The following is a 55892-nucleotide window of genomic DNA, read 5'->3' on the forward strand; positions in this document are numbered from 1 at the left end:
CCGTCGCCTTCGGCCGCGCCGTCACCCACGAGGAGCGTGCCGCCGTACGCGCCGCCTTCGACCGCGCCGGTGTCGACGTCGCCTACGTCGACGGACTCGCCCCGATCGTCCCGCTGCTCGTCGCCCAGATCGAACACGCCCTGGACCGCAGCCCAGCCGACCGGCGCCGGCTGACCCGGCTGGTCGCCGCCGACGGCGAAGCGGGCATCGAGGTCACCTCGCCCTGCCGGGTCCAGCTCACCGCGTACCGCCTCGACCGTCTCTACCGCACCCACGCCCACGAGGTCTTCGACGGAATCCTGGAACCCGGCCGGCATCGCATCGCCCTGGACGCCAAGGCGGTGAAGGGGGAGTCCTTCGTGGTGGCGCGGACGTCGGGAAGCGTGCTGGTGGAGGCGATGGCGCACGGATAATCCGGGCGCGACCGACTCCGTGGGGCCACTAGGATCTACGGTCTGATGACTGCCACCCTCGTCGCCAAGAACCTCGCCGCCGGCCACGGCGACCGCGCGCTGTTCACCGGGCTCGACCTCGTCGTCGCGCCCGGCGATGTGATCGGCCTGGTCGGGGCCAACGGCGCCGGCAAGTCCACGCTGCTGCGGATCCTCGCCGGACTCACTGCGCCGGAGGAGGGCGAGCTGCGCCTCTCGCCGCCCGCGGCGACGATCGGCCACCTCCCGCAGGAACCGGAGCGCCGCCCGGGCGAGACCGTACGGGAGTTCCTGGCCCGCCGCACCGGCGTGGCCGAGGCCCAGCGCACGATGGACGAGGCCACCCAGGCGCTCGTCGACGGCGCACCGGGCGCCGACGACGCGTACGCGACGAGCCTGGAGCGCTGGCTCGACCTCGGCGGCGCCGACCTGGACGAACGGGCCGAGGAGGTCACCGACTCACTGGGCCTGGCAGTCGACCTCGACCAGGCGATGACCTCCCTCTCCGGCGGCCAGGCGGCCCGCGCGGGCCTTGCCTCCCTCCTGCTCTCCCGCTACGACGTCTTCCTGCTCGACGAGCCGACCAACGACCTCGACCTGGACGGCCTGGAACGCCTCGAACGCTTTGTGAGCGGCCTGCGCGCCGGCACGGTCGTCGTCAGCCACGACCGCGAGTTCCTCGCCCGCACCGTCACCAAGGTCCTCGAACTCGACCTCGTACAGGGACAGATCAACCTCTACGGCGGCGGCTACGAGGCCTACCTGGAGGAACGCGAGACGGCCCGGCGGCACGCCCGTGAGGACTACGAGGAGTACGCCGACAAGAAGACGGCCCTCCAGGACCGGGCGCAGATGCAGCGCACCTGGATGGACAAGGGCGTGAAGAACGCGCGGCGCAAGGCCAGCGACAACGACAAGATCGGCCGCAAGTTCCGCAGCGAGGCCAGCGAGAAGCAGGCCGCGAAGGCCCGCCAGACGCAGCGCATGATCGAACGCCTCGATGTCGTCGAGGAGCCGCGCAAGGAGTGGGAACTGCGGATGGAGATCGCGGCGGCCCCGCGCTCCGGCGCCGTCGTCGCCACCCTGCGGGACGCCGAGGTGCGGCGCGGTGACTTCGTCCTCGGCCCGGTCTCCCTGCAGATCGACTGGGCGGACCGAGTGGCCGTCACGGGCGCGAACGGCGCGGGCAAGTCGACCCTCCTCGGCGCCCTGCTCGGCCGGGTCCCCGTGGACGCGGGCCAGGCCTCCCTCGGCTCCGGCGTCCTCGTCGGCGAGGTCGACCAGGCCCGCAAGGTGTTCCACGGCCCGGAGTCCCTGCTGGACGCCTTCAGCGCGGCCGTCCCCGACACGGAACCGGCCGAAGTGCGGACGCTGCTCGCGAAGTTCGGCCTGAAGTCGGATCACGTACTGCGGGCGGCGGCGACGCTGTCACCGGGTGAACGCACCCGCGCGGCCCTGGCCCTGCTTCAGGGCCGAGGCGTCAACCTCCTGGTCCTGGACGAGCCGACCAACCACCTCGACCTCCCGGCCATCGAGCAACTGGAGTCGGCTTTGGATTCGTATGAGGGCACGTTGCTCCTGGTCACCCATGACCGGCGCATGCTGGACGCGGTGCATGTGACGCGCCGCGTGGAGGTAGTGGACGGCAAGGTCACGGAGCGCTAAACGCTCCGCTGGTAGGGCCGTCGGTCCGCTGCGGCGCCGTCGTGGCTTGTCGCGCAGTTCCCCGCGCCCCTTAGGGCGTTGCCGAACCGGCCAGTCGAGTGGCCAGCCCCGGATAGTCGACGACGAAGCCGTCCGCGTCGAACACGAGGTCGCTGCGGAAGCCGCCCGAGGTGAAGTGGACGCGTCCGCGGTCGAGGTGGGTGTACCGCTGCGGCGACGGCTGGACGGTCAGGTCCGGGACCGAGACCCAGGCCATGAGGAAGTCCTCCTCACCCGGCGTGCGATGGAGTCCGTGCCGCAGCACCGGCATGCTGTTGGTGAGCGGGCACAGGCCGAGGTCGCAGTCGAGGGCGCCGTCGATGCCGGGCAATCGCTCGCCGTCCGCGGTCCACCGGCCCTCGCCGTCATGCCGCAGATCGAGGTCCTGTGTGCCGGAGTGGGTCTCGGCCGTGACCCGCAGCCGCCGGGTCACGAAGCCGTCGGCGGTGTCGAGTTCGTACGCGATCCAGTACGGCTCCGGAACCGTCCCCACCACACGGCCACGGGCCCGCAGGGCATCGCCGGTCAGCTCGATCCAGGCGGTCTCGATACCCTTGCTCTCCGAGACTGCCCAGGTGATGACGCGCGACGTCGGCATACGGTCACTGTAGATCCACAGGGCTCTGGACGCGCCCCGTAGGGGCGCGGGGAACTGCGCGACCAGCCCCAACGGACCCGCAGCTCCCCACGACCTTCAGACGGTCAACTCAACGCCGCCCATCCTTGCGATCGACCAGCCCGGCCCGGCGAAGAGCATCGGCCATCGCACTGTTGGCCGGCGGCGGCGCCTGGCGCGAGCCGCCTCCACCACCGCCGCCTCCGCGGCCTTGGCGCTGCTGGGGCGGGCGTCCGCCTCGCTGTCGCCGCTCGCCGCCCTCGCCCTGTCGGCCGCCCTGCGGAGCCGCCGCCGCCTCGTCGTCCAGCCGCAGCGTCAGCGAGATCCGCTTGCGCGGAATGTCGATGTCCAGGACCTTCACCTTGACGATGTCGCCGGGCTTGACCACATCCCGCGGATCCTTGACGAACGTCTTCGACATCGCGGACACATGCACCAGCCCGTCCTGATGCACACCGACGTCGACGAACGCCCCGAAGGCCGCCACGTTCGTCACGACCCCTTCGAGGACCATCCCGGAGGACAGGTCGGAGATCTTCTCGACGCCGTCCTTGAACGTGGCGGTCTTGAACGCGGGGCGCGGGTCGCGGCCCGGCTTCTCCAGCTCCTTGAGGATGTCGGTGACGGTCGGCAGACCGAAGGTCTCGTCGACGAACTCCTGCGGCTTCAGCGACCGCAGCACAGCCGTGTTGCCGACGAGCGAGGCCACCTCCTGACCGGACGTCTGCACCATCCGCCGCACGACGGGATAGGCCTCGGGGTGAACGCTCGACGAGTCCAGCGGGTCGTCACCGCCCCGGATCCGCAGGAAGCCCGCGCACTGCTCGTACGCCTTCGGGCCGAGCCGTGCCACGCCCTTCAGCTCGGACCTCGACTTGAACGGGCCGTTGGCGTCACGGTGCGACACGATGTTCTCGGCGAGCCCGGAGGAGATGCCGGACACGCGCGCGAGGAGGGGCGCGGAGGCCGTGTTGACGTCGACCCCGACGCCGTTCACACAGTCCTCGACCACCGCGTCCAGCGAGCGTGACAGCTTCACCTCGGACAGGTCGTGCTGGTACTGGCCGACACCGATCGACTTCGGGTCGATCTTCACCAGCTCGGCCAGCGGGTCCTGGAGCCGGCGCGCGATCGACACCGCGCCGCGCAGCGACACGTCCATGTCCGGCAGCTCCTGCGAGGCGAAGGCGGAGGCCGAGTACACGGAGGCGCCCGCCTCGGAGACCATCACCTTGGTGAGCTTCAACTCCGGGTGCTTGGTGATGAGTTCACCGGCGAGCTTGTCGGTCTCCCGGGACGCCGTGCCGTTGCCGATCGCGATCAGCTCGACCGCGTGCTCCTTCGCCAGCCGCGCCAGCTTGGCGATCGCCTCGTCCCACCGGTTCGCCGGGACGTGCGGGTGGATCACGTCGGTCGCCACGACCTTGCCCGTCGCGTCGACGACGGCGACCTTCACGCCCGTACGGAAGCCCGGGTCCAGCCCCAGCGTCGTGCGCGTGCCGGCCGGGGCGGCGAGCAGCAGGTCGCGCAGGTTGGCGGCGAACACATTGACCGCCTCGTCCTCGGCGGCCGTACGCAGCCGAAGGCGCAGGTCCAGGCCGAGGTGGACGAGGATGCGGGTGCGCCAGGCCCAGCGGACCGTGTCCGTGAGCCACTTGTCGCCGGGACGGCCGCGATCGGTGACGCCGAATTTCGCGGCGATCATCCCCTCGTACGACGACGGCCCGTCCGTGGGCTCCTCCGGCTCCAGGACGAGGTCGAGGACCTCCTCCTTCTCGCCGCGCAGCATGGCGAGGATCCGGTGCGAGGGCAGGTCGGTGAACGGCTCGGCGAAGTCGAAGTAGTCGGAGAACTTGGCGCCCGCCTCCTCCTTGCCCTCGCGCACCTTGGCGGCCAGCCGTCCGCGCACCCACATGCGCTCGCGCAGCTCGCCGATCAGATCGGCGTCCTCCGAGAACCGCTCGGTGAGGATCGCCCGCGCGCCGTCCAGGGCGGCCTGCGGATCGGCGACTCCCTTGTCCGCGTCGACGAACGCCGCCGCGGCGGCCAGCGGCTCGATCGTCGGATCGCCGAGCAGGCCCTCCGCGAGCGGCTCCAGACCGGCCTCACGCGCGATCTGCGCCTTGGTCCGCCGCTTCGGCTTGTACGGCAGGTAGATGTCCTCGAGCCGCGCCTTGGTCTCGGCGCCGCGGATCTGGGCCTCCAGCTCGTCGGTGAGCTTGCCCTGCTCGCGCACCGAGTCGAGGATCGCCGCCCGCCGCTCCTCCAGCTCCCGCAGATAGCGCAGCCGCTCCTCGAGCGTGCGCAGCTGCGCATCGTCGAGCATCTCGGTCGCTTCCTTGCGGTAGCGGGCGATGAAGGGCACCGTCGAACCGCCGTCGAGCAACTCCACGGCAGCCTTGACCTGCCGCTCCCGTACGCCGAGCTCCTCGGCGATCCTGCCTTCGATGGACCCTACTTCGATGGACCCGGGTGTCGTCACGATCCCGTACCGCCTTCTCACTGAGGTTGCGCGGCAATTGTGGCAGGTGACACCGACAATCGGGGATCGGGTCGGCACCCCGGCCCTGTCGAGGCGGGCGCGAGGTAGGAAGCGGGCGAAATCAGGCCCTGCGTCGCCGCGCGCCGCCCGAGGCGCCGCCCAGCAGCCGGGCCAGCGCCCGGAAGGGCAACGTCACCACGGTGGCGATCGCCCCACCGATCTGTCGCAACACGTCCGCAATCGCACGGAGCATGGGCATCCCCTTTCTCTTCCGGCCCCGGTGGCCGGGAAAGACCGAGTACCTCGCCCAGGTCACGCCATGCGCCGCGGCCGGCTCAGCCCTGGCCGAACAGATCCTCGGGGAACGCCCCGGCGGCGACCACGGCGCGGGCGAACCCGGTTGCCAGCTCGGTCAGCCGCTGCACGCCCTCGGCTCCCAGGTGCTCGTAGGGCGCACGGTCCAGCCGGTCGGTCTCCTGCTCGATCTCCGCCCGGAGCGCGACGCCCTGCTCGGTCAGCTCGCCCGCCGCGTCCAGCAGCCCGCGCTCCCGCAGCCGTACCTTCGCCGTGTCCCACTCCTCCTGGCGCCAGCCGCGCGTGCCGAACACCCATTTCGGCGAGAAACCCTTGCCGGTCGCCGTGTGGGTCACCAGCGCCTCCAGACCGTCGAGCCCGGCCGACACCAGCACGGTGAGATGCCCGTCGCCCCGGTGCTCACGCAGCAGCGTCGCCGCGTGCCAGTACGCCAGATGCGGTTCCTGGGGCACCGGCAGGTCGGCGTGGGCGGCGTACAGCGGCCGGGCGCCGCGCGTACAGGCCTCGGCCGCCCGCAGCGCGAGACGCGCGGCCTCCGCCATCTCCGGCGAGATCACCACCTGCTCACCCAGGAGGCGGCGCAGCGCGGAATCGACCCCACGCGCGCGTGCCGCCAGGACGGCGTCGGGTGAGGCGATCGCCCACACCGCGGGCACATGCCGGGACACCAGCTCGTACTTGTAGTTGTAGAACGTCGCCGCCACCGTCCCGGGCCCCACCGGGCCCAACGCGGCCGCCCGCACGGCGAAGTTGACGGCCCTGGGGTCCGTGACCCCGAGGGCGCCCAGCTCCTTGCCGACCTCGGGTGCGAAGTAGTGCGTGGAGTGCAGGGCGTTGAGCGCGTTGTGGCAGCGCCGGCCGGCCCGCGGATCGATGGCGGCAGTAGTCATGCCGCGAACATTACTGACCGGTCGGTTCGTGCTCCACAGTCCCCCGGCCCAGGGCAGGAAAGGTGGGGAACTCGTCATTGCGGCCATCCTCCGGCTCACCAAGAATCGGTGGCATGGCGCAGCGAACCGTTCTCGTCCTCCTCTTCGACGGCGTGCAGAGCCTCGATGTCAGCGGCCCGGTGGAGGTCTTCGCGGGGGCCGAGAAACACACGCCGGGGACGTACCGCATCCGTACGGCCTCCCTGGACGGCGCCCCCGTGCGCACGTCCAGCGGCCTGACCCTCGTACCGGACGGGGCCCTGGACGCCGTACCCGACCCGCACACCCTCCTCGTCCCCGGCGGCCAGGGCACCCGCCGCCCGGACGCGCGTCTCACCGACTGGCTGCGCGAGCGCGGCCCGCGTGCCGAACGCCTGGTCTCCGTCTGCACCGGGGCGATCCTGCTCGCCGAGGCGGGCCTCCTGGACGGCCGCCGCGCCACGACCCACTGGGCATACGCCGACAAGCTGGCCTGCGACCACCCGGCCGTGCGGGTCGACGCCGACCCCATCTACATCCGCGAGGGACAGGTCTCCACGTCGGCGGGTGTCACCTCCGGCATCGACCTCGCGCTCGCCCTCGTCGAGGAGGACCTGGGACGTGAGGTAGCCCTGACGATCGCCCGTCACCTGGTGGTCTTCCTGCGCCGCCCGGGAAACCAGGCCCAGTTCAGCGCCCAGCTCGCCGCCCAGACCGCACAGCGCGAACCGCTCCGCGAAGTCCAGCAGTGGATCACCGAGCATCCGGACGCCGATCTGACCGTCGAGTCACTGGCCGCCCGCGCCCGCCTCTCGCCCCGCCACTTCGCCCGCGCCTTCCAGACCGAGACCGGCATGACACCCGGCCGGTACGTCGACCGCGTCCGCCTCGAACACGCCCGCCGTCTGCTGGAGGACACGAGTGACGGCATCGAGGAGATCTCCCGCACCAGCGGCTACGGCACCCCCGAGGCCATGCGGCGCGCCTTCGTGAAGTCCCTGGGGATGGCCCCGGCCGAGTACCGCCGCCGCTTCCGCCCCGCACCCGCCCACTGAAAGCCCGCCGAAAGGAATCCGATGCAGATCGCCCTGGTCGTGTTCGATCGGTTCACCGCCCTCGACGCCGTCGGCCCCTACGAGATCCTGTCCCGCACCCCCGACGCGGAGACCGGGTTCGTCGCCAAGGAGTCCGGACCCGTCCGCTCGGACAACGGAGCCCTCGCGCTCATCGCCGACAAGGCCCTGGAGGAGGTGTCCAGTCCCGACATCGTGGTGGTGGCCGGCGGTCCCGGCCAGAGCGCGCTGATGGAGGACGAGCGACTGCTGGACTGGCTGCGCGCGGTCGACGCCACCAGCACCTGGACCACCTCCGTGTGCACGGGCTCCCTGCTGCTCGCCGCCGCCGGACTCCTCCGGGGCCGCCGGGCGACCTCGCACTGGCTGGCGCTGGAGCAGCTGAAGCGGTTCGGCGCCGAACCGACGGGGGAGCGGGTCGTCCTGGACGGCAAGTACGTCACCGCGGCCGGCGTCTCGTCCGGCATCGACATGGCGCTCACCCTGCTCGGGCGCATCGCGGGCGACGACCACGCCCAGGCCGTACAACTGGCCACGGAGTACGACCCTCAGCCGCCGTACGACGCCGGGTCGCCGCAGAAGGCGCCCGCGCACATCGTCGACGCCTTCCGCTCGCGCAGCCGGTTCATCCTGACGTAGTCCAGGTGAAGCGCGGTGGCCTGCGCTCCAGGAACGCGGCGACGCCCTCGGCGGTGTCGCCGCTGCCGCGCGCCTGCTCGGCCCAGTGGGTGTCCCGGTCGGTGCGCCCGTTCGCGAACTCCTTCGCCGCGGCCTGCGTCAGCTGGGACCGGGAGACCAGGATCCGGGCGAACTCCGCGACCCGCTTGTCGAGTTCGCCCTCGGGCAGCACCTCGTCGACCAGACCGGTGCGCAGCGCCCGCTCCGCGTCGATCAACTCGCCCGAGAACAGCAAGTACTTGGCCGTCGCCGGACCCACCAGCGACACCAACCGCCGCGTGGAGGACGCCGGATAGACGATCCCCAGCTTCGCCGGCGTCACCCCGAACAGCGCGCCCTCCTCGGCGAAGCGCAGATCACAGGCCGCCGCGAGCTGCGAGCCACCGCCCACACAGTGCCCGCGAACCGCCGCCAGCGTCGGCTTCGGAAACGCGGCAAGCGCCTCCTCCGCACTCACCGCGAGCCCTTGCGCCTCGTCCGGCGACCCTTGGAGCGTGGAGATGTCGGCGCCGGCGCAGAACGTCCCGCCCTCGCCGGTCAGCACCAGGGCCCGTACGTCCGGGTCGGCGGCCAGCCGGTCGAGCAGCGGCGGCAGCGATCGCCACATGTCGGCGGTCATGGCGTTGCGCTTGGCCGGATGACGGATGACGACGGTGGCCACCGAGTCGGTGACACCGTGCAGCAGCTGCGGCTCCATGCGCCGGATGCTATCCGCCCCTGCCGAACCCACGATCGGCGAGGAGGGGCGTCAAACCCGTACAAGCCGAATAGTTCGTGAAGTCGGCACAAGGGGGACAGAAGCAGTCCCACAACTGACCGTGTCATACGCCAACGATCAGAACCGCTCGATACCAGCTGACTTCTGTTCAGGCCTCGGGGTCGCGGCGACCGGTTGCCAACACTCAAGGTGTGGTGACAATCGAGCGCAAGGGTGGCGACCGGACCATGGACAACCACGGGCGTGGGCCCGGCCCACGCCCAGACGGCGGCACGGAGGGGCCCCTGCCGTACGAGGGGGTCTGGCGGTTCACCGCACCGGCTGTCGACGTGTCGGTCCCGCAGGCCCGGCACGCCGTGCGGGACCTGCTGTTCCGTCAGGGGGTGCCGGTCTCGGACGACCTGGTCCAGGGCCTGCTGCTGATCGTCTCGGAGCTGGTCACGAACGCCGTCCGGCATGCGGCACTGCTGTCGCCGATGCTCGCCGTGGAGGTCGCCGTGGGCGCCGAGTGGGTGCGGGTGTCGGTGGAGGACAGCCACCCCTACCGCCCCACCGCCCTGGAGGCCGACCACGGCCAGACCGGCGGCCGGGGGCTGCTGCTGGTGCGCGAGATCGCCCGGGAGGCGGGCGGGGTGTGCGACGTCGAGCACACCGCGAGCGGCGGCAAGGTGATCTGGGCCGCCCTGCCGCTCACCCCCGCGCGCGTGCTGTAACTGCGCTCACCAGCCGGCCGACGGACCCGTCAGCTCCCTGACCGCGGGACGGGCCGCGTCCAGCACCGTCATGAACCAGGAGGAGAACACGTCCTTCGCGTGCCGCTCCGCCAGCTCGGCGGGGGTCACGAAGGCCGTCGCGCCGACCTCCTCCGGGTCGGGTCGCAGCGGCGCCTGCACCATGCCGACGAAGAGGTGGTTGTACTCCTGCTCCACCAGGCCCGAGGCCGGGTCCGGGTGGTTGTAGCGGACCGTGCCCGCCTCGGCGAGCAGCGAGGGCGAGGCGCCCAGCTCCTCGTACGTCCGCCGGGCCGCCGCCGCGAAGGGGGCCTCGCCCGGGTAGGGGTGGCCGCAGCAGGTGTTGGACCACACACCGGGGGAGTGGTACTTGCCCAGCGCCCGCTGCTGGAGCAGCAGTCGGCCGTGGTCGTCGAAGAGGAACACGGAGAAGGCGCGGTGCAGCTGCCCCGGCGGCTGATGGGCGGCGAGCTTCTCCGCGGTGCCGATCGTCACGCCCTTCTCGTCGACCAGTTCCAGCAAGATCGCGTCCGCGGTGCCGTTCGACGAGCTGTGCGTCGCGGTGGCAGGTGTGATCGGCATACCCATCCTTCGCATCGGTCTTCGCGCCCCAAGTGTGCCGTACGAATCCGGCACTCCCGGCACTTCGCAGTACGCCCGCATGTCCGCGCCGGGGGCGGGGCCCGGATGTTGATCGTGCCCGGTGTCCCGGGCGGAGAACCGCCCCGGGTGGGGCTGTGAGAGGGAGGACGCAACCGTGCGCCGGACCGATGCGCTCCACGTGCGCCGGTTACAAATACGCTGCACGCGCGCCGGTCTCAGTGGCAGAGCCGTGCCTCGTGCTCCGCATGCCCGTGGGGCTCCAGCTGGAACGTGCAGTGCTCGACGTCGAAGTGGTCGCCGAGGCAGCCCTGGAGCTCGTGCAGCATCTTCTCGTGGCCGATCGCGTTCAGCACGTCGGAGCGCACGACGACGTGCACGGACAGGACCGGCATGCCGGAGGTGATCGTCCAGGCGTGCAGGTCGTGGACGTCCTCGACGCCGTCGAGGGCCAGTATGTGCGCCCGTACCTCCGCCATGTCGACGTCCTTCGGGGCCGACTCCAGCAGGACGTCGAGGGTCTCGCGCAGCAGCTTCATGGTCCGGGGCACGATCATCAAACCGATGACCAGCGAGGCGATCGGGTCGGCGGCCTGCCAGCCCGTGGTGAGGATCACGGCCGCGGAGATCAGCACCGCGACCGAGCCCAGCGCATCCGCCGCCACCTCCAGGAACGCGCCACGCACGTTCAGGCTCTCCTTCTGGCCGCGCATGAGCAGCGTCAGCGACACCAGGTTCGCGACCAGACCGATCAGGCCGAACACGATCATCGGGCCGCCCTCGGTGCCGGCCGGCGTGAAGAACCGCTGGATCGCCTCGAAGAGCACATAGCCGCCGACCCCGAGCAGCAGCAGACAGTTGGCGAGGGCGGCGAGGATCTCGGCGCGGGCGTACCCGAAGGTGTGCTTGCCGGTGGCCGGGCGGCCCGAGAAGTGGATCGCGAGGAGGGCCATGCCGAGGCCCAGCGCGTCCGTCGCCATGTGCGCCGCGTCGGCGACGAGGGCGAGCGAATCGGCGACGATGCCGCCGATGATCTCGACCACCATGACGCCGAGCGTGATCGACAGCGCGACGCGCAGCCGGCCGCGGTACGCAGCGGTCGCCGTGCCGCCGGCGGGTGCGCCGTGCGCATGCCCGTGATCGTGCCCAGCCCCCATGGCAGCAGCCCTCCTGTGTTCCGTCCGGGATCACAGTGAACTACGGGCGGGGGGTACCGGGCAACGCGGCACTGAACACCGTTGTCATATGCCCTGACCTGCGTAAACGAAGTGCAGGTCAGTCGGTGGGCGATCGGTTTGAGCCCTGCGTGGCCGTGCGTCGTTCCCTGTCGCGAATATCCGTTCTGCGACCGCGATTTTGTGTCCCGGGCATGCGATCCCCGATGATGATCACGGCAAAGGCGAAGGCAGATCGTGTCGACCGGACCATGAACGGTCGGTGAACACGAACTTCCCATCATCCGATAGCCTCTGCCGACATGCCGCCCGCCTGGTGCAGCCAAGGGGCGCCCCACCATGTACATGACCGTCGCGGAGCGTCGGCATTCCCAGGGAGTGAGTTCGGTTGTCGACCGCCATCCTCACCGGTCAGCCGGTCCCCGGATCGTCGATCGAGGGTGATCTGCGGTCGCTCGGCTTCGAGGTGCGGACCGCCTCCGACGCCGCCGACGCGGAGACGCTTCTCGCCGAGGTCCCCGGTGGCCAGCGGGTCGCCGTCGTCGACACCCGCTTCGTCGGCCACCTGCACGCCCTGCGCCTCGGCCTCACCGACCCGCGCTTCCCGCTCGCCACGATCCCGGGCGCCGTGACCGCCCAGCCCGGCGCCCGTCAGGCGCTGACCCGGGCGATGGCCCGCGAGAACGCCGCCGGCGGCGCACTGCTGGTGGACAGCCTCGCCGACCGCCTCGCCGCCGCCCTCGGCGCCGACGTGCACCGCCCGGACCTCGGCAGCCTCGTCGCCGCCGTCCCCGCCGACCCGCAGGCCCGCAACGAGGCACGGCAGGCCGTCGCCTCCGTCGACGACGAGGCCGTACGCCTGAAGTCGGCGGTGAAGGCCCGCGACGGCTTCTTCACGACCTTCTGCATCAGCCCGTACTCGCGCTATCTGGCCCGCTGGTGCGCCCGCCGCGGCCTCACCCCGAACCAGGTCACCACCGCCTCCCTGCTCACCGCGCTGATCGCGGCCGGCAGCGCGGCCACCGGCACCCGGGGCGGATACATAGCCGCCGGCCTGCTGCTCCTCTTCTCCTTCGTCCTGGACTGCACCGACGGACAGCTGGCCCGCTACTCCCTGCAGTACTCGACGCTCGGCGCCTGGCTGGACGCCACCTTCGACCGGGCCAAGGAATACGCCTACTACGCGGGCCTCGCCCTCGGTGCGGCCCGCGGTGGCGACGACGTATGGGCCCTGGCGCTGGGCGCGATGGTCCTCCAGACCTGCCGGCACGTCGTCGACTTCTCCTTCAACGAGGCGAACCACGACGCCACCGCCAACACCAGCCCCACCGCGGCCCTTTCGGGCAAGCTCGACAGTGTCGGCTGGACGGTCTGGGTGCGCCGGATGATCGTCCTGCCGATCGGCGAGCGCTGGGCGATGATCGCGGTCCTGACGGCGGTCACCACACCCCGCATCACCTTCTACGCGCTCCTCATCGGCTGCGCGTTCGCGGCGACGTACACCACGGCGGGCCGCGTGTTGCGCTCGCTGACGCGCAAGGCCCAGCGCACGGACCGGGCGGCGCAGGCGCTCGCGGACCTCGCGGACTCCGGTCCGCTCACCGAACTGGTCCTTCGCGCGCGGCGTGGCACTTATCCCCCTGCTGGTTATTACGCCGCTTTTGCCGGCGGTCTCCTGGTGGTGATCTCCGCCGCACTTTGGGGCGCCGGATGGCAGACCGTGCTGTGTGCCGTCGCCTACGTCGTGATGTCCGCCGTCGCCGTCCAGAACCCGCTCAAAGGCGCTCTGGACTGGCTGGTTCCGCCTTTCTTCCGCGCCGCTGAATACGGGACGGTCCTCATTCTGGCAGCTGAATCAGAGGTGAACGGGGCGCTTCCCTCGGCTTTCGGCCTGGTGGCCGCTGTCGCCTACCATCACTACGACACGGTCTATCGCATCCGCGGCAACGCGGGCGCCCCGCCGAAGTGGCTGGTGCGGGCGGTCGGGGGGCACGAGGGCCGGACGCTGGTGGTCGTCGTACTGGCCGCGCTGCTCACCGGCGCGCAGTTCGAGGTCGCGCTCACGGTCCTCGCCGGGGCCGTCGCCCTGGTGGTGCTCGTCGAGAGCATCCGCTTCTGGGTGTCCGCCGGGGCACCCGCCGTACACGACGAAGGAGAACCCGCATGATCGGCCTCGTGCTGGCGGCAGGCGCCGGACGGCGTCTGCGCCCCTACACCGACACCTTGCCGAAGGCACTGGTGCCGGTGGGGCCCGCGGGCATCGAGGGCGAACCGACCGTGCTGGACCTCACCCTCGCCAACTTCGCCGAGATCGGCCTCACCGAGGCCGCGGTCATAGTCGGCTACCGCAAGGAAGCCGTGTACGAGCGCAAGGCGGCCCTCGAAGCGAAGTACGGCCTCACGCTCACGCTCATCGACAACGACAAGGCCGAGGAGTGGAACAACGCCTACTCCCTGTGGTGCGGGCGTGATGCCCTCAAGGACGGCGTGATCCTCGCCAACGGCGACACCGTCCACCCGGTCTCCGTCGAGAAGACGCTGCTCGCCGCCCGCGGCGACGGCAAGAAGATCATTCTCGCCCTCGACAGCGTGAAGTCCCTTGCGGACGAGGAGATGAAGGTCGTCGTGGACCCCGAGAAGGGCGTCCAGAAGATCACCAAGCTGATGGACCCCGCCGAGGCCACGGGCGAGTACATCGGCGTCACGCTCATCGAGGGGGACGCGGCTCCCGAACTGGCCGACGCGCTGAAGACCGTGTGGGAGACCGACCCGCAGCAGTTCTACGAGCACGGCTACCAGGAGCTGGTGAACCGCGGCTTCCGTATCGACGTGGCGCCGATCGGCGAGGTCGACTGGGTCGAGATCGACAACCACGACGATCTCGCCCGGGGACGGGAGATCGCGTGCCGGTACTGACCAGGCTCATCCCCTCCCCGGTCGTCGTCGACATCCGCCCGGGTGCCCTCGACGACCTGGGCGACGTGCTCGCCGACGAGCGCATCTCGCACTCCGGCAAGCTCGCCGTCGCGGTCAGCGGCGGCTCCGGCGCCAAGCTGCGCGAGCGCATCGCCCCCTCGCTGCCGGGCGCCACCTGGTACGAGGTGGACGGCGGCACCCTCGACGACGCGATCCGGCTGGCCGCCGAGATGAAGGCCGGCCGCTACGACGCGGTCGTCGGGCTCGGCGGCGGCAAGATCATCGACTGTGCCAAGTTCGCCGCGGCGCGGGTCGGCCTGCCGCTGGTCGCCGTACCGACCAACCTCGCGCACGACGGCCTCTGTTCGCCGGTCGCGACCCTCGACAACGACGCGGGCCGCGGCTCGTACGGCGTGCCCAACCCGATCGCCGTCGTCATCGACCTGGACGTGATCCGCGAGGCACCGGCCCGGTTCGTGCGCGCCGGCATCGGCGACGCGATCTCCAACATCTCGGCGATCGCGGACTGGGAACTCGCGGTCCGCGTCAAGGGCGAGAAGATCGACGGCCTCGCCGCGGCCATGGCCCGCCAGGCCGGCGAGGCCGTGCTCAGGCACCCCGGCGGCATCGGCGACAACGACTTCCTCCAGGTGCTCGCCGAGGCGCTGGTACTCAGCGGCATCGCCATGTCCGTGTCGGGCGACTCCCGCCCGTCGTCCGGGGCCTGCCACGAGATCAACCACGCCTTCGACCTGCTCCACCCGCGCCGCGCCGCCGCCCACGGCGAGCAGTGCGGGCTTGGCGCCGCCTTCGCGATGTGGCTGCGCGGAGCCCACGAGGAGTCGGTCCACATGGCCGAGGTGCTGCGCCGGCACGGACTGCCGGTGCTGCCGGAGGAGATCGGCTTCACGACCGAGGAGTTCATCGAGGTCGTGGAGTTCGCCCCGCAGACCCGGCCCGGCCGCTACACGATCCTCGAACACCTCGACCTCACCACCGACCAGATCAAGGACACCTACGCCGACTATGTCAAGGCCATCGGTAGCTGAACTCCGCCCGGTCGTGCACCCCGCCGGGGTCAAGGACCGGCGCAGCGGTGAGCACTGGGCGGGACGCCTCTACATGCGCGAGGTGTCCCTGCGGATCACGCGTTCCCTGGTGACCACCAAGGTCACGCCCAACCAGCTCACGTACCTGATGACCCTCTGCGGCGTGCTCGCGGCCCCCGCCCTGCTGGTGCCGGGGATCGCGGGCGCCGTGCTCGGCGTGCTGATGGTCCAGCTCTATCTGCTGCTCGACTGCGTCGACGGCGAAGTCGCGCGCTGGAAGCAGCAGTTCTCGCTCGGCGGGGTCTACCTGGACCGGGTCGGTGCCTATCTGTGCGATGCCGCCGTGCTCGTCGGCTTCGGCCTGCGCGCCGCCGACCTGTGGGGCTCCGGGCGCGTCGACTGGCTGTGGGCGTTCCTCGGCACCCTGGCCGCCCTCGGCGCGATCCTGATCAAGGCCGAGACCGACCTCGTCGGCGTCGCCCGCCACCAGGGCGGACTGCCGCCCGTCAAGGAGGCCGCGTCCGAGCCGCGTTCCTCCGGCATGGCGCTGGCCCGCAGAGCCGCCGCGGCCCTGAAGTTCCACCGGCTGGTGCTCGGCATCGAGGCGTCCCTGCTGATCCTGGTCCTGGCCGTCCTGGACACGATGCGCGGCGACCTGTTCTTCTCCCGGCTCGGCGTCGCGGTGCTGGCCGGCATCGCGCTGGTGCAGACCCTGCTGCACCTCGTGTCCATCCTCGCGTCGAGCAGGCTCCGGTGAGCCCCGGGATGAAGGTCGGGGCGGTCATCATCACCATGGGCAACCGCCCCGAGGAGCTCAGGGCCCTGCTCGACTCGATCGCCAAGCAGGACGGCGACCCGGTCGAGGCGGTCGTCGTCGGCAACGGCTCACCCGTCCCCGACGTCCCCGACGGCGTCCGCACGATCGAGCTGCCCGAGAACCTCGGCATCCCCGGCGGCCGCAACATCGGCATCGAGGCCTTCGGGCCCAGCGGCCGGGATGTCGACATATTGCTCTTTCTCGACGACGACGGCCTGCTCGCCCACCACGACACCGCCGAGCTGTGCCGCCAGGCCTTCGAGGCCGACCCCAGGCTCGGCATCGTCAGCTTCCGCATCGCCGACCCGGACACCGGCGAGACCCAGCGCCGCCATGTGCCCAGGCTGCGCGCCTCCGACCCGCTGCGCTCCTCCCGGGTCACCACGTTCCTCGGCGGCGCCAACGCCGTACGCACCCAGGTTCTCGCCGAAGTCGGCGGGCTTCCGGACGAATTCTTCTACGCACACGAGGAAACCGACCTCGCATGGCGGGCCCTCGACGCGGGCTGGATGATCGACTACCGGTCCGACATGGTGCTGTACCACCCGACGACCGCGCCCTCGCGGCACGCGGTCTACCACCGCATGGTCGCCCGCAACCGCGTATGGCTCGCCCGCCGCAACCTTCCCGCGCCCCTGGTCCCCGTCTACCTCGGCGTCTGGATGCTGCTCACCCTGCTGCGCCGCCCCACGCGACCCGCGCTCCGGGCGTGGTTCGGCGGATTCCGGGAAGGCTGGACGACCGAGTGCGGGCCCCGCAGGCCCATGAAGTGGCGTACGGTGTGGCGGCTGACTCGACTGGGCCGACCCCCCGTCATCTGACAAGCTCGGTCCTGAGAGCACCCGGCCGTCACCCACGGCCGCCGGCTCATGCCCTGCCCGCACAGGCTGCGCATCTCGAAGACGAAAGTTTCTTTTGGTGAGTGAGACAACGCACGACGGTGGAGTCGCGGTGAGCGCGGCTCCGTCGCCCGACGAGCGACTGACCGCGGCCCAGCTCGCCGCGAAGTACGGACTGTCCGTGAGCGGCGCCCGCCCCTCACTCGTGGAATACGTCCGCCAGCTCTGGGACCGGCGTCACTTCATTCTCGCCTTCTCCCGGGCGAAGCTGACCGCTCAGTACAGCCAGGCGAAGCTCGGCCAGCTCTGGCAGGTGGTCACCCCGCTGCTGAACGCGGCCGTGTACTTCTTCATCTTCGGCGTCATCCTCGAGGCCGACCGGGGCATGTCCCGCGAGGTGTACATCCCGTTCCTGGTCACCGGCGTCTTCGTGTTCAGCTTTACCCAGAGCTCGGTGCTGGCGGGCGTCCGCGCGATCTCCGGCAACCTCGGCCTGGTCCGCGCCCTGCACTTCCCGCGCGCCTCGCTGCCGGTGTCCTTCGCGCTCCAGCAGCTTCAGCAGCTGCTCTACTCGATGATCGTGCTGTTCGCCATCACCATGGTCTTCGGCAGCTTCCCGGACCTGTCCTGGGCCCTGATCGTCCCGGCGCTCGCCCTGCAGTTCCTTTTCAACACCGGCCTCGCGCTGATCATGGCCCGGGCCGGCTCCAAGACCCCGGACCTCGCGCAGCTGATGCCGTTCGTGATGCGTACCTGGATGTACGCGTCCGGCGTGATGTACTCCATCCCGATCATGCTGGCCGACAAGCCCCAGTGGATCGCCAACGTCCTGCAGTGGAACCCGGCCGCCATCTACATGGACCTGATGCGCTTCGCGCTCATCGACGGCTACGGCTCCGAGAACCTCCCGGAGCATGTGTGGGCGGCCGCGCTCGGCTGGTCCGTGCTGCTCGCCGTCGGCGGCTTCGTCTACTTCTGGAAGGCGGAGGAGAGGTACGGCCGTGGCTGAGCACCCGAGGGACGAACGGATCCCCACCGTCATCGCCGACGACCTGCACATCGTCTACCGCGTCAACGGCGCCAAGGCCGGCAAGGGCAGCGCCACGGCAGCGCTCAGCCGCATGCTCAAGCGCGGCGAGGAACGAGGAGTGCGCAAGGTGCACGCCGTGCGAGGCGTGTCCTTCGTCGCCTACCGCGGCGAGGCCATCGGCCTGATCGGCTCCAACGGCTCCGGCAAGTCGACGCTGCTGCGCGCCATCGCCGGCCTGCTGCCCGCCGAGAGCGGCAAGGTCTACACCGACGGCCAGCCCTCCCTGCTCGGGGTGAACGCGGCCCTCATGAACGACCTCACCGGCGAGCGGAACGTCATATTGGGCGGGCTCGCCATGGGCATGTCCCGCGAGGAGATCAAGGAGCGCTACGAGGAGATCGTCGAGTTCTCCGGCATCAACGAGAAGGGTGACTTCATCACCCTGCCCATGCGCACCTACTCCTCCGGCATGGCGGCCCGGCTGCGCTTCTCCATCGCCGCCGCCAAGGACCACGACGTCCTGATGATCGACGAGGCGCTGGCCACCGGCGACCGCAAGTTCCAGAAGCGCTCCGAGGAACGCATCCGCGAACTGCGCAAGAGCGCGGGCACGGTGTTCCTGGTCAGTCACAACAACAAGTCGATCCGCGACACCTGCAACCGCGTCCTGTGGCTGGAACGCGGCGAGCTGCGCATGGACGGACCTACCGAAGAGGTCATCAAGGAGTACGAGAAGTTCACGGGCAAGTAGTCCACCCGGACCCGGGCGAAAAGCCCACCACGCTTCCCAGCGCCCCGCAGGAACCCTTCCGGCGGGGCTCCGCGTCTGCAAAGGAAACGTCAACTTCGGGCGGCCCACGGAATCTTGGTGCCAATCGGTGTGTTCTTGTGATGCGCAGGACACCCCGACGGACCCTGTTGCGTTGTACAACGTAAGCTGTACCGGTCCCGATAAGCGGCAAGTGGGGCGATAGTACGCGACACCCCGCGCCGGGGCGGCCGCGCTGAGGACCGGGTGGCGTGTCCGAAATAGTGCGTATTGGGTCGACGGTGTAGAACGGGAGATGTGACGGCAATGGCTACGGAAACTCCCCAGGTCGACGCAGCATGTGCCGTCCCCGCCCCGGGCAGTGAACGGTGACGGGAACCGGCACCGCGCCGACCGGTGATCCGGAGCGCGGCACGCTCGACAAGGCCGCGGACGAGAACTTCCCCGTGGCCCCGTTCTTCCTGCCCAGGGCCTGGCGTGCCGACCTCATGGCCGTGTACGGCTTCGCCCGCCTCGTCGACGACATCGGCGACGGCGATCTCGCCCCCGGGGGCGCCGACGCCCGGCTGCTCGGCGTGTCCCCGGCGGAGGCCGAGGACCGGCTGCTGATGCTGGACGCGTTCGAGGCCGACCTTCACCGCGTGTTCGATTCGACGCCGCGTCACCCGCTGCTGCGCCGCCTCCAGCCGACCGTCCGGCGCCGCGCGCTGAGCGCGGAGCCCTTTCTCGGCCTGATCGCCGCCAACCGCCAGGACCAGCTCGTCTCCCGCTACGAGACCTACGACGATCTCATTGCGTACTGCGAACTGTCCGCCAACCCCGTCGGCCGTCTCGTCCTCGCCGTCACCGGCACCGAGACCCCCGAGCGGGTCAGGCGCTCCGACGCGATCTGCACGGCCCTGCAGATCGTCGAGCACCTCCAGGACGTCGCCGAGGACCTCGGCCGCGACCGCATCTATCTGCCCGCCGCCGACATGAAGCGCTTTCATGTCCAGGAGGCGGATCTCGCCGCGAAAACCGCGGGCGCATCGGTGCGCGCCCTGGTTGCATACGAAGCGCAACGCGCCCGCGATCTCCTGAATGAAGGCGCCCCCCTGGTGGGTAGCGTCCACGGCAGGTTGAAGCTGTTGCTCGCAGGGTTCGTGGCGGGGGGAAGGGCGGCAATCCATGCGATTGCCGCCGCCGAATACGACGTACTTCCCGGCCCGCCCAAGCCCGGCAAGATCCAGTTGCTGCGTGAGGTGGGCCTGACTCTGCGAGGAGAGGGGTGATCCGGACCGTGGACTCTCCCACACACGTGTCCGCACCGGTACTCGCCGCCTACAGCTACTGCGAGGCCGTCACCGGACAGCAGGCCCGTAACTTCGCCTACGGCATCAGGCTGCTGCCCACGCACAAGCGGCGCGCGATGTCGGCGTTGTACGCGTTCTCGCGCCGTGTCGACGACATCGGCGACGGCGCGCTGGCACCCGACGTCAAGATCGCCAGACTCGAGGACACCCGGGCGCTGCTGACCCGGATCCGCCAGGACGCGGTCGACGAGGACGACACCGACCCGGTCGCGGTCGCCCTGACCCATGCCGCCGAGCAGTTCCCCATCCCGCTGGGCGGCCTGGACGAGCTCATCGACGGCGTGCTGATGGACGTACGCGGCGAGACCTATGAGACCTGGGACGACCTGAAGGTGTACTGCCGTTGTGTGGCGGGTGCCATCGGGCGGCTCTCGCTCGGGGTGTTCGGTACGGAGCGGGGGGCGCGTGGCGCCGAGCGCGCGCCGGAGTATGCCGACACGCTCGGGCTTGCGCTTCAGCTCACCAACATCCTGCGGGACGTCCGCGAGGACGCCGAGGGCGGGCGCACCTATCTACCCGCCGACGACCTGGCCAAGTTCGGCTGCTCGGCCGGGTTCAGCGGGGCGAAACCGCCGGAGGGCGCCGACTTCGCGGGTCTCGTGCACTTCGAAGTGCGTCGGGCCCGCGCCCTTTTCGCCGAGGGCTACCGGCTGCTCCCCATGCTCGACCGGCGCAGCGGCGCCTGTGTCGCCGCCATGGCCGGCATCTACCGCCGCCTCCTCGACCGCATCGAGCGCGATCCGGAGGCGGTGCTGCGTGGCCGGGTCTCGCTGCCCGGGCGCGAGAAGGCGTACGTCGCCGTGCGCGGCCTGTCCGGCCTGGACGCGCGGCATGTGACCCGGCGGACCGTCAGGAGGCGCACCTGATGGACAAAAGGGTCCAAGGTGATGTCACCGGCGAAAAGTGGCGGGCAACCCTCCGGTGCCCCGCGGCGTCCCTGACTGCGACGGCCTGCCGTGCACCGTTCAAGCATCGCGGCGGCCGCGCAGGGGGGAGTGCACGATGACCGACGGCTCGCGGCCCGAGGAGCCGCTCGCGGACATGCCCGGGCCCCGCTACGGGCGGGATGCCGTCGTGGTCGGTGGTGGGCTCGCCGGGATCACCGCCGCGCTCGCGCTCGCCGACGCCGGAGTGCGCGTCACTCTGCTCGAAGGCCGGCCGCGCCTGGGCGGGCTCGCCTTCTCCTTCCAGCGCGGCGAGTTGACGGTCGACAACGGACAGCATGTGTATCTGCGCTGCTGCACCGCCTACCGCTGGTTCCTCGACCGCATCGAGGCAGCGGCGCTGGCGCCGTTGCAGGATCGTCTCGACGTGCCCGTACTCGATGTCGCCAGGCCCGAGGGACGGCGGCTCGGCAGGCTGCGGCGCGACGCGCTGCCCGTGCCCCTGCATCTGGGGCGCAGCCTGGCCACGTATCCGCATCTCTCGCTCGCCGAACGCGCCAAGGTCGGGCGGGCCGCGCTCGCGCTCAAAGGGCTGGACCTCGCCGATCCGACCCTGGACACGCAGGACTTCGGCAGCTGGCTGACCGCGCACGGTCAGTCGGCGCGTGCCGTCGAGGCCCTGTGGGACCTGGTCGGGGTCGCCACCCTCAACGCGGTCGCGGGCGATGCCTCGCTGGGGCTCGCCGCGATGGTGTTCAAGACCGGTCTGCTGTCCGACCCGGGCGCGGCCGACATCGGCTGGGCGCGCGTTCCGCTGGGTGAACTGCATGACCGGCTGGCCCGCAAGGCGCTCGACTCCGCGGGCGTGCGTACCGAGGTCCGTACACGAGTCACCTCCATCTCTACTGACGACAACGGGCGCCTGAGCGTTCAGGTTCCCGGCGAAACGCTTCAGGCCGACGCCGTCGTCCTCGCCGTACCCCACCGCGAAGCGCACGATCTGCTGCCCGCCGGAGCCCTCGACGCGCCGGAACGGCTGCTGGAGATCGGCACCGCGCCGATCCTCAATGTGCATGTCGTGTACGACCGGAAGGTGCTCCACAAGCCCTTGTTCGCGGCCCTCGGCACCCCGGTGCAGTGGGTCTTCGACCGGACCGACCCCTCCGGGCTGAAGCACGGTCAGTACCTGGCGCTGTCGCAGTCGGCGGCGCAGGACGAGATCGACGCACCGGTCGCCGAACTGCGCGAGCGCTATCTGCCCGAACTGGAACGGCTGTTGCCCGGCACCCGCGGTGCCGAGGTAACGGACTTCTTCGTGACCAGGGAGCGCACGGCCACGTTCGCTCCCACCCCCGGCGTCGGACGGCTGCGGCCCGGCGCCCGTACCAAGGCCCCCGGCCTCTACCTGGCCGGAGCGTGGACCGCCACGGGGTGGCCCGCGACCATGGAGAGTGCGGTCCGCAGTGGTGTGAGCGCGGCGGACGCCGTGCTCAGCGCCCTCGGCCGGCCCCGCCCCCGACACCTCTTCGAAGTTGAGGAGGCGGCCTGATGCTCCATCAGCGCGCGGCAGGTCCCCGCACCCCCGGTACCGCAACAAGAGGAGAGACTGTGCCCACTGTGCCCCCGGCCTCGACGGCCGCTCGAAGGACCGCGGTGGACGTGACCGCGCTCCTGGAGCGCGGCCGGTCCCTGGCCACACCGGTACTGCGGGCGGCGATCGACCGCCTGGCCCCTCCCATGGACACCGTTTCCGCCTACCACTTCGGCTGGATCGACGCCCAGGGCAATCCCGCCGACGGCGATGGCGGCAAGGCCGTACGTCCCGCCCTTGCTGTGCTCTCCGCCGAGGTCACCGGCGCCGCGCCCGAGGCGGGCATCCCCGGAGCGGTCGCCGTCGAACTGGTCCACAACTTCTCCCTGCTGCACGACGACCTGATGGACGGCGACGAACAGCGCCGGCACCGCGACACCGTCTGGAAGGTGCACGGCCCCGCCCAGGCGATCCTGGTCGGCGACGCCCTGTTCGCCCTGGCCAACGAGGTCCTGCTGGAGCTCGGCACCGTCGAGGCCGGTCGCGCCACCCGCCGACTGACCACCGCGACCCGCGCCCTCATCGACGGCCAGGCGCAGGACATCTCCTACGAGCACCGCGACCGCGTCAGCGTCGAGGAGTGCCTGGAGATGGAGGGCAACAAGACCGGCGCCCTGCTCGCCTGCGCCAGCTCCATCGGCGCCGTGCTCGGCGGCGCGGACGACCGCACCGCCGACACCCTGGAGAAGTACGGCTACCACCTGGGCCTAGCCTTCCAGGCCGTCGACGACCTGCTCGGCATCTGGGGCGACCCGGTCTCCACCGGCAAGCAGACCTGGAGCGATCTGCGCCAGCGCAAGAAGTCCCTGCCGGTCGTGGCCGCGCTCGCGGCGGGCGGCGCCGCCTCCGAGCGGCTCGGCGAGCTCCTCGCCGCCGACGCCAAGAGCAGCGATTTCGAGAACTTCTCGGAGGAGGAGTTCGCGGCCCGTGCCGCCCTCATCGAGGAGGCGGGCGGCCGCGAATGGACCGCCGAAGAGGCCCGCCGCCAGCACACCATCGCCATCGAAGCCCTGGACGCCATCGAGATGCCCGACCGCGTGCGGGCACAGTTCGCGGCGCTCGCCGACTTCGTCGTCGTACGGAAGAGATGATCATTATCGGTCGAACAGCCCTCGCGTAGTCGCCGGCCGGTGCTACGGACACACGAGCACCGGTCGACGGCGGACCCACAGCAGCACGACTCGTACGACTGCACGAAGGGGAAGCCATGACAGCGACGACCGACGGAAGCACCGGGGCACTGCGGCCCCGCGCAGCCTCGGCCAGCGACACACAGATCGACACCCCCGTGGCGGCCGGGGCGCACCAGGCCGCCGTACACGCCATCGGGCGTGCCACCGAGTTCCTGCTCTCCCGGCAGGACACCCAGGGCTGGTGGAAGGGCGACCTCGAGACGAACGTCACGATGGACGCCGAGGACCTGCTGCTGCGCCAGTTCCTGGGCATCCGCGACGAGGCCACCACCCGTGCCGCCGCCCTGTTCATCCGCGGCGAGCAGCGCGAGGACGGCACCTGGGCCACTTTCTACGGCGGACCCGGCGAACTTTCCACCACCATCGAGGCGTACGTCGCCCTGCGGCTGGCCGGCGACGCGCCCAACGCGCCGCACATGGCGAAGGCCTCGGCCTGGATCCGCGAGCGGGGCGGCATCGCGGCCTCCCGGGTCTTCACCCGGATCTGGCTGGCGCTGTTCGGCTGGTGGAAGTGGGAGGACCTGCCCGAACTCCCGCCGGAGCTCATCTACTTCCCGAAGTGGTTCCCGCTCAACATCTACGACTTCGGCTGCTGGGCGCGGCAGACCATCGTCCCGCTGACGATCGTCTCCGCGAAGCGTCCGGTGCGGCCCGCGCCCTTCCCGCTCGACGAACTGCACACCGACCCGCGCAACCCGAACCCGGTCAAGCCGCCGGCTCCCGCGGCGAGTTGGGACGGCGTCTTCGAACGGCTTGACAAGGCGCTGCACCAGTACCGCAAGGTCGCCCCGCGCGGCCTGCGCCGGGCGGCGATGAACTCCGCCGCCCGCTGGATCATCGAGCGGCAGGAGAACGACGGCTGCTGGGGCGGCATCCAGCCGCCCGCCGTGTACTCGGTCATCGCCCTGTACCTGCTCGGCTACGACCTCGAACACCCGGTGATGCGCGAGGGGCTGGCGTCGCTGGACCGTTTCGCGGTCTGGCGCGAGGACGGGGCGCGGATGATCGAGGCCTGCCAGTCCCCGGTGTGGGACACCTGCCTCGCGGCCATCGCGCTCGCCGACGCGGGGGTCCCCGCAGACCACCCGCAACTGGTGAAGGCCGCCGACTGGATGCTCGGCGAGCAGATCGTGCGGCCCGGCGACTGGTCGGTCCGCAGGCCCCAACTGCCGCCCGGTGGCTGGGCGTTCGAGTTCCACAACGACAACTACCCCGACATCGACGACACCGCCGAGGTCGTCCTCGCGCTGCGCCGGATCCGGCACCACGACCCGGAGCGGGTGGAGAAGGCGATCGGGCGCGGGGTGCGCTGGAACCTCGGGATGCAGTCGAAGAACGGCGCCTGGGGGGCCTTCGACGTCGACAACACCAGCATGTTCCCCAACAAGCTGCCGTTCTGCGACTTCGGCGAGGTCATCGACCCGCCGTCCGCGGACGTCACCGCCCACGTGGTGGAGATGCTCGCGGTCGAGGGCTACGCCCATGACCCGCGCACCCGGCGTGGCATCGAGTGGCTGCTCGCCGAACAGGAGCCGGACGGCTCATGGTTCGGGCGCTGGGGCGTCAACTACATCTACGGCACCGGGTCCGTGGTACCCGCGCTGACCGCCGCCGGACTGCCCGGCTCGCATCCGGCGATCCGCCGGGCCGTCGCCTGGCTGGAGTCCGTCCAGAACGACGACGGCGGCTGGGGCGAGGACCTGCGCTCCTACCACGACGTGAACAAGTGGAGCGGCAAGGGCGCCTCCACCGCCTCGCAGACGGCATGGGCGCTGCTGGCCCTGCTCGCGGCCGGCGAGAAGGACTCCAAGGCCGTCGAGCGCGGCATCGAGTGGCTCGCGAGCACCCAGCGCGAGGACGGCTCCTGGGACGAGCCGTACTTCACGGGGACCGGCTTCCCGTGGGACTTCTCGATCAACTACCACCTCTACCGGCAGGTCTTCCCGCTCACCGCGCTCGGCCGGTACGTCCACGGAGAACCGTTCTCCAAGGCCGAGGGGGGCTGATGAGCACCCAGCCCGCACCCGCCCCGCTGCTGGTCGCCTGCGCGCTCGGCATCGAGCACCTCGCCCTGCGCCTGAGCGACCGCGGAGGCGCGGGCGGGCCGGTCAGGGTCCTGCGTACCGGTATGGGGCCCAAGGCGGCGGAGCGGTCCGTCGCCCGGGTGCTGGCCGATCCGGCGTTCGGCGAGGCCGCCGTGCTTGCGACCGGTTTCTGTGCGGGGCTCGCCCCGGGCATGCACCCCGGCGACCTGGTCGTCGCCGAGGAGACCCGGGACCCGGACGGAACCGTTCCGTGCGTCGGGACCGACCTACTCGTCAAGGAGCTGGTGCGCGCCGCACCCGGCCGCACCGTCCACACCGGGCCGCTCACCGGCTCCGACCACGTCGTACGCGGTCAGGAACGGTCCGATCTCCTCGCGACCGGCGCGATCGCGGTCGACATGGAGTCCGCGGCCACGCTCCTGAGCGCCGTACGCACGGGCCCGCGCCCGGTTGCGGCCGTCCGGGTGGTCGTGGACGCTCCAGAACATGAACTCGTCCGGATCGGCACATTGCGCGGAGGAATATCAGCCTTCCGCGTATTGCGTTCCGTTCTTCCTGCTTTTTATGAATGGCACCGTTCCTTGCTGCTCCCCAGGAGGTGAGCCAGATGGCCATGCCGCTGCGCCAGTCCATCAAGGTCGCTACGTACTTGGCTGAACAGAAGCTCCGCAGGCGGGACAAGTTTCCGCTCATCGTCGAGCTGGAACCGCTCTACGCCTGCAATCTCAAGTGCGAGGGCTGCGGCAAGATCCAGCACCCGGCGGGTGTACTCAAGCAGCGCATGCCGGTTGCCCAAGCCGTGGGAGCGGTGCTCGAGTCCGGTGCCCCCATGGTGTCGATCGCCGGCGGGGAACCCCTGATGCATCCCAAGATCGATGAGATCGTGCGGCAGTTGGTGGCGAGGAAGAAGTACGTCTTCCTGTGCACCAACGCCATGCTGCTGCGCAAGAAGATGGACAAGTTCAAGCCCTCGCCGTTCTTCGCCTTCGCGGTGCACATCGACGGGCTGCGCGAGCGGCACGACGAGTCCGTGGCGAAGGAGGGTGTGTTCGACGAGGCCGTGGAGGCGATCAAGGAGGCCAAGCGGCGCGGCTTCCGGGTCACCACCAACTCGACCTTCTTCAACACGGACACTCCGCAGACCATCATCGAGGTGCTCAACTACCTCAACGACGACCTCAAGGTCGACGAGATGATGATCTCGCCCGCCTATGCCTACGAGAAGGCCCCCGACCAGGAGCACTTCCTGGGCGTGGAGCAGACCCGTGAGCTGTTCAAGAAGGCCTTCGCGGGCGGCAACCGGCGCAAGTGGCGGCTCAACCACTCCCCGCTCTTCCTGGACTTCCTGGAGGGCAAGGTCGACTTCCCGTGCACCGCCTGGGCGATCCCGAACTACTCCCTCTTCGGCTGGCAGCGCCCCTGCTACCTGATGAGCGACGGGTACGTGACCACGTACCGGGAGCTGATCGAGGACACCGACTGGGACAAGTACGGCCGCGGCAAGGACCCGCGCTGCGCCAACTGCATGGCGCACTGCGGCTACGAGCCGACCGCGGTCATGGCCACCATGGGCTCCCTCAAGGAGTCCCTGCGGGCGATGCGCGAGACCGTCGCCGGAAACCGCGACTGACACCATGACCGCCATCTCCTTGGGCGTCCCCGAGGTACCGGTCCGGCCGATCGCGGAGCGCCGTGTATCACGGCAGATCCAGGTCGGGCCGGTGGCGGTCGGGGGCGGGGCCCCGGTGTCGGTGCAGTCGATGACGACGACGCGTACGTCGGACATCGGCGCCACCCTGCAGCAGATCGCGGAACTCACCGCGTCCGGCTGCCAGATCGTCCGCGTCGCCTGCCCCACGCAGGACGACGCGGACGCCCTCGCGACCATCGCCCGCAAGTCGCAGATCCCGGTGATCGCGGACATCCACTTCCAGCCCAAGTACGTCTTCGCCGCGATCGAGGCCGGCTGCGCGGCCGTACGCGTCAATCCCGGCAACATCAAGCAGTTCGACGACAAGGTGAAGGAGATCGCGCGGGCCGCCAAGGACCACGGCACGCCGATCCGCATCGGCGTCAACGCGGGCTCTCTCGACCGGCGACTGCTGCAGAAGTACGGCAAGGCGACGCCGGAGGCGCTGGTGGAGAGCGCCTTGTGGGAGGCGTCGCTGTTCGAGGAGCACGGTTTCCGGGACATCAAGATCTCGGTGAAGCACAACGACCCGGTGGTGATGGTCAACGCCTACCGGCAGCTGGCCGAACAGTGCGACTATCCGCTGCACTTGGGCGTCACCGAGGCCGGTCCCGCCTTCCAGGGGACGATCAAGTCGGCCGTGGCCTTCGGGGCGCTGCTGTCGCGGGGGATCGGTGACACCATCCGGGTGTCCCTGAGCGCTCCGCCCGCCGAGGAGGTCAAGGTCGGCATCCAGATCCTGGAGTCGCTGGGACTCAGGCAGCGGCGGTTGGAGATCGTGTCGTGTCCGTCCTGCGGGCGCGCCCAGGTCGACGTGTACAAGCTGGCCGACGAGGTCACGGCAGGTCTGGAGGGCATGGAAGTGCCCCTGCGGGTGGCCGTGATGGGGTGTGTGGTCAACGGTCCCGGTGAGGCGCGGGAGGCGGACCTGGGGGTCGCCTCCGGCAACGGCAAGGGGCAGATCTTCGTCAAGGGCGAGGTCATCAAGACCGTGCCCGAGTCGAAGATCGTGGAGACCCTCATCGACGAGGCGATGAAGATCGCCGAACAGATGGAGCAGGACGGCGTCGAGTCGGGGGAGCCGGCCGTCACCGTGAGCTGAACAGCACGGACCGAAGGGGGCCCGCGAACGTGACGATTCTGGAGAGCATCCGGGGACCACGCGACCTGAAGGCGCTGTCCGAGGCGCAACTTGGCGAACTGTCCGACGAGATCAGGGAGTTCCTGGTGCACGCCGTGGCCAGGACCGGCGGTCACCTCGGGCCCAATCTGGGGGTGGTGGAACTCACCGTCGCCCTCCACCGGGTCTTCGAGTCGCCGGTCGACCGCATCGTGTGGGACACCGGCCACCAGAGCTACGTACACAAGTTGCTGACAGGGCGTCAGGATTTTTCCAAGCTGCGCGGCAAGGGGGGTCTGTCCGGCTACCCGTCGCGTGAGGAGTCCGAGCACGACATCGTCGAGAACAGCCACGCCTCCACCGCGCTCGGCTGGGCCGACGGGCTCGCCAAGGCCCGCCAGGTGCAGGGGGAGAAGGGGCATGTCGTCGCCGTGATCGGCGACGGCGCGCTGACCGGCGGCATGGCCTGGGAGGCGCTGAACAACATCGCGGCCGCCAAGAACCGGCCGCTGATCATCGTCGTCAACGACAACGAGCGGTCGTACGCCCCCACCATCGGCGGCCTCGCCAACCACCTCGCCACCCTGCGTACCACCGACAGTTACGAACAGGTCCTGGCCTGGGGCAAGGACGTACTGCAGCGTACGCCGATCGTCGGCAACACCGTCTACGAGGCACTGCACGGCGCGAAGAAGGGCTTCAAGGACGCGTTCGCGCCGCAGGGCCTCTTCGAGGACTTGGGCCTGAAGTACGTCGGGCCGATCGACGGACACGACATCGGTGCCGTCGAGTCCGCGCTGCGGCGCGCGAAACGCTTCCACGGGCCGGTGCTGGTGCACTGCCTCACCGAGAAGGGGCGCGGCTACGAACCCGCTCTCGCGCACGAGGAGGACCACTTCCATACCGTGGGTGTGATGGACCCGCTCACCTGCGAGCCGCTCGCGCCGTCCAACGGGCCGTCCTGGACCTCGGTGTTCGGCGAGGAGATCGTCAGGATCGGGGAGGAGCGGGAGGACGTCGTGGCGATCACGGCGGCCATGCTGCACCCGGTCGGGCTCGGCAAGTTCGCCGCACGGTTCCCGGACCGGGTCTGGGACGTCGGGATCGCCGAGCAGCACGCGGCGGTGAGCGCGGCCGGGCTCGCGACCGGCGGACTGCACCCCGTCGTCGCCGTCTACGCCACCTTCCTCAACCGCGCCTTCGACCAGCTCCTGATGGACGTCGCCCTGCACCGCTGCGGCGTCACCTTCGTCCTGGACCGGGCCGGCGTGACGGGCGTCGACGGCGCCTCCCACAACGGCATGTGGGACATGTCGATCCTCCAGGTCGTGCCGGGCCTAAGGATCGCCGCGCCGCGCGACGCCGACCAACTCCGGGCCCAACTGCGTGAGGCGGTCGCGGTGGACGACGCGCCGACCCTCGTACGGTTCCCGAAGGAGTCGGTGGGGCCGTGCGTTCCCGCGGTCGACCGGGTCGGCGGCATCGACGTACTGCACCGCGAAGAGTCGCCGGAGGTGCTGCTGGTCGCCGTCGGCGTCATGGCGCCCGTCTGCCTCCAGGCCGCCGAGCTGCTTCAGGCGCGCGGCATCGGCTGCACCGTCGTCGACCCGCGCTGGGTCAAGCCCGTCGACCCGGCGCTCCCCGGCCTCGCCGCCGAGCACCGCCTGGTCGCCGTCGTCGAGGACAACAGCCGCGCGTCCGGGGTCGGCGCGGCGGTCGCGCTGGCGCTCGGTGACGCTGATGTCGACGTGCCCGTACGGCGGTTCGGCATCCCGGAGCAGTTCCTCGCACACGCCAAACGCGGTGAGGTGCTCGCCGACATCGGCCTCACGCCCGTCGAGGTCGCCGGACGGATCAGCGCGAGCCTGGCCGTCAAAGAGTCAGCCAAGGAGAAACCCGAATGACCACGGAGTTCGACCTCGGCGCACTGCTGGCCGAGCGCGGAGCCGAGCGCTACGAGCTGCACACCAAGTACCTCAACCACCAGCTCCCGCGCATGCTGCACACCATCGGCTTCGACAAGGTCTACGAGCGGGCCGAGGGCGCGTACTTCTGGGACGCGGACGGCGCCGACTACCTGGACATGCTCGCCGGGTTCGGGGTGATGGGCCTGGGCCGCCATCACCCCGTCGTCCGCAAGGCGCTGCACGATGTGCTCGACGCACAGCTCGCCGACCTCACCCGCTTCGACTGCCAGCCGCTGCCCGGGCTGCTGGCCGAGCGGCTGCTCGCGCACAGCCCGCATCTGGACCGGGTGTTCTTCGGCAACAGCGGCACCGAGGCGGTCGAGACCGCGCTGAAGTTCGCCCGCCGCGCCACCGGAAAACCCCGCGTCCTGTACTGCGAGCACTCCTTCCACGGCCTGACCACCGGCTCGCTGTCCGTCAACGGCGAAGACGGCTTCCGTGACGGCTTCGCCCCGCTGCTGCCCGACACGGCCGTACCGCTCGGTGATCTCGTCGCGCTGGCACGGGAGTTGAAGAAGGGCGACGTCGCCGCCCTGATCGTCGAGCCGATCCAGGGCAAGGGCGTCCTCGAGCCCCCGCCCGGCTATCTGCGCGCCGCCCAGGAGCTGCTGCACAAGCACAAGGCGCTGCTGATCGCGGACGAGGTGCAGACCGGGCTCGGCCGGACCGGGGACTTCTACGCCTACCAGCACGAGGACGGCGTCGAACCGGACCTGGTCTGCGTCGCGAAGGCCCTCTCCGGCGGCTATGTGCCGGTGGGCGCCACGCTCGGCAAGGACTGGATCTTCAAGAAGGTCTACTCGTCGATCGACCGCGTGCTGGTGCACTCGGCGAGCTTCGGGTCCAACGCCCAGGCCATGGCAGCGGGCCTGGCCGTCCTGTCCGTCATGGAGAACGAGCAGATCGTCGCCAACGCCCGTGCCACCGGAGACCTGCTCAGGTCCCGGCTCGCGGCCCTGGTCGACAAGTACGAACTGCTCGCCGACGTACGCGGCCGGGGCCTGATGATCGGCATCGAGTTCGGCAGGCCCAGCTCGCTGAAGCTGCGCAGCCGCTGGACGATGCTGCAGGCGGCCCGCAAGGGCCTGTTCGCGCAGATGGTGGTCGTGCCACTGCTCCAGCGGCACCGGATCCTCACCCAGGTCTCCGGCGACCACCTGGAGGTGATCAAGCTGATCCCGCCGCTGATCGTCGGCGAGCGGGAGGTGGACCGGTTCGTCGAGGCCTTCACGGCCGTGATGGACGACGCCCACAGCGGGGGCGGTCTGATGTGGGACTTCGGGAAGACGCTGGTCAAGCAGGCGGTGGCCAACCGCTAGGGGCGCTTTTGCCTGTGAGGCAAGAAATTTGCCCTGCGGGCAAGCCTCCGGCTGAATGGAGGGCATGAGCTCTCCCGACCTGCCCGCCGTGGCGCCGCAGCTGAGAGCCCTGCGGCGCCGTGCCGCCCTCACCCTGGAGGCCGCGGCGGGCGCCGCCGGGCTGTCGCCCGCCCATCTCTCCCGGCTGGAGACCGGACAGCGCCAGCCCTCGCTGCCGATGCTGCTCGCCCTGGCCCGCATCTACGGTACGACGGTGTCCGAGCTGCTCGGCGAGACGGTCGCCGACCGGGACGCCGTCGTACGCGCCGCGGACATGGAACCGACCGCGGCGGGCGGCTGGACGTACCGCCAGGCCGGGGCGCCCGGCCGCGGCATGCAGGCCCTGCGCCTGCGTGTGCCGTGCCGCTCCCAGGGCGACATCGTGCGTGTGCACCCCGGTGAGGAGTGGCTCTATGTGCTTCAGGGGCGGCTGCGGCTGCGCCTCGGGGACACCACGCATCTGCTCGCGCCCGGCGACAGCGCGCACTTCGACTCGCTGACCCCGCATCGGATCGCCGCGGAGGACCGCGACGGGCTGGAGCTGCTGTTCGTCCACACCCTGCTGCAGAGCCCGACGGCCGCACTGTGCCTGGGCCCCGACCCGGGAGTCATGCCATGAGCGACATGGAGGAGAAGTTCCCGCGCGCCCTGTGGGTGCGCCTGATCATCTACCTCGCGGTGGGGCACGTGTTCGCGGGCTTCATCTACCTGCTGTTCGAGCTGGGGGCGAAGCAGTAGCCGTACATCCTCAGTTGACGTGCGCCCTCAGTCGAGGAGGCGCTCGCGCAGCCGCTCGCGGGTCTCGGGGGTGACTCCGAGGCCCTGTGCCAGGTAGGCGTCGACGCCGCCCCAGGTGGCCTCGATGGTCTCGAAGGCCGCGGTGAGGTATTCGGCGCGGGCGTCGAAGAGAGGGCTGAGCAGTTCCATGACCTCGGGGGAGTAGGCGGAGGCCGAACTGCTGCTGCGGTGGACCTTGTAGCGGCGGTGCTTGGCGTTCGACTCCAGGTAGTCCGCCACGATCGCCTCGCGCTCGACGCCCAGGGCGAGCAGCGTCACGGCTATGGAGAGCCCGGCGCGGTCCTTGCCGGCCGCGCAGTGCATCAGGGCGGGGAGGCTGTCCTCGGCGAGCGCGTGCAGCACGCGGGAGTGCTCGGCGGTGCGCTCCTTGATGATCGTGCGGTACGAGGTGATCATCCGCTGCGCGGCCTTGCCGTCGGCGAGGATCGTGCGCAGCTGGTCGATGTCGCCGTCGCGGACCATCTTCCAGAACTCGGCGCCGTCCGCCGGGTCGGTCAGCGGGAGGTTCACATTCCGCACGCCGGGCAGCTCGACGTCCGGGCCCTCCAGCTTCTGGTCGGCCGCGTTGCGGAAGTCGAAGATCGTGTGCAGGCCGAGCGAGCCGAGGAACGCCGCGTCCTCCTCGGTCGCGTGCGCGAGATGCCCGCTGCGGTACAGCACGCCCTGTCGCACCCGTCGTCCGTCCACGGTCGGCAGTCCGCCCACGTCACGGAAGTTGCGCACGCGGGCCAGCTCCGGCTCGGTCGACGGGATCTGCTGCGTCACGGGGGCTCCCCTCCCAGTCGGCTTCGTCGGCGCGGCTCGTCGACGGGCACGCACTCGACCATACGACATGGATTCCTGGGGCAATGAGTTGTCCACAGGCGTTGTCCCGGGGTTCACGGACATAGATGATGTTGGTACTTGAGTGCACCTGTTCGGAACTGTGGAGACGTGATGCTGGAAATTTCCGAGAACGGCCGTACGTGGCTCCTGACCGGGCCGACCAGCGGTTACGCCATCCATCTCACCGACAGCCACGAGCTGCTGCACCTGCACTGGGGCCCGCGGATCACGCTCGCCGACGCCGAGGCCCTCGCCGTCCGTCCGCTGCCGGACTACCGGCCCTTCGAGGCCCCGCTCGACGGACGCGAGGAGTACCCCGTCGAGGGCGGCCCCCGCTTCGCCCGGCCCGCCCTCTCCGTACGCACCGAGGAGCGGCGCGGCACCGAGTGGCGCTTCGAGGCGTACGAGTCCGAGGGCGACGCGCTGCGACTGCGATTCCGCGACGGCGGCCTGGCCGTCACGCTGCACTACCGGATGCGCGACGACGTGGTGGAGCGCTGGGTGACCCTCGACAACGAAGGGCCGGAGGTCGAGCTGCTGCGGGCCGACTCCGCGGCCTGGACCCTGCCCGACCGCGACAGCTGGCGGCTCTCCCAGCTGCACGGCCGCTGGGCCGCGGAGTCCCGCCTCGTGCGCTCCGACCTCACCTACGGTGAGAAGGTCATCGGCAGCCGCCGCGGACATACCGGACATCAGCACCTGCCCTGGGTCGCGCTGGACACCGACGCGACCGAGGAGCGCGGCGAGGTCTACGGCTGCGCGCTCGGCTGGTCCGGGTCCTGGCGGATCGCTGTGGCCCAACTCGCCGACGCGCGCGTGCAGATCACCGGCGGCGCCGGCTACGACGACTCGGGCCTGCTGCGGCTGGCGGCGGGCGAGTCGTTCACGACGCCCGTCTTCGCCGGTCTGTGGAGCGACGGCGGCTACGGCGGGGCGAGCCGCGCCTGGCACGCGTACCAGCGGACGTATGTCATTCCGGACGCGGGCGAGGACCGGCCGGTGCTCTTCAACTCCTGGGAGGCCACCGAGTTCGAGATCTCCGAGGAGCAGCAGCGGGCGCTGGCGCGGCGGGCCGCGGACATGGGCGTGGAGCTGTTCGTGGTCGACGACGGCTGGTTCGGGGCACGGACCAGCGACCGGGCCGGGCTCGGCGACTGGACACCCAACCCCGACCGCTTCCCCGGCGGGCTCAAGCCGCTGGCGGACCACGTGCACGGTCTCGGTATGCAATTCGGCATCTGGGTCGAGCCCGAAATGGTCAATCCGGACAGCGACCTGTATCGCGCCCACCCTGAATGGGTGCAGCACCAAACCGGGCGCAAGCGGACGGAATTCCGCAATCAGCTCGTACTGAACCTCGCCCGCGGGGACGTTCAGGAATACCTCAGGGAGCAGCTCGACACGCTCCTCTCCAGTGCCCCGATCGACTATGTGAAGTGGGACTTCAATCGCTGCTTCACCGACGCGGGCTGGCCGGGAGAGGCGTATCCGCAGCGGTTGTGGGTGGACCATGTGCGTGCGCTGTACGGGCTGTTGGACCGGCTGCGGGACGCGCACCCCGGCGTCGCCTTCGAGTCCTGCTCGGGCGGCGGCGGCCGGATCGACCTCGGCGTGCTGGGCCGTACCGACCAGGTGTGGACCTCGGACAACACCGACCCGCTCGACCGGCTCGCCATCCAGCACGGCTTCAGCCAGGTCCACCCCGCGCGCGTGATGGCGGCCTGGGTCACCGACAGCCCGAACGCCATGCTCAACGGCCGGGTCAGCTCGCTGCGCTTCCGCTTCGTGAGCGCCATGGCCGGGGTGCTCGGGGTCGGCGGTGACCTCACCGAGTGGACGGACGACGAGCTGGCCGAGGCTCGGAACTGGGTGGGTCTGTACAAGGAGATCCGGCCCCTCGTGCAGCGCGGCGACCTCTACCGGCTGCGGCCCCCGCAGGGCGGGCTGAGTGCGGTGCAGTACGTGCTCGGCGACGAGACCGTCGTCCTCGCCTGGCTCGAGGCGCAGCGTTACGGCGAGCCCGTTCCGGCGCTGCGACTGCGCGGCCTCGACCCGACAGGGTCGTATGAATGCCGCGAAACGGGCGAAGTTCACCGGGGTGCGGTCTTGCTGCACCACGGGTTGCGCACGGGGCTGCGTGGTGACCTCGATGCGGCAGTTCTCCGCCTGCGTCGCATCTGAGTGATCTGTCCGAATTAGGATCTTCATTCCAACTCGCTCTGGAATAAAGCGTCCTGTGGTGAAGCTGCGTGAGCAGCGTCATATTCGTGACCGAGCGTTGTCCGTCATGTTCACGTAATTCACGTGGTTTTCCAGGGGATTGAATCCACTGGCCGGGGTGGAATTCACGGAGGGTGACTGGGTTTTCTCACAAGGGATCAAGAGAAACGCACAACCGTGGAACCTCTTGCTTGTCCCTTTGCGTCTTGGTCGCTTACGTTCGCCACCAATCCGGACGGACGCCCAATCCTGCCGCCGCCCGGAGACCGCTCAACTCACCCGTGAACGGCAGGAGCGGGGGACCCACAGGTACAACCGCCTGTTCCGGTCTCCGGAACGGCTAGGGGTTAAGTCGCCACCGCGCGGCCGGACATCTCCAGTCCGCACCCGACAGCTCACCTCGTAGGCGCCGGAGAGGAATTCGTCATGCCCGCGAAGGGTAAGCACCGCCGTCCCAAGAGCCAGCGCTTCACTCGCTCCATCGCCGTCGCCGGAACCGGTGGCGCCGCGCTCGCCCTCCCGCTCCTCGGGGCCACCGGAGCGCATGCCGCTCCCGCCAAGTCGGTTTCGGAAAAGGCCGTTCAGTCGGTTCCGACGACCGAAAAGAAGGCCGCGGAGAAGACCGCCGCCGCGAAGAGCTCGGGTGTACGGACCTATTCGGTGCGGGCCGGTGACTACCTTTCGAAGATCGCCGACGAGCAGAATGTCAGCGGTGGCTGGAAGAAGCTCTATGCGGACAACCGCGAGGCCGTCGGCTCCGACCCGTCGATGATCCACCCCGGCCTGAAGCTCTCGATCGGCAAGAAGGCCACGACCGGTTCTTCCAAGTCGTCGTCCTCTTCGTCGGCTTCGTCTTCATCGTCCTCTTCTTCGCCGAAGTCGTCCGGTTCTTCTGATTCATCTGGTTCATCCGCTTCGGGTTCGTCGAAGTCGTCCTCGAACACGGCGACCACCCAGTCCTCCGACACCACGAGCACGGCCGGCGGCTTCGCCCTCCCCGTGGCCGGTGCCAGCATCGGTACCCCGTACCGCATGTCGGGCAGCATGTGGTCCAGCGGCTACCACACCGGCGTCGACTTCGCCGCCCCGACCGGCACTCCGCTCAAGGCCGTCGGTGCGGGCACGGTCGTCTCCGCGGGCTGGGGCGGCGCGTACGGCAACGAGGTCGTCATCAAGCTGGCCGACGGCCACTACGCGCAGTACGCCCACCTGTCCTCGCTCTCCGTCTCCAGCGGCCAGAGCGTGACCGCGGGCCAGCAGATCGGCCTCTCCGGCTCGACCGGCAACTCGACCGGCCCGCACCTGCACTTCGAGATCCGCACCACCCCGGACTACGGCTCGGACGTCGACCCCGTCGCCTACCTCCGCTCGAAGGGTGTCTCCGTCAGCTGACACCCGGCGCCTGAAGCGTCCCCCACGCCACCGAAGGCCGGACCCCGATCCCCGGGTCCGGCCTTCGGTGCCGGCCGTGCGGGAATCCCGGTCGGGACGTATTCCTGAATTGGCGAACACTTTAGGAGTGGCTTATCTCACCGTCCGTCAACCCCTTCCTACGGTCGCGTAGCTCACATCCGAAGGTGAATCATGGGCCGACGTGGCAGACGATTCGAAGAATGACATCAGATCAGTGATCGGGTCGTACGTGGCGGTGGGGGACAGCTTCACCGAGGGCGTCGGCGACCCCGGCCCCGACGGGGCGTTCGTCGGCTGGGCCGACCGATTCGCGGTACTGCTCGCGGACCGGCGGCCGGAGGGCGACTTCGAGTACACCAACCTTGCCGTGCGCGGCAGACTCCTCGACCAGATCGTGGCCGACCAACTCCCGCGGGCCGTCGAACTCGCCCCGGACCTGGTCTCGTTCTGCGCGGGCGGCAACGACATCCTCCGGCCCGGAACCGACCCCGACGAGGTCGCCGAGCGCTTCGAGCGGGCGATCGTCCGGCTCACCTCGGCCGTCGGCACCGTCATGGTGACGACCGGCTTCGACACCCGGGGCGTCCCGGTGCTGAAGCATCTGCGCGGCAAGATCGCCACCTACAACGGACATGTCCGGGCCATCGCCGACCGGTACGGCTGCCCGGTGCTCGACCTGTGGTCCCTGAAAGCCATTCAGGACCGGCGGGCCTGGGGCGACGACCGGCTCCACCTCTCGGCCGAAGGGCACACGCGCGTGGCGCTGCGCGCCGGCCAGGTCCTCGGCCTGGAAGTCCCGGCAGACCCCGAGCAGCCCTGGCCCCCGCTGCCCCCGCGCGGCACCCTCGAGGTGCGGCGGGACGACGTCCACTGGGCGCGCGAGTATCTGGTGCCGTGGATCGGGCGGCGGTTGCGCGGGGAGTCGTCGGGCGACCATGTGACGGCGAAGGGCACGCTGTCGCCGGACGACATCAAGGAGCGGATCGCGTCCGTGGCTTGAGTCTGTGCGTCAGCGGGGCGGTGAGCCGGACGGCCCGGCTCACCGCCCCGGCGCCGTGAACGCCTCCCGCTCCAGCCCCAGTTCGCGGGCGAGGGCGTCGTCCACCCATTCCTGCGCCCGCGCGCGTGACACCGCTCCGGTGTAGGCGGTCATCTGTACGGCGAGTCCGTCGAGGAGGGCCGTGAGGCGCAGGGCCGCGCCGCTGGGGTCCGGGCAGCGGAACTCGCCCGCGGCCACTCCTTCGGCGATGACCTCGGCGATCGCGGCCTTCCACTCCCTGTCGAGGTCCCGGGTGACCTCGCGCAGGGCGGGCTCGCGCAGCGCCGCCGCCCAGCCCTCGATCCACAGTCGCCAGCCCTTGGCCTGGCCCGTGGGCGCGTACCAGCGCACGGCGCCCCGAAGCCGGCGCAGCGCTGTCGTACGGCGGCCGAGCAGCCGGCGCAGCTGTGCGAGGTCCGCCTCGGCGGCGTGGGTGAAGGCCGCGGCGACGAGCTTCTCCTTGGTGGAGAAGTGATAGAGCACCAGCGCGTTGCTCACACCCAGCGCCGTGGCCACGTCGGCGATCCGGACGGCCGCCACTCCCCGTGCCTCGATCTGCTCGATGGCGGCCTTCAGCAGCTCCTCGCGCCGCTCAGCCACGCTCAACCGCACCCTCGCCACGCGTTCACCCTACCCAGAACATGTCAACGGCCCTCGTCACCGATACCAGCCGAACCGTGCGGCGATCACCGGCAGCCGGTCCGCGACGATGGCGTGCGCGGCGGCCCGCGGCGTCGTCCCGTCCGTCTCCGCGCGGGCCAGCATCAGGTCCACCAGGGCGCGCATCGAACGGCGCGTGTGCGCGAACGCCTCGTCCGCGTCGGCGCCGATGTCGCCGAACAGCGTCCACCACCACCAGGCGTTCGTCCCCGAGTTGACGACCACGTCCGGCAGCACGCCGACCCCGCGCGCGGCCAGCAGCTCCTCCGCCTCGGGCAGTACGGGCATATTGGCCGCCTCGACGATCCAGCGGGCGGTGATCCGCTCCTGGTTCGCGGCGTCGATCGCGTACGAGACCGCCGCGGGCACCAGCACCTCCGCGTCGACGGACAGCCAGGCGTCGCCCGGCAGTTCCCGGTCATCGGGACGCAGTACACCGCGGTCGACGGTTCCGTACGCGTCCCGCGCGGCGAGCAGCGCCTCGACGTCGAGCCCCTGCGGATTGGCGATCGTGCCCTTGATGTCGGCGACGGCCACGACCGTGAGCCCCGCGCGCGTGAGGAAGCGCGCCGTCGCCCCGCCCATGGTGCCCAGGCCCTGCACGGCGACCCGCGTTCCGGCGTACGGCACGCTCGCCCGGTCCAGCGCGGCGAGCGCCGACTCGGCGACCCCGCAGCCGCCGACGAGTTCGTCGAGCCCGATGCCGTCCACGTCGACGGCGAACGCGTCGGCGAGCCGGCGACGGGCCGCGGCCTCGTCGTCCAGCAGCGGGTACACGGCCTGAATCGACGACACGAGCCCCGCCTCCGCGGCCGCCCGGTCCACCAGGTCCTGGGTGAGCCCGAGATCCTCGCCCGTGGTCCAGAGAGTCTCGATGTACGGCCGCATGGCGCGCAGGTAGCGCACCAGCACTCCGTACGCGTCCGGGTCCTGCGGATCGCAGTCGATGCCGCCCTTGGCGCCGCCGAGGGGGACGTACCGGCTCTCGGGGTCGTAGTGCAGCGCCTCCTTCATGGTCATGCCGCGCGCGAGTCCGGTGACCTCGTCGAGGGTGCAGCCCGCCCGCATTCGCAGACCCCCACTGGACACACCGCGCACCAGCCGGTCGACGACCAGAAAGCCCTGCCGCCCGGTGACGTGATCGGTCCACACGAGCGACATCAGGGGGGTGGTCATGCGGGCTCCTCGAGATGAGCGTTACTGAATGATCAGTCAGTATCGAGACGGGTGTCCAGTCGTGTCAACGAGAAACCGGTTGACGGACCGCAGGGCAGCGCGTCATATCGTCGACGGACGTCGGAGAGAGCGGGACGAAGGTATGGCTCATGTCGTCGAACTGACCTACTACCCCATCAAGGGGTGCGCCGGGACCTCGCCGGGCGAGGCGCTGGTGACACCCGCCGGTCTCGCCCACGACCGCAGCTTCATGGTCGTCAGCGAGGAGGGAGTGTTCCGGACGCAGCGGCGGGATCCGCGGCTCGCGCTCATCCGGCCGGAGGTCGGCGCCGGCGGGGAGCGGCTGGTGCTGCGGGCGCCGGGGTGCGAAGCCGTGCACGTCGACGTGGACGCGTCCGGGGCTCGGCGGCCGGTCGACCTGTTCGGGAATCCGTATCAGGGGATCGACCAGGGGGACACGGCCGCCGCCTGGCTGTCGGAGGTGCTCCGGGCACCCAGCCGACTCGTCCGCGTGCCGCCCGAGCACGACCGGGTGACCGACGGCCGGACACCGGGCACCTCCGGCTACGCCGACAGCTGCGCACTGCACATGCTCTCCCGCTCCACCCTGGACCTCCTCAACGCCAAGGTGGCCGAGCGCGGCGGCAGCCCGCTGCCGATGGACCGCTTCCGCCCGAACGTCGTCGTCGGCGGCTGGGACGAACCGCACACCGAGGACCGCGCCCACCGCATCACCCTCGGCGACGCCGAACTGGGCTACGCGAAGCTCGCCATCCGCTGCGCCGTCACCCTGGTCGACCAGGAGACCGGGACCAGGGACGGCCCGGAACCGCTGCGCACACTCGCCGGCTATCGCCGGGCGGCCGAGGGCGGAGTCGCGTTCGGCGCGAAGTTCGCGGTCCTGCGGCCCGGCAAGGTGACGGTCGGGGACGAGGTGGACGTGCAGGTCTGGGGCGACTCGGAGCTGTAGTTCCCCGCGGGCGGAGACGGGCGGGACATCCTCCCGTGACCGGGGCGACCCGGGGGTGTCAGAGGGGCGACCCATAATGGAAGCCTCAGCGATTCCCCCTGGAGGTACCGTGACCGGATTCCGTTCCCTGAGCTCCGGGCTCCGCGCACTGCAGCCCGCGGCCTTCGGCGCGGACCCCAGTGGTGAGCGTCTGGCCCGTATCCGCAGATCGCCCCACTTCAAGGACGGGGTCTTCCTGAATCCCGGCGGCGAGGCTCGGACCCGGCCCTCCGGCTCGTCCGTGGAGCTTGCGAAGGGCTTCTTCGACAAGGACACCCGCCCCCGCCGCGCCCCACAGGGCACGGTTCCGGTGCACGCCACCACCCTCGCCGACATCTCCCGGCCGCCCGCCACCGGCCTGCGGCTGACCTGGATGGGGCACTCCAGCGTGCTCGCGGAGATAGACGGTCGGCGCGTGCTGTTCGACCCCGTCTGGGGCGAGCGCTGCTCCCCGTTCGCCTTCGCCGGCCCCAAGCGACTGCACCCGGTGCCCATGCCGCTGGCCGCGCTCGGCCCGGTCGACGTCGTCGTCATCTCGCACGACCACTACGACCACCTGGACATGCCCTCGATCAAGACACTGGCGGGCACGGACACCCTGTTCGCCGTGCCGCTCGGTGTCGGCGCCCACCTCGAACACTGGGGTGTCTCCGCGGACCGGCTGCGCGAGCTGGACTGGCACGAGGAGACCAAGGTCGGCGGCCTCACCCTGACCGCCACCCCGGCCCGCCACTTCTGCGGGCGCGGACTGCGCAACACCCAGCACACCCTCTGGGCCTCCTGGTCGGTCGCGGGCGAGAACCACCGGGTCTACCACAGCGGAGACACCGGGTACTTCGAGGGCTTCAAGGACATCGGCGCCGACTACGGCCCCTTCGACGCCACGATGATCCAGATCGGGGCCTACTCCGAGTTCTGGCCCGACATCCACATGACCCCCGAAGAGGGCATGCGCGCCCATCTGGACCTCCAGGGCGGGACACCCGCCGGGGTGATGCTGCCGATCCACTGGGCCACCTTCAATCTGGCGATGCACCCGTGGGCGGAACCCGGCGAGGGCACCGTCGCCGCCGCCCGCGTGGAGGGCGCCCGGGTGGCCCTGCCCCGTCCCGGGGAGCCCTTCGAGCCCACGGCCGAGACCGTGCCGTCCGAGCCTTGGTGGCGTGCGGTGGCCGCGGCCCCGGCCGGCGGATGGCCGGACGCCGACGTTCACACCGGCGCCTCGACGAAGACCGCGACCGACGGCCCGGTGGATACGGCCGGTGACGTTCCGGGCAGTGCCGCCGAGGGCAGCGGCGAGGCCGCGGCCGTACCGGCGGGCTGATCGCAGGCGGGAAAACGGTGGACGGCCAGGGCCGGGGAGCGCATCGCACCCCGGCCCTGGCCGTCTGTTCATGACCGCTTCTGACCAGCTGTGATCGCTGTCTTCTCGTTCTGAGGCCGGGGTTTGAGACGTTAATCGGTCTGTCGTACGAAGCCTCATACCAGAGCGGGACGCTGCCCGTGGGAGTTTGTCAACTGCGCACCGCACGTGATGCTCAGGCGACTACTGTGAGTGTCCGCTGGGCGACGCAGGGCCGAATTCATCGGTTCTCTCGACCGGCATCACGATGCCGCATGCCCGATTTGTGCACAGCACCCGGGGCGTGCGAGGACCAGGACGGATCAGGGAGCGGGGTCTGGCAGGTGGAGCTGCGAGGCGGCGGAGGGAGTCGACGCCATGGGATCACCCCTGACTCGACCGTCAGGGCCCGCGAAACCGGCGGCGGCCACGCGAAACCCTCTGGCAACCAGGCCCGACGGACCAGCACAAGGACACCGATGTCTCAGCTCCGCGCACCGGCAGCACGCGCAGACCGCCGCGAGGGCGGCAGGCACGGGCGGCCGGTCGCCCGCCCCGCACCGGCTCTGTCCGAGACGCAGATACGGCCTCAACTCCTGCGTCTGGCCGTGCTGCCGCCGGTCGCGGTCGCCCTCGGCGCCAGCGCCGCCGTGCTGTTCACCGTCCGCACCACCGGGGCGCAGCCCAGCCTCACCCTGTGGGCCGTGCTCGCCGGCGCGGTCTCGGTGACCTGCGTCGGGATCGCCATCGCCGCCGTGGCCGCCGACCGCGCCGCCAAGTCCGTGAGCGACCGGCTCGGCGCGCTGCGGCGGAGCAGCGCGCGCGGCGAGGCCGACCTGAAAGCCCTAGTCGAGGCGCTGCGGCGCGGCGAAGGCCCGCCCCAGCGCAAGCCGCGCAGCGGACCCCCCGATGACGCCGACGACTTCGAACTGCTCGCCGCCGACCTGGCCCGCGCACACGACGGCGCCGTCACGGCCGTCGTCCAGGCCGCACAGCTGTCCAGCCAGGCGGGCAGCGAGCAGAAGCTGGAGGTCTTCCTCAACCTCGCCCGGCGCCTCCAGTCGCTGGTGCACCGCGAGATCTCCATCCTCGACGAGCTGGAGAACGAGATCGAGGACCCCGACCTGCTCAAGGGCCTCTTCCACGTCGACCACCTCGCCACCCGCATCCGGCGCCACGCGGAGAACCTCGCCGTACTCGGCGGCGCCGTGTCGCGCAGGCAGTGGAGCAACCCGGTCTCCATGACCGAGGTGCTGCGCTCGGCCATCGCCGAGGTCGAGCAGTACTCGCGCGTCAAGCTCGTGCCGCCGATCGACGGCACCCTGCGCGGGCACGCCGTCGCCGACGTGATCCATCTGCTCGCCGAACTGGTGGAGAACGCAACGGTGTTCTCCGCTCCGCACACCCAAGTCCTGCTGCGCGCCAACCTGGTCACCTCCGGGCTCGCGGTCGAGGTCGAGGACCGCGGACTCGGCATGCCCGTCGGTGAGCAGAGCAAGATGAACGCCCTGCTCGCCGATCCCGACCAGGTCAATGTGGCCAGCCTGCTCGCCGACGGCCGCATCGGGCTGTTCGTCGTCTCCCAGCTCGCCCGGCGGCACGGCATCAACGTCCGCCTGCAGACCAACATTTACGGCGGTGTCCAGGCCGTACTCGTCGTGCCGCAGGGGTTGTTGGGTACGCATCCGGGCGCCCCCGGAGCGGTACGGTCACCGCAGGAAACCGGTGGTGGGGGAGCGGCCGTTCCGCCACAGCAGCATCCGCGGTCCGTGCCAGCACCGGCACCTGACGCGGGGCAGCAGCGGGTCGCGCCCTCGGCGCCGATCGTCGTGCCGCCTCGGCAGGCTCCTCGGGCTGCCGCCCCGATGCCGGACAGCGGTCCGCCGATGCCGCTGCCCGTGCGCGTCCACGAGGAACGGCCCAATCCGGCCGAGGCCCTGCCGGGCATCCGGCCCGAGGACCGTCCGCTCGTCGCCGAGAACACGGCCACACCGCCCCTGCCGCGCACCGGCACCGTCCGCGGCACCATGGGCAAGCCCCAACTGCCCCGGCGCCGGGCCCAGGAGCACATCGCACCCCAGCTGCGCGACGGCCCGGTACCACGCCAGGACACGGACCACCTCGTCGGCCACGACCCCGGCCTCATGGCAGCCTTCCAGCGCGGCATCGGGCTCGCGGAGGCGCAGCAGCACAGGGAGCGGGGCCACATGGAGCCGGGCCACATGGAGTCGCACTACATGGAGTCGGGCCACGCGGAGTCGGCGCACATGGACTCGGCCCACAGAGACGTCCCCAACAGCAGCGCCTCCCTGCACATGGACTCGCCGCACAGGGAGACCCGGCGCACGGACGCCACGCCCCTGGAAACTCCGGACACGGTGTCCGGACACAGGAACTCAGGGCCACACGTGGTGTCCGGCCATATGGAACCCGCCCACATCGAACCGGCCCACATCGAACCGGCACGCACCGAACCGACGCGCCTCGCGCCCGTCCGACCAGATGCGTCCCACACAGATGCCGAATCCATGACCAGGGCCCACGCCATGGACGTACCGCCCATGGATCCGTCCCACACAACGGAAGCGCGCCGCGTGCCGCCCCGCCCGGACCACCCCACCACCACCCGGCACGACGGGAGCGCACCAGCCGGATGACCACCTCCGCACACACCCCCCTGCCCACCGCCACCCCCACCCTCACCCCCCGCGCTCCCGCAGACCTTCGTACCTCAAGGAGTCGATCCACCATGGCGAGCGAAGCGCCGACCGGCCAGGTATCCGATCTCGACTGGCTGATGAGCGGCCTCGTGCAGCGCGTACCGCACACCAGCAGTGCGGTACTCCTGTCCTGCGACGGGCTTGTGAAGTCGGTCCACGGCCTCGACCCGGACAGCGCCGACCACATGGCCGCCCTGGCCTCCGGTCTCTACTCCCTCGGCCGCAGCGCCGGGGTCCGCTTCGGCGACGGCGGAGACGTCCGCCAGGTCGTCGTCGAACTCGACTCGAGCCTTCTGTTCGTGACCACCGCCGGATCCGGCACGTGCCTCGCCGTGCTGGCCGGCCGCGAGGCTGACGCGGCGGTGCTCGGTTACGAGATGGCGATGCTGGTCAAGAGCGTCCGCCCCTACCTCATGACCGCGCCCCGCCAGCACGCCGTCGAATCCACGGCGTTGAGGCCTTGACCGTGGCGGCGGCCGGCGACGGGCCCTGGCTCGACGACGCGGCCGGACGGCTGGTGCGCCCCTTCACGGTCAGCAACGGCCGCACCCGGCCCACCGTCGCGCTCGACCTCCTGTCGCAGGTGCGGGCCACCGGGGCCACCCCCCTCGGCTACCTCGGCCCCGAGCACGCGCAGGCCCTCGACCTGTGCCGCGCGCCCGTCTCGGTCGCCGAGGTCGCCGCCCATCTGAAGCTGCCGGCGGTGGTCACCAAGGTGCTGCTGTCCGACCTCGTCGACTGCGGGGCCCTGACCACCAAGCCACCCGAGTTCCACCACAACCCCACTGACCGGGCCCTTCTGGAGGCAGTGCTCGATGGACTACGACGACAGCTCTGACTACGACGACGGCGCCGACGCCTTCCCCACCGCGCTCAAGATCCTGGTGGCGGGAGGGTTCGGGGTCGGCAAGACGACCTTCGTCGGCGCCGTCAGCGAGATCGCGCCGCTCAGCACGGAGGAGTTGCTCACCACGGTCAGCGCCGCGACCGACAACCTCGACGGGATCGAGAACAAGGTCGAGACGACGGTGGCCATGGACTTCGGCCGCATCACCCTCGACCCGGAACATGTGCTCTACCTGTTCGGCACCCCGGGACAGGAGCGGTTCTGGTTCATGTGGGACGAGCTCTCCGAGGGTGCCCTCGGAGCGATCATCCTCGCCGACACCCGCCGACTGGAGGACTGCTTCGCCGCCGTCGACTTCTTCGAGCAGCGCGGCATGGGCTTCATCGTCGCGATCAACGAGTTCGACGGCTCCCACCGCTACGACCCCGAGGAGGTACGTGCGGCCATCGACCTCGACCCGGAGATCCCCGTCGTGCGCTGCGACGCCCGGATCTCCAGCTCCGGCGTCCAGACCCTGCTGACCCTCGTACGGCACCTCATCGCCCATGCCCCGGCCCCAGCGCCGAGCCACGGCGCCCACATGTGATTCCCGCACACCCCACGGAGCCCGCCTATGAGCCATCCCCACAGCGACGGAGTGCGCCGATGAGCTACGACCCGCCGCGCCCGGCCGGTCGTCTGCTGCTCACGCCCGAGGACAAGGAGGCCCCCGCCCGGGCGGACCGGCTGCGTCGGCTGGGCCTGGGGGAGCGGACGGAGCCCGCCCTCGACGCGTTCGCGGACGGCCTGGCCGAGCTGACCGCGGCGCCGTACGCCATGGTCAACTTCATCGACGAGAACCGGCAGTTCTTCGCGGGCCTGCACCTCCCCGCCATCGACCCGTTCGTGAAGGGCGACGGCACTGCTCCGGAGTTCGGCCGCACCCTCCCGCGCGACCATGGGTTCTGCCCCCATGTGGTGGTCCGACGCAAGGCGCTCGTCCTGGAGGACGTCTGCGACTATCCGCGGTTCGCCGGCAACCCCGTCGTCGACGAGTTCGGTATCCGCTCCTATCTCGGCGCACCGCTCATCGACCGCACGGGCATGGTGCTCGGCACCATCTGCGTCATCGATGTGGCACCGCGGCCCTGGGGGAGGCCCGGCCTGGAGACCATCAAGTCGGCGGCGGCAGGTCTCGTCGCCCGACTCGAGCGGCGGGAGGCCGACGGGCTTCCGGTGCTCTGACGCCCGGTGTCCCGCCCGGCCGCCGCGCAGGTGTGAAGCGGAGCTGCGGCGCGGCTTAAGAAATCCTCGATGGACCCGGGATGGTGTCGTACGGCAGATTGCTGGGCGATTCCACCCCTCTCCCCGGATGCGGGCGCCTTCGGCATGCCCGGACCCGGGGTCGCACCGTCAGGAGCCGTAGCGTTGAAGGCGCTGGTCAAGGAGAAGGCGGAGCCCGGGCTGTGGCTCGCGGACGTCCCCGAGCCCGCCGTGGGACCGGGCGACGTACTGATCAAGGTGCTGCGCACCGGCATCTGCGGCACGGACCTGCACATCCGGTCCTGGGACGGCTGGGCTCAGCAGGCGATCCGCACACCGCTGGTCGTCGGGCACGAGTTCGTCGGCGAGGTCGTCGAGACCGGCCGGGACGTCACCGACATCGCGGCCGGCGACCGGGTCAGCGGCGAGGGCCATCTGGTGTGCGGGAAGTGCCGCAACTGCCTGGCCGGGCGGCGGCATCTGTGCCGGGCCACGATCGGTCTCGGCGTCGGACGGAACGGGGCGTTCGCCGAGTACGTGGCGCTGCCCGCCGCCAATGTGTGGGTGCACCGTGTGCCTGTGGACCTCGATGTCGCCGCGATCTTCGACCCGTTCGGCAACGCCGTGCACACCGCTCTGTCCTTCCCGCTGGTCGGCGAGGACGTCCTGATCACGGGCGCCGGCCCGATCGGTCTGATGGCCGCGGCGGTGGCCCGGCACGCCGGCGCGCGGAACGTCGTCATCACGGATGTGAGCGAGGAGCGACTGGACCTCGCCCGCAAGATCGGCGTCAGCCTGGCGCTCAATGTCTCCGAGACGACGATCGCCGACGGGCAGCGCCGACTCGGGCTGCGCGAGGGCTTCGACATCGGCCTGGAGATGTCCGGTCGTCCCGAGGCGATGCGCGACATGATCGCGAACATGACGCACGGCGGCCGGATCGCGATGCTCGGCCTGCCGTCCCAGGAGTTCCCGGTCGACTGGGCCCGGATCGTCACCTCGATGATCACCGTCAAGGGCATCTACGGCCGGGAGATGTTCGAGACCTGGTACGCGATGTCGGTGCTGTTGGAAGGCGGCCTCGACCTCGCGCCCGTCATCACCGGCCGCTACGGCTACCGCGACTTCGAGGCGGCGTTCGCCGATGCGGCGAGCGGCCGCGGCGGCAAGGTCATCCTCGACTGGACCTCGTAACTCCCTTACAGCTTCAGGAGCTTCAGCCATGTTCGACTCCGTGCGCGACGACCTCCGCGCCACCCTCGACGAGATCCGTGCCGCCGGGCTGCACAAGCCCGAGCGGGTGATCGACACCCCGCAGTCGGCGACCGTGCACGTCAGCGCGGGCGGCCGCCCCGGCGAGGTGCTCAACTTCTGCGCCAACAACTACCTCGGCCTCGCCGACCACCCGGAGGTCGTGGCCGCCGCTCACGCGGCCCTGGACCGCTGGGGCTACGGCATGGCCTCCGTGCGCTTCATCTGCGGCACGCAGGAGGTACACAAGGAGCTGGAGGCACGGCTGTCGGCGTTCCTCGGCCAGGAGGACACGATCCTGTACTCCTCCTGCTTCGACGCCAACGGCGGCGTGTTCGAGACGCTGCTCGGCGCGGAGGACGCGGTGATCTCCGACGCCCTCAACCACGCCTCGATCATCGACGGCATCCGCCTGTCCAAGGCCCGCCGCTTCCGCTACGCCAATCGCGATCTGGCCGATCTCGAACGGCAGTTGAAGGAGGCGCAGTCCGCCCGGCGCAGGCTGATCGTCACCGACGGCGTCTTCTCCATGGACGGCTATGTGGCCCCGCTGCGCGAGATCTGCGACCTGGCCGACCGCTACGACGCGATGGTCATGGTCGACGACTCGCACGCCGTCGGCTTCGTCGGCCCGACCGGTCGCGGCACCCCCGAGCTGCACGGCGTCATGGACCGCGTCGACATCATCACCGGCACCCTCGGCAAGGCGCTCGGCGGTGCCTCCGGCGGTTACGTCGCGGCTCGCGCCGAGGTCGTCGCCCTGCTGCGCCAGCGCTCACGGCCGTACCTCTTCTCGAACACGCTCGCCCCGGTGATCGCGGCGGCCTCACTGAAGGTGCTCGACCTGCTGGAGACAGCGGACGACCTCCGGGTCCGGCTTACCGAGAACACGGCGCTGTTCCGCCGCCGGATGAGCGAGGAGGGCTTCGACATCCTCCCCGGCGACCACGCGATCGCCCCCGTCATGATCGGTGACGCGTCCGTCGCCGGGCGGATGGCGGAGCTGCTGCTGGAGCGCGGGGTGTATGTGATCGGCTTCTCTTACCCGGTCGTACCGCAGGGGAAGGCCCGTATCCGCGTCCAGCTGTCCGCCGCGCACTCGACGGCGGATGTGAACCGTGCGGTCGACGCCTTCGTCGCGGCGCGCGCGGACCTGGGAGAATCGGACGCATGATCGAGGCGCGGCGGCTCCACATCCTCCGTGCGGTGGCCGACCACCGCACGGTGACGGCGGCTGCCGCCGCGCTCTATCTCACCCCCTCCGCCGTCTCCCAGCAGCTGACGGCGCTGGAGCAGGAGACGGGCCACCGGCTGGTGGAGCGCGGCGCGAAGGGCGTACGGCTCACTCCGGCCGGCGAGATCCTGCTCAGCCACACCAACGTGGTCCTCGCCCAGCTGGAGCGCGCCGAGGCGGAACTGGCCGCGTACAGCTCGGGCGCCGCCGGCACGGTCACCGTCGCCTCCTTCGCGACCGGCATCGTCCTGGTCGTCGCGCCCGCGGTGGCCCGCCTCGCCGTGACGGCGCCCGGCATCCGCATCCGCGTGCAGGACGCCGAGGGCGACGCCAGCCTTCCGATGGTGCTGGACCGGCAGGTCGATGTCGCGGTCGCCGTCGAGTACCGCGGGGCGCCGCCCGCCGACGACCCGCGGCTGGCCCATGTGCCGCTGTACGCCGAGCCGTTCGACGCGGTGGTGCCGGTCAGCCACCGGCTGGCGGACGCCGAGGAGGTTCCGCTGGCGGAGCTGGCGAAGGACCCGTGGATCGGCCCGTACCCCGGCAACCCATGCCACGACGTCGTCGTCCTCGCCTGCGAGAGCGCGGGATTCCAGCCCCGCCTGGAGCACTCCTCGGACGACTTCCGCGCTGTCGTGGCCCTCGCCTCCGCCGACGCGGGCGTGGCGCTCGTACCCCGTTCCGCACTGCACGGCATGGACCTCACGGGCGTGGTGGTCCGTCCGGTCGACGGGGTCGCGCCCACCCGCCGGGTCTTCGCGGCCGTACGGAGGGGAGCGGAGGAGCATCCGCTGATCCGTCCGGTGCTGGACGCGTTGGGAGCGGCGGCCCAGGGCTGAGGACCCTCCGAGCTTTCTCGTATATGGGATAGCATCCCGAATATGAAACACGTCGAAGCCGCGCCCGACCCCGTGGACGCCCGGCTCGGTGCCCGCCTCGCCGAGCTGCGGTCCGAACGGTGCTGGTCGCTCGGGGAGTTGGCGGAGCGCAGCGGAGTGAGCCGGTCGACGCTGTCCCGCGCCGAGCGCGCGGAGATCAGCCCCACGGCATCCCTCCTCAACCGCCTCTGCGCCGTCTACGGACGGACCATGTCCCAGCTGCTCAGCGAGGTCGAGCAGGAGCCCGCGCTGCTGGTGCGGGCGGCCGAGCAGCACGTGTGGGAGGACCGGTCCTCCGGGTTCGTACGGCGTTCTGTGTCCCCGCCGCACGCCGGGCTGCGCGGCGAACTCGTCGAGGGGCGGCTCGCCGCGGGCGCCGACATCGCGTACGACCGACCGCCCGTGCCGGGACTGGAGCAGCACATCTGGGTGCTGGCGGGGTCCCTGGAGGTGACCGCGCAGGACGTGGAGCACCGGCTCGATGCGGGCGACTGCCTGCGGCTGCGGGTGTGGGGGCCGACGCGGTTCCGGTGCGCCGGTGCCGAGGAGGTCCGGTATGTGCTGGCGGTGGTGCTGCCGTGAACGTCATGCGCTGGGACGCGGATCAACTGCTCGCGGCGGTCGAGGAGTTGGCCGATCTGCTGACCGACACCGTGCACTCGGGCGCCTCCATCGGCTTCCTCGCGCCGCTCGACCGCGCGGCGGCCGTGGCGTGGTGGACGGAGTGGGCCGCCGGAGTCGCCGCCGGGCGACTCGCGGTGTGGATCGCACGTGAAGAGGGCGGCCGGGTGTCCGGCACCGTCAGCCTGGCCTTCCCCGACAAGCCCAACAGCCGTCACCGCGCCGAGCTGGTCAAGCTGATGGTGCACCGGGACGCGCGGGGGCGGGGCCTCGGCCGTACGCTCCTGGACACCGCGGAAAGGGCGGCAGCCGAAGCGGGCATCACCCTCCTCCACCTCGACACCGAGACCGACAGCCTCGCCGAACGCCTCTACCGCTCGGCTGGCTGGACCCGGCTCGGCGCGATACCCGACTACGCGGCGAGCCCGGCCGGGGTCCTGCGGCCGACGACCATCTACTTCAAGCAGGTCGGAGCGAGCGCTCTCACCTGCTGAATGTCAGTGGGAGCCGCTACCGTGCGTCCCATGCCGGATGCCGAAGACGTACGACGGATCGCCCTGTCCCTGCCGGACACGACGGAGAAGATCGCCTGGAGCATGCCCACATTCCGGGTCGCGGGGAAGATGTTCGCCACGCTGCCCGAGGAGGAGACCTCCATCGCCGTGCGCTGCCCCAAGGAGGAACGCGACGAACTGGTCCTGGCCGAGCCGGAGAAGTTCTGGATCGCCGAGCACGAGGCGATGTTCGCCTGGGTCCGGGTCCGGCTCGCCGCGCTGGAGGACGAGGGGGAGCTGAGGGACATCCTCGCGGACTCCTGGCGACAGGCTGCGCCGAGCCGACTCCTTGAGGCTTACCCGGAGTTGGGGCCGCCGGCGGCGTAGGCGCTCCGCTGGAAGTGCGGCGCTCGCTCGTCAGTCGTCTGCGGGTCCGTCGGGGCTGGTCGCGCAGTTCCCCGCGCCCCGTAGGGGCGCGGCCCCCATAACCCCCCCAGCCTAACCGCCCACGAACCCCGTGATCCGGTCCCGAAGCGACCCGGCGTCCAGGCCGTGCGCGGTGACATGTTCCTCGACACTGCCGTAGCGCCGCAGCTCACGGCGGCCGACGCCCAGGCCCAGGACGCGATGGGGTACGTCGGCGAGCGCGTCGTTCACGGCGGTGGTCGACGTACCGGCGAGGTAGGGCTCGACGAGGACGACATCGGTGCCGGCGGCCTCCGTGGCCCGGCGCAGCGAGTCCGTGTCGAAGGGCCGTACGGTCGTCGCGTACAGGACGGTCAGGTCGAGGCCCTCGGTGGCGTCCAGCACGGCGTCGAGCATCGGTCCCACGGCGACGACGACCCCGGAGCGGCCCTCGCGGACGGTGATGAAGCGTGCCCCGTCGACCGGGCGTCCGGCGGCGTTCGACTGGACGGACAGCCGGACGTACACCTTGTCGTCACCGGCGGCGACCGCATGCCGCAGCAGTGTCTCGGCCTCGTCCGGATGCCCCGGCACATGAACGGTCCACCCGTCCAGGGTGTCGAGCAGCGCCACATCGCCCGGCGCCATGTGCGTGTACCCGCCGGCCGGCCAGTCGAAGGACGCGGCGGCGCTCACCAGCACCGCACCGACGTCCTGATGCCCGAGATCCAGCTTCACCTGCTCGAAGGGCCGCTCCACGAGAAAGCTGGCGAAGGTGTGCACGATCGGCCGCATCCCGGTGAGCGCCAGGCCCGCGCCCGCCCCGACCAGGAGCTGCTCGCGGATACCGACGTCGATCACCCGGTCGGGATGCCTGCGCCGCGCCTCCTCGAAACTGTCCGAGCCGATCACGGCGAGAACGACCGCGACCCGCGGATCCTCGTTGAGCAGCCGCGAGGCGACGGGAGCGAAACGGTCACGCATGGTGTCCATGGAGTTCGAGCCCTTCTGTTGAGTTCGGAGGGGGCGTGAGTGCGGAGTGTGGTGTGGGCGTGAGTTCGCAGTGGGTGTGTGCGCGTGGCGCTCAGGCGTACTTCGGCTCGACGCGGGCCACCACCACGTGCGGGCGACCCGGGTGCGGGGCGGTGTAGGCGGCGTACAGCGCCTCGTGGTCGCGTCCGTCGACTGTGACCGCCGACCAGCCCGCGACCTCGAAACGGGCGGCGATCCCGCCGGGCCGTGCGTAGGTGGCAGACGCGTTGTCGATGACGACGGTATGCAGCTGCTCCAGCCCGGCGGGCCCGGCGAAGGCGATCGCCTCGTGATTGCTGCCCTCGTCCAGCTCGGCGTCTCCGACGAGCGTCCAGACCCGCGGCTCGTCGAGCCCCTGCGCGCGCAGCCCCAGCGCCGTACCGACGGCGATCGGCAGCCCGTGCCCCAGCGAACCGCTGCCGATCTCCGCCCCCGGCACGAGCACCCGGTCGGGGTGGTGGCCGAGCGGGGAGTCGTACGAGCCGAAGTCCGGCAGCCAGTCCACGGGTACGAAGCCCTTCGCGGCCAGGACCGCGTAGTACGCCATCGGCCCGTGCCCCTTGGACAGCAGGAACCGGTCCCGCTCCGGGTCCTCCATCAGCTCCGGGCGCACCCGCAGCACCCGGTCGTAGAGCACCCACAGCGCATCCAGCGTGGACGTCGCCGCAGGTCCGTGCTTCTCGTCGCCCGACATCAGGCTCATGAGCCGGGGCAGGTCCGCGTAGCCGTACGTACGCCTGTTTTCCTCGGTGATCGTCATGCCGACGATCGTGCAACCTGAACCAAACTTGAGGTCAAGTGCGGCTTGGTGCGAGGCGCCGCGGATAAACGAGTGCGCGACCATCTGCCCAAGTGCGGTATTGTTTCCATGCGCGTCCGGCCGCGGGAAATCCCAGGTCAGACGGGCACCGGGACGTGGCGCAGCTTGGTAGCGCACTTGACTGGGGGTCAAGGGGTCGCAGGTTCAAATCCTGTCGTCCCGACGGTGTGAAGGGTCTTCGCAGGCAGCAGCCTGTGAGGGCCCTTTTCGTGTGGGTCGTTTCCGATCTTCGAGGTTGAGCATGCCGCTCATCGGCACCTTTACTCGGAGGCCGGCGAAGATGCCGCTCTTGGACTTGAACAAGATCACTGCGGGGCTGTCGAAGACCTGGTCGGGGTTTCTGCGGGACTGGGATCGCGCGCTGCGGTCGGGGAACTATCCGGAGACCACCCGGTACAACTATCTGCTGGCGGCCGCCCAGTTGGGCCGCTACCTGGGGGAGTATGCGCCGGATCCGGAAGCGTATGACGCAGCTGAGGATCCGACCGACGTCACGCGGGCGCATGTTGAGGCGTTCCAGGCGTGGATGATCGAGACGCGGTCGGCGTCGACCGCGCTGAACAAGCACAAGGCGCTGCAGCAGTTCTTCAAGTGGCTGATGCTGGATGAGGGCGAGATCGACCGGTCGCCGATGGAGCGGGTCCGGCAGCCGAAGATGCCGCAGAAGCTGATCCCGGTCATCCGCAACGACGAGACCACGAAGGTCCTTGGAACCTGCAAGGGCAGGGACTTTGCCCAGCTGCGGGACGAGGCGATCATCCGGCTGTACTGCAACACCGGCGCGCGCCTGTCCGAGGTCGGCAACCTCCTGCTTGGTCTGCTGGCACTACAGGGTTAGTGGGCTCCTGGTCAGCGGAAATGGCCTCGACGGCGACCGGGGTGGTGTTCTGGCCCGCGAATGGTCCGGATCTTGGTTTCCGGCCGATGTGGAAGCGCGCGTCTCCCCCATCCGAGGAACGCTTGGTCGGCTGGTCGAGGCAGGCACGTAAGCATGCCGTGCCGGGGCCCTGCTCCTGCAGCGCCACGCCCACGCACCGGGTCGGCGTGGGCACGGGGTCGGGGCGGAAGAGCTTCACCGCGACCCTGGTTCCGGCAGGTGACGTCAGACCAGGGATCATGACACCGGCCCATCACGCTCGCCCTGGCCGTCCTCGCCGCCAGCGTGCCCCCGGACCGCGCCGATCCACATGCCCCGCCCGCAGACGCCAACCGATCAAGTCGACCCCGCGCATCGTCGCAAACCGCCCTCCGCCCGCAACCAACGGCCAGCTTGGCCGGGCCCGTTCGGCGGTGTCTCGGCTACGCCTGCGTGTTCCTGTGCTGCCCGAAAGCGGGCCGGTCGACGGTCTGGTGAACGTGGTGGCAACCCTACGAGGGTCGGCTGAACGGCACCCATTGCCCGGTACATGCCAGACCTGGACCATGGATGCACTCCGATTCCGAGAAAGCGGAGGTCACCGCGGATGCGTCCTGAGGATCTCACTGGGCCGGAACTGCGCCTGTGGGAGGCGTTCGGCACAGGAGAGGAGGTCGACCTGGGGCCGGCCGACGCGGCTGGCGGCGACTCCGCCGCCGATGGAGAAAGCTGGGGACCGGAGCGCACCGTACGTGCCTCGGTCATCCGCTCACTGGTCTTGGGAGGAGCCGATGAAGTTCGGGGCGAGACGGCCACCCTCGACACGTTGCTGAGGCCACTGGACGACGCTGAGGATTCGCGAGGAAATGTGGCGCCGGGCCGCCGAACGGTTCTTGTCCCCGGTCCGCTCAGTATGATCACCGCGATCGTCCATGATGGCCCGCCAATTTGTGGCCGTC

The 55892-nt window shown here is 70.5% G+C and carries 54 protein-coding genes, 1 tRNA gene and 1 riboswitch (1 of these 56 running past the window's edge); of the genes, 43 read left to right on the forward strand and 12 right to left on the reverse strand.

The genetic code is table 11. From position 1 onward, the window contains the following. Positions 1 to 413, forward strand: partial view of an oxidoreductase gene (locus AB0I98_RS22460; RefSeq protein ID WP_362944378.1) — the end only. 610 nt of this gene lie to the left of the window's left edge; the window shows 413 of its 1023 coding nt (coding positions 611-1023); the start codon falls outside the window, past its left edge; its stop codon occupies positions 411 to 413. A gap of 45 nt (positions 414 to 458) precedes the next feature. Then, a complete protein-coding gene (locus tag AB0I98_RS22465; RefSeq protein WP_362944380.1) occupies positions 459 to 2096 on the forward strand; it encodes an ABC-F family ATP-binding cassette domain-containing protein in 1638 nt (545 codons plus the stop codon). Between the two features lie 70 nt (positions 2097 to 2166). Here AB0I98_RS22465 and AB0I98_RS22470 read toward each other — a convergent pair whose 3' ends face one another. The 4 genes from AB0I98_RS22470 to AB0I98_RS22485 form a co-directional block, all read right to left on the reverse strand. Beyond that, entirely contained in the window at positions 2167 to 2733 is a 567-nt protein-coding gene (locus AB0I98_RS22470; protein WP_362944381.1) for a putative glycolipid-binding domain-containing protein, read from the reverse strand. Between the two features lie 109 nt (positions 2734 to 2842). Next, the gene (locus AB0I98_RS22475; protein WP_362944383.1) at positions 2843 to 5233 is read right to left on the reverse strand and encodes a Tex family protein; all 2391 of its coding nucleotides are present in this window, start codon (positions 5231 to 5233) and stop codon (positions 2843 to 2845) included. A 121-nt stretch (positions 5234 to 5354) separates the two neighbouring features. Next, positions 5355 to 5486: an LPFR motif small protein gene (locus AB0I98_RS22480; RefSeq protein WP_362944385.1), complete on the reverse strand. Its 132-nt coding sequence runs from the start codon at positions 5484 to 5486 to the stop codon at positions 5355 to 5357. Between the two features lie 82 nt (positions 5487 to 5568). Then, positions 5569 to 6438, reverse strand: a complete 870-nt coding sequence (locus AB0I98_RS22485; protein ID WP_362944387.1) for a hypothetical protein — start codon at positions 6436 to 6438, stop codon at positions 5569 to 5571. 113 nt (positions 6439 to 6551) lie between these two features. On the opposite strand from AB0I98_RS22485, the gene AB0I98_RS22490 reads away from it, so the two are divergent. Beyond that, a complete protein-coding gene (locus tag AB0I98_RS22490) occupies positions 6552 to 7511 on the forward strand; it encodes a GlxA family transcriptional regulator (RefSeq protein WP_362944389.1) in 960 nt (319 codons plus the stop codon). A gap of 21 nt (positions 7512 to 7532) precedes the next feature. Continuing rightward, positions 7533 to 8168, forward strand: coding sequence for a DJ-1/PfpI family protein (locus tag AB0I98_RS22495; protein WP_362944391.1), 636 nt, complete (start codon positions 7533 to 7535; stop codon positions 8166 to 8168). Here the strand turns inward: AB0I98_RS22495 and AB0I98_RS22500 are convergent. Further along, positions 8155 to 8904, reverse strand: a complete 750-nt coding sequence (locus AB0I98_RS22500) for an enoyl-CoA hydratase/isomerase family protein (RefSeq protein ID WP_362944393.1) — start codon at positions 8902 to 8904, stop codon at positions 8155 to 8157. The genes AB0I98_RS22495 and AB0I98_RS22500 overlap by 14 nt on opposite strands. A gap of 248 nt (positions 8905 to 9152) precedes the next feature. On the opposite strand from AB0I98_RS22500, the gene AB0I98_RS22505 reads away from it, so the two are divergent. Then, a complete protein-coding gene (locus tag AB0I98_RS22505) occupies positions 9153 to 9638 on the forward strand; it encodes an ATP-binding protein (RefSeq protein ID WP_362944505.1) in 486 nt (161 codons plus the stop codon). 6 nt (positions 9639 to 9644) lie between these two features. On the opposite strand, the gene idi is transcribed toward AB0I98_RS22505, so the two are convergent. After that, positions 9645 to 10238 carry an isopentenyl-diphosphate Delta-isomerase gene (gene idi / locus AB0I98_RS22510; RefSeq protein WP_362944395.1) on the reverse strand — a complete coding sequence of 198 codons (594 nt, stop codon included), beginning with the start codon at positions 10236 to 10238 and terminating at the stop codon, positions 9645 to 9647. 236 nt (positions 10239 to 10474) lie between these two features. Continuing rightward, on the reverse strand, positions 10475 to 11413 hold the full coding sequence (locus tag AB0I98_RS22515) for a cation diffusion facilitator family transporter (protein ID WP_362944397.1): 939 nt from the start codon (positions 11411 to 11413) through the stop codon (positions 10475 to 10477). A gap of 406 nt (positions 11414 to 11819) precedes the next feature. Here AB0I98_RS22515 and AB0I98_RS22520 point away from each other — a divergent pair, with 406 nt between their 5' ends. From AB0I98_RS22520 to AB0I98_RS22615, 20 genes are all read left to right on the forward strand, one after another. Continuing rightward, the gene (locus tag AB0I98_RS22520; protein WP_362944399.1) at positions 11820 to 13598 is read left to right on the forward strand and encodes a DUF5941 domain-containing protein; all 1779 of its coding nucleotides are present in this window, start codon (positions 11820 to 11822) and stop codon (positions 13596 to 13598) included. Continuing rightward, positions 13595 to 14347, forward strand: a complete 753-nt coding sequence (locus AB0I98_RS22525; protein WP_362944401.1) for a phosphocholine cytidylyltransferase family protein — start codon at positions 13595 to 13597, stop codon at positions 14345 to 14347. Before AB0I98_RS22520 ends, AB0I98_RS22525 begins: the two co-directional genes overlap by 4 nt. Continuing rightward, complete coding sequence (locus AB0I98_RS22530) at positions 14335 to 15396, forward strand: iron-containing alcohol dehydrogenase family protein (protein WP_362944403.1); 1062 nt, start codon at positions 14335 to 14337, stop codon at positions 15394 to 15396. Before AB0I98_RS22525 ends, AB0I98_RS22530 begins: the two co-directional genes overlap by 13 nt. Further along, a complete protein-coding gene (locus AB0I98_RS22535; protein ID WP_328351874.1) occupies positions 15374 to 16153 on the forward strand; it encodes a CDP-alcohol phosphatidyltransferase family protein in 780 nt (259 codons plus the stop codon). Before AB0I98_RS22530 ends, AB0I98_RS22535 begins: the two co-directional genes overlap by 23 nt. Beyond that, positions 16150 to 17034, forward strand: a complete 885-nt coding sequence (locus tag AB0I98_RS22540; protein WP_362944405.1) for a glycosyltransferase — start codon at positions 16150 to 16152, stop codon at positions 17032 to 17034. The genes AB0I98_RS22535 and AB0I98_RS22540 overlap by 4 nt, the downstream gene beginning before the upstream one ends. Before the next feature lie 97 nt (positions 17035 to 17131). Beyond that, the gene (locus AB0I98_RS22545; protein WP_362944407.1) at positions 17132 to 18061 is read left to right on the forward strand and encodes an ABC transporter permease; all 930 of its coding nucleotides are present in this window, start codon (positions 17132 to 17134) and stop codon (positions 18059 to 18061) included. Next, positions 18054 to 18833: an ABC transporter ATP-binding protein gene (locus AB0I98_RS22550; protein WP_362944409.1), complete on the forward strand. Its 780-nt coding sequence runs from the start codon at positions 18054 to 18056 to the stop codon at positions 18831 to 18833. The genes AB0I98_RS22545 and AB0I98_RS22550 overlap by 8 nt, the downstream gene beginning before the upstream one ends. Before the next feature lie 386 nt (positions 18834 to 19219). Then, a complete protein-coding gene (gene hpnC, locus AB0I98_RS22555) occupies positions 19220 to 20122 on the forward strand; it encodes a squalene synthase HpnC (protein WP_362944411.1) in 903 nt (300 codons plus the stop codon). Continuing rightward, positions 20119 to 21069, forward strand: coding sequence for a presqualene diphosphate synthase HpnD (hpnD, locus tag AB0I98_RS22560; protein WP_362944413.1), 951 nt, complete (start codon positions 20119 to 20121; stop codon positions 21067 to 21069). The genes hpnC and hpnD overlap by 4 nt, the downstream gene beginning before the upstream one ends. Next, complete coding sequence (locus AB0I98_RS22565; protein ID WP_362944415.1) at positions 21069 to 21209, forward strand: DUF6380 family protein; 141 nt, start codon at positions 21069 to 21071, stop codon at positions 21207 to 21209. Before hpnD ends, AB0I98_RS22565 begins: the two co-directional genes overlap by 1 nt. Beyond that, the gene (gene hpnE, locus AB0I98_RS22570) at positions 21206 to 22636 is read left to right on the forward strand and encodes a hydroxysqualene dehydroxylase HpnE (protein WP_362944416.1); all 1431 of its coding nucleotides are present in this window, start codon (positions 21206 to 21208) and stop codon (positions 22634 to 22636) included. Before AB0I98_RS22565 ends, hpnE begins: the two co-directional genes overlap by 4 nt. Positions 22637 to 22704: 68 nt before the next feature. After that, entirely contained in the window at positions 22705 to 23769 is a 1065-nt protein-coding gene (locus AB0I98_RS22575) for a polyprenyl synthetase family protein (RefSeq protein WP_362944507.1), read from the forward strand. A 116-nt stretch (positions 23770 to 23885) separates the two neighbouring features. After that, positions 23886 to 25877, forward strand: coding sequence for a squalene--hopene cyclase (shc, locus tag AB0I98_RS22580; RefSeq protein WP_362944418.1), 1992 nt, complete (start codon positions 23886 to 23888; stop codon positions 25875 to 25877). After that, complete coding sequence (locus tag AB0I98_RS22585) at positions 25877 to 26518, forward strand: 1-hydroxy-2-methyl-2-butenyl 4-diphosphate reductase (protein WP_362944420.1); 642 nt, start codon at positions 25877 to 25879, stop codon at positions 26516 to 26518. Before shc ends, AB0I98_RS22585 begins: the two co-directional genes overlap by 1 nt. A 5-nt stretch (positions 26519 to 26523) precedes the next feature. Further along, entirely contained in the window at positions 26524 to 27546 is a 1023-nt protein-coding gene (gene hpnH / locus AB0I98_RS22590; protein WP_362944422.1) for an adenosyl-hopene transferase HpnH, read from the forward strand. A 4-nt stretch (positions 27547 to 27550) separates the two neighbouring features. Then, positions 27551 to 28708 (forward strand): flavodoxin-dependent (E)-4-hydroxy-3-methylbut-2-enyl-diphosphate synthase, encoded by a 1158-nt coding sequence (gene ispG, locus AB0I98_RS22595; protein ID WP_362944424.1) that lies wholly within the window; start codon positions 27551 to 27553, stop codon positions 28706 to 28708. A gap of 29 nt (positions 28709 to 28737) precedes the next feature. Continuing rightward, positions 28738 to 30630: a 1-deoxy-D-xylulose-5-phosphate synthase gene (gene dxs, locus AB0I98_RS22600; protein ID WP_362944426.1), complete on the forward strand. Its 1893-nt coding sequence runs from the start codon at positions 28738 to 28740 to the stop codon at positions 30628 to 30630. Further along, positions 30627 to 32012 (forward strand): aspartate aminotransferase family protein, encoded by a 1386-nt coding sequence (locus tag AB0I98_RS22605; RefSeq protein ID WP_362944428.1) that lies wholly within the window; start codon positions 30627 to 30629, stop codon positions 32010 to 32012. Before dxs ends, AB0I98_RS22605 begins: the two co-directional genes overlap by 4 nt. Before the next feature lie 64 nt (positions 32013 to 32076). Beyond that, positions 32077 to 32670, forward strand: a complete 594-nt coding sequence (locus tag AB0I98_RS22610) for an XRE family transcriptional regulator (protein ID WP_362944430.1) — start codon at positions 32077 to 32079, stop codon at positions 32668 to 32670. Then, positions 32667 to 32789: a DUF6126 family protein gene (locus AB0I98_RS22615; RefSeq protein ID WP_362944432.1), complete on the forward strand. Its 123-nt coding sequence runs from the start codon at positions 32667 to 32669 to the stop codon at positions 32787 to 32789. Before AB0I98_RS22610 ends, AB0I98_RS22615 begins: the two co-directional genes overlap by 4 nt. A 27-nt stretch (positions 32790 to 32816) precedes the next feature. Here AB0I98_RS22615 and AB0I98_RS22620 read toward each other — a convergent pair whose 3' ends face one another. Further along, positions 32817 to 33614, reverse strand: coding sequence for a tyrosine-protein phosphatase (locus AB0I98_RS22620; RefSeq protein WP_362944434.1), 798 nt, complete (start codon positions 33612 to 33614; stop codon positions 32817 to 32819). A gap of 171 nt (positions 33615 to 33785) precedes the next feature. On the opposite strand from AB0I98_RS22620, the gene AB0I98_RS22625 reads away from it, so the two are divergent. The 3 genes from AB0I98_RS22625 (at position 33786) to AB0I98_RS22635 (ending at position 38307) form a co-directional block, all read left to right on the forward strand. Beyond that, positions 33786 to 35855, forward strand: coding sequence for an alpha-galactosidase (locus AB0I98_RS22625; protein ID WP_362944436.1), 2070 nt, complete (start codon positions 33786 to 33788; stop codon positions 35853 to 35855). A gap of 296 nt (positions 35856 to 36151) precedes the next feature. Continuing rightward, positions 36152 to 36316, forward strand: a riboswitch (cyclic di-AMP (ydaO/yuaA leader). A 4-nt stretch (positions 36317 to 36320) separates the two neighbouring features. Beyond that, positions 36321 to 37286: a LysM peptidoglycan-binding domain-containing M23 family metallopeptidase gene (locus tag AB0I98_RS22630; protein WP_362944438.1), complete on the forward strand. Its 966-nt coding sequence runs from the start codon at positions 36321 to 36323 to the stop codon at positions 37284 to 37286. A gap of 235 nt (positions 37287 to 37521) precedes the next feature. Next, a complete protein-coding gene (locus tag AB0I98_RS22635) occupies positions 37522 to 38307 on the forward strand; it encodes an SGNH/GDSL hydrolase family protein (protein WP_362944509.1) in 786 nt (261 codons plus the stop codon). Between the two features lie 39 nt (positions 38308 to 38346). Here AB0I98_RS22635 and AB0I98_RS22640 read toward each other — a convergent pair whose 3' ends face one another. Both AB0I98_RS22640 and AB0I98_RS22645 read right to left on the reverse strand, forming a co-directional pair. Continuing rightward, a complete protein-coding gene (locus tag AB0I98_RS22640) occupies positions 38347 to 38967 on the reverse strand; it encodes a TetR family transcriptional regulator C-terminal domain-containing protein (protein ID WP_362944440.1) in 621 nt (206 codons plus the stop codon). 36 nt (positions 38968 to 39003) lie between these two features. Continuing rightward, positions 39004 to 40182: a Glu/Leu/Phe/Val dehydrogenase dimerization domain-containing protein gene (locus AB0I98_RS22645; protein ID WP_362944442.1), complete on the reverse strand. Its 1179-nt coding sequence runs from the start codon at positions 40180 to 40182 to the stop codon at positions 39004 to 39006. Positions 40183 to 40324: 142 nt separating this feature from the next. On the opposite strand from AB0I98_RS22645, the gene AB0I98_RS22650 reads away from it, so the two are divergent. From AB0I98_RS22650 to AB0I98_RS22710, 13 genes are all read left to right on the forward strand, one after another. After that, entirely contained in the window at positions 40325 to 41152 is an 828-nt protein-coding gene (locus AB0I98_RS22650) for an MOSC N-terminal beta barrel domain-containing protein (RefSeq protein WP_362944444.1), read from the forward strand. Between the two features lie 109 nt (positions 41153 to 41261). Further along, the gene (locus AB0I98_RS22655) at positions 41262 to 42515 is read left to right on the forward strand and encodes an MBL fold metallo-hydrolase (RefSeq protein WP_362944446.1); all 1254 of its coding nucleotides are present in this window, start codon (positions 41262 to 41264) and stop codon (positions 42513 to 42515) included. Positions 42516 to 43012: 497 nt separating this feature from the next. Next, positions 43013 to 45190: an ATP-binding protein gene (locus AB0I98_RS22660; protein WP_362944448.1), complete on the forward strand. Its 2178-nt coding sequence runs from the start codon at positions 43013 to 43015 to the stop codon at positions 45188 to 45190. A gap of 92 nt (positions 45191 to 45282) precedes the next feature. Then, positions 45283 to 45717, forward strand: a complete 435-nt coding sequence (locus AB0I98_RS22665; protein WP_362944449.1) for a roadblock/LC7 domain-containing protein — start codon at positions 45283 to 45285, stop codon at positions 45715 to 45717. Positions 45718 to 45719: 2 nt separating this feature from the next. Then, entirely contained in the window at positions 45720 to 46091 is a 372-nt protein-coding gene (locus AB0I98_RS22670; protein ID WP_210575524.1) for a DUF742 domain-containing protein, read from the forward strand. Further along, positions 46069 to 46686 carry an ATP/GTP-binding protein gene (locus AB0I98_RS22675; RefSeq protein ID WP_362944451.1) on the forward strand — a complete coding sequence of 206 codons (618 nt, stop codon included), beginning with the start codon at positions 46069 to 46071 and terminating at the stop codon, positions 46684 to 46686. Before AB0I98_RS22670 ends, AB0I98_RS22675 begins: the two co-directional genes overlap by 23 nt. A 59-nt stretch (positions 46687 to 46745) precedes the next feature. Then, entirely contained in the window at positions 46746 to 47324 is a 579-nt protein-coding gene (locus tag AB0I98_RS22680; protein WP_362944453.1) for a GAF domain-containing protein, read from the forward strand. A 183-nt stretch (positions 47325 to 47507) separates the two neighbouring features. Continuing rightward, positions 47508 to 48536 carry an L-threonine 3-dehydrogenase gene (tdh, locus tag AB0I98_RS22685; protein ID WP_362944455.1) on the forward strand — a complete coding sequence of 343 codons (1029 nt, stop codon included), beginning with the start codon at positions 47508 to 47510 and terminating at the stop codon, positions 48534 to 48536. Positions 48537 to 48564: 28 nt separating this feature from the next. Beyond that, positions 48565 to 49767 carry a glycine C-acetyltransferase gene (locus tag AB0I98_RS22690; RefSeq protein ID WP_362944457.1) on the forward strand — a complete coding sequence of 401 codons (1203 nt, stop codon included), beginning with the start codon at positions 48565 to 48567 and terminating at the stop codon, positions 49765 to 49767. Beyond that, positions 49764 to 50666 (forward strand): LysR family transcriptional regulator, encoded by a 903-nt coding sequence (locus tag AB0I98_RS22695; protein WP_362944459.1) that lies wholly within the window; start codon positions 49764 to 49766, stop codon positions 50664 to 50666. Before AB0I98_RS22690 ends, AB0I98_RS22695 begins: the two co-directional genes overlap by 4 nt. A 42-nt stretch (positions 50667 to 50708) precedes the next feature. Further along, entirely contained in the window at positions 50709 to 51287 is a 579-nt protein-coding gene (locus tag AB0I98_RS22700) for an XRE family transcriptional regulator (RefSeq protein ID WP_362944461.1), read from the forward strand. Positions 51288 to 51292: 5 nt separating this feature from the next. After that, entirely contained in the window at positions 51293 to 51820 is a 528-nt protein-coding gene (locus AB0I98_RS22705; RefSeq protein WP_362944510.1) for a GNAT family N-acetyltransferase, read from the forward strand. Positions 51821 to 51850: 30 nt separating this feature from the next. Next, positions 51851 to 52207 carry an MmcQ/YjbR family DNA-binding protein gene (locus AB0I98_RS22710; RefSeq protein ID WP_362944462.1) on the forward strand — a complete coding sequence of 119 codons (357 nt, stop codon included), beginning with the start codon at positions 51851 to 51853 and terminating at the stop codon, positions 52205 to 52207. A 111-nt stretch (positions 52208 to 52318) separates the two neighbouring features. Here the strand turns inward: AB0I98_RS22710 and AB0I98_RS22715 are convergent, their stop codons facing one another. Next, entirely contained in the window at positions 52319 to 53218 is a 900-nt protein-coding gene (locus AB0I98_RS22715; RefSeq protein ID WP_362944464.1) for a transketolase C-terminal domain-containing protein, read from the reverse strand. A gap of 91 nt (positions 53219 to 53309) precedes the next feature. Then, complete coding sequence (locus AB0I98_RS22720; RefSeq protein WP_362944466.1) at positions 53310 to 54017, reverse strand: transketolase; 708 nt, start codon at positions 54015 to 54017, stop codon at positions 53310 to 53312. 149 nt (positions 54018 to 54166) lie between these two features. On the opposite strand from AB0I98_RS22720, the gene AB0I98_RS22725 reads away from it, so the two are divergent. Together AB0I98_RS22725 and AB0I98_RS22730 are read left to right on the forward strand one after the other, a co-directional pair. Further along, a tRNA-Pro gene (locus AB0I98_RS22725) sits at positions 54167 to 54240 on the forward strand. A 126-nt stretch (positions 54241 to 54366) separates the two neighbouring features. Continuing rightward, a complete protein-coding gene (locus tag AB0I98_RS22730; protein ID WP_362944468.1) occupies positions 54367 to 54915 on the forward strand; it encodes a phage integrase N-terminal SAM-like domain-containing protein in 549 nt (182 codons plus the stop codon). Positions 54916 to 55892: the final 977 nt, after the last annotated feature.

The organism is Streptomyces sp. NPDC050211 (assembly GCF_040656035.1).
In the GTDB taxonomy this organism is placed as follows: Bacteria; Actinomycetota; Actinomycetes; order Streptomycetales; family Streptomycetaceae; genus Streptomyces.

What these genes read in the sequence shown, in the direction of transcription:
- AB0I98_RS22660 (WP_362944448.1), top strand. Translation starts at nt 43,013, where the DNA reads ATGTCTCAGCTCCGCGCACCGGCAGCACGCGCAGACCGCCGCGAGGGC.
- AB0I98_RS22615 (WP_362944432.1), top strand. Translation starts at nt 32,667, where the DNA reads ATGAGCGACATGGAGGAGAAGTTCCCGCGCGCCCTGTGGGTGCGCCTG.
- hpnH (WP_362944422.1), top strand. Translation starts at nt 26,524, where the DNA reads ATGGCCATGCCGCTGCGCCAGTCCATCAAGGTCGCTACGTACTTGGCT.
- shc (WP_362944418.1), top strand. Translation starts at nt 23,886, where the DNA reads ATGACAGCGACGACCGACGGAAGCACCGGGGCACTGCGGCCCCGCGCA.
- AB0I98_RS22680 (WP_362944453.1), top strand. Translation starts at nt 46,746, where the DNA reads ATGAGCTACGACCCGCCGCGCCCGGCCGGTCGTCTGCTGCTCACGCCC.
- AB0I98_RS22715 (WP_362944464.1), bottom strand. Translation starts at nt 53,218, where the DNA reads ATGGACACCATGCGTGACCGTTTCGCTCCCGTCGCCTCGCGGCTGCTC.
- ispG (WP_362944424.1), top strand. Translation starts at nt 27,551, where the DNA reads ATGACCGCCATCTCCTTGGGCGTCCCCGAGGTACCGGTCCGGCCGATC.
- AB0I98_RS22720 (WP_362944466.1), bottom strand. Translation starts at nt 54,017, where the DNA reads ATGACGATCACCGAGGAAAACAGGCGTACGTACGGCTACGCGGACCTG.
- AB0I98_RS22645 (WP_362944442.1), bottom strand. Translation starts at nt 40,182, where the DNA reads ATGACCACCCCCCTGATGTCGCTCGTGTGGACCGATCACGTCACCGGG.
- AB0I98_RS22515 (WP_362944397.1), bottom strand. Translation starts at nt 11,413, where the DNA reads ATGGGGGCTGGGCACGATCACGGGCATGCGCACGGCGCACCCGCCGGC.
- AB0I98_RS22465 (WP_362944380.1), top strand. Translation starts at nt 459, where the DNA reads ATGACTGCCACCCTCGTCGCCAAGAACCTCGCCGCCGGCCACGGCGAC.
- AB0I98_RS22630 (WP_362944438.1), top strand. Translation starts at nt 36,321, where the DNA reads ATGCCCGCGAAGGGTAAGCACCGCCGTCCCAAGAGCCAGCGCTTCACT.
- AB0I98_RS22650 (WP_362944444.1), top strand. Translation starts at nt 40,325, where the DNA reads ATGGCTCATGTCGTCGAACTGACCTACTACCCCATCAAGGGGTGCGCC.
- AB0I98_RS22525 (WP_362944401.1), top strand. Translation starts at nt 13,595, where the DNA reads ATGATCGGCCTCGTGCTGGCGGCAGGCGCCGGACGGCGTCTGCGCCCC.
- AB0I98_RS22690 (WP_362944457.1), top strand. Translation starts at nt 48,565, where the DNA reads ATGTTCGACTCCGTGCGCGACGACCTCCGCGCCACCCTCGACGAGATC.
- AB0I98_RS22480 (WP_362944385.1), bottom strand. Translation starts at nt 5,486, where the DNA reads ATGCTCCGTGCGATTGCGGACGTGTTGCGACAGATCGGTGGGGCGATC.
- idi (WP_362944395.1), bottom strand. Translation starts at nt 10,238, where the DNA reads ATGCCGATCACACCTGCCACCGCGACGCACAGCTCGTCGAACGGCACC.
- AB0I98_RS22625 (WP_362944436.1), top strand. Translation starts at nt 33,786, where the DNA reads ATGCTGGAAATTTCCGAGAACGGCCGTACGTGGCTCCTGACCGGGCCG.
- AB0I98_RS22705 (WP_362944510.1), top strand. Translation starts at nt 51,293, where the DNA reads ATGCGCTGGGACGCGGATCAACTGCTCGCGGCGGTCGAGGAGTTGGCC.
- AB0I98_RS22505 (WP_362944505.1), top strand. Translation starts at nt 9,153, where the DNA reads ATGGACAACCACGGGCGTGGGCCCGGCCCACGCCCAGACGGCGGCACG.
- AB0I98_RS22585 (WP_362944420.1), top strand. Translation starts at nt 25,877, where the DNA reads ATGAGCACCCAGCCCGCACCCGCCCCGCTGCTGGTCGCCTGCGCGCTC.
- hpnE (WP_362944416.1), top strand. Translation starts at nt 21,206, where the DNA reads ATGACCGACGGCTCGCGGCCCGAGGAGCCGCTCGCGGACATGCCCGGG.
- AB0I98_RS22605 (WP_362944428.1), top strand. Translation starts at nt 30,627, where the DNA reads ATGACCACGGAGTTCGACCTCGGCGCACTGCTGGCCGAGCGCGGAGCC.
- AB0I98_RS22610 (WP_362944430.1), top strand. Translation starts at nt 32,077, where the DNA reads ATGAGCTCTCCCGACCTGCCCGCCGTGGCGCCGCAGCTGAGAGCCCTG.
- AB0I98_RS22665 (WP_362944449.1), top strand. Translation starts at nt 45,283, where the DNA reads ATGGCGAGCGAAGCGCCGACCGGCCAGGTATCCGATCTCGACTGGCTG.
- AB0I98_RS22675 (WP_362944451.1), top strand. Translation starts at nt 46,069, where the DNA reads ATGGACTACGACGACAGCTCTGACTACGACGACGGCGCCGACGCCTTC.
- AB0I98_RS22495 (WP_362944391.1), top strand. Translation starts at nt 7,533, where the DNA reads ATGCAGATCGCCCTGGTCGTGTTCGATCGGTTCACCGCCCTCGACGCC.
- AB0I98_RS22490 (WP_362944389.1), top strand. Translation starts at nt 6,552, where the DNA reads ATGGCGCAGCGAACCGTTCTCGTCCTCCTCTTCGACGGCGTGCAGAGC.
- AB0I98_RS22695 (WP_362944459.1), top strand. Translation starts at nt 49,764, where the DNA reads ATGATCGAGGCGCGGCGGCTCCACATCCTCCGTGCGGTGGCCGACCAC.
- AB0I98_RS22710 (WP_362944462.1), top strand. Translation starts at nt 51,851, where the DNA reads ATGCCGGATGCCGAAGACGTACGACGGATCGCCCTGTCCCTGCCGGAC.
- AB0I98_RS22485 (WP_362944387.1), bottom strand. Translation starts at nt 6,438, where the DNA reads ATGACTACTGCCGCCATCGATCCGCGGGCCGGCCGGCGCTGCCACAAC.
- AB0I98_RS22500 (WP_362944393.1), bottom strand. Translation starts at nt 8,904, where the DNA reads ATGGAGCCGCAGCTGCTGCACGGTGTCACCGACTCGGTGGCCACCGTC.
- AB0I98_RS22470 (WP_362944381.1), bottom strand. Translation starts at nt 2,733, where the DNA reads ATGCCGACGTCGCGCGTCATCACCTGGGCAGTCTCGGAGAGCAAGGGT.
- AB0I98_RS22535 (WP_328351874.1), top strand. Translation starts at nt 15,374, where the DNA reads ATGTCAAGGCCATCGGTAGCTGAACTCCGCCCGGTCGTGCACCCCGCC.
- AB0I98_RS22565 (WP_362944415.1), top strand. Translation starts at nt 21,069, where the DNA reads ATGGACAAAAGGGTCCAAGGTGATGTCACCGGCGAAAAGTGGCGGGCA.
- AB0I98_RS22700 (WP_362944461.1), top strand. Translation starts at nt 50,709, where the DNA reads ATGAAACACGTCGAAGCCGCGCCCGACCCCGTGGACGCCCGGCTCGGT.